49 protein-coding genes and 1 pseudogene (1 of these 50 running past the window's edge) are annotated in these 57671 nt (G+C 61.2%); 12 read left to right on the top strand and 38 right to left on the bottom strand.

Annotated elements, in window-relative coordinates; all coding sequences use genetic code 11:
* Positions 1–196: 196 nt before the first annotated feature.
* The 5 genes from N675_RS02370 to cofG form a co-directional block, all read right to left on the bottom strand.
* Positions 197–2119: a PLP-dependent aspartate aminotransferase family protein gene (locus N675_RS02370; protein WP_051913888.1), complete on the bottom strand. Its 1923-nt coding sequence runs from the start codon at positions 2117–2119 to the stop codon at positions 197–199.
* A gap of 20 nt (positions 2120–2139) precedes the next feature.
* Positions 2140–3822 carry an acyl--CoA ligase family protein gene (locus N675_RS02365; protein WP_081886776.1) on the bottom strand — a complete coding sequence of 561 codons (1683 nt, stop codon included), beginning with the start codon at positions 3820–3822 and terminating at the stop codon, positions 2140–2142.
* A 57-nt stretch (positions 3823–3879) separates the two neighbouring features.
* The gene (locus tag N675_RS02360) at positions 3880–5208 is read right to left on the bottom strand and encodes an MFS transporter (protein WP_051913886.1); all 1329 of its coding nucleotides are present in this window, start codon (positions 5206–5208) and stop codon (positions 3880–3882) included.
* A 531-nt stretch (positions 5209–5739) separates the two neighbouring features.
* The gene (cofH, locus tag N675_RS02355) at positions 5740–7092 is read right to left on the bottom strand and encodes a 5-amino-6-(D-ribitylamino)uracil--L-tyrosine 4-hydroxyphenyl transferase CofH (RefSeq protein WP_081886775.1); all 1353 of its coding nucleotides are present in this window, start codon (positions 7090–7092) and stop codon (positions 5740–5742) included.
* A gap of 31 nt (positions 7093–7123) precedes the next feature.
* On the bottom strand, positions 7124–8344 hold the full coding sequence (gene cofG / locus N675_RS02350) for a 7,8-didemethyl-8-hydroxy-5-deazariboflavin synthase CofG (protein ID WP_051913884.1): 1221 nt from the start codon (positions 8342–8344) through the stop codon (positions 7124–7126).
* A gap of 150 nt (positions 8345–8494) precedes the next feature.
* Here cofG and N675_RS02345 point away from each other — a divergent pair, with 150 nt between their 5' ends.
* Positions 8495–9859 carry a TrpB-like pyridoxal phosphate-dependent enzyme gene (locus tag N675_RS02345; RefSeq protein WP_038037678.1) on the top strand — a complete coding sequence of 455 codons (1365 nt, stop codon included), beginning with the start codon at positions 8495–8497 and terminating at the stop codon, positions 9857–9859.
* A gap of 75 nt (positions 9860–9934) precedes the next feature.
* On the opposite strand, the gene N675_RS02340 is transcribed toward N675_RS02345, so the two are convergent.
* From N675_RS02340 to N675_RS02315, 6 genes are all read right to left on the bottom strand, one after another.
* Positions 9935–10738, bottom strand: a complete 804-nt coding sequence (locus tag N675_RS02340; RefSeq protein ID WP_051913883.1) for a uracil-DNA glycosylase — start codon at positions 10736–10738, stop codon at positions 9935–9937.
* A gap of 20 nt (positions 10739–10758) precedes the next feature.
* Positions 10759–11163: a SaoD/DsrE family protein gene (locus N675_RS02335; RefSeq protein WP_038037677.1), complete on the bottom strand. Its 405-nt coding sequence runs from the start codon at positions 11161–11163 to the stop codon at positions 10759–10761.
* 22 nt (positions 11164–11185) lie between these two features.
* Complete coding sequence (locus N675_RS02330) at positions 11186–12043, bottom strand: metal ABC transporter permease (RefSeq protein WP_338417736.1); 858 nt, start codon at positions 12041–12043, stop codon at positions 11186–11188.
* A complete protein-coding gene (locus N675_RS02325) occupies positions 12024–12809 on the bottom strand; it encodes a metal ABC transporter ATP-binding protein (RefSeq protein WP_081886774.1) in 786 nt (261 codons plus the stop codon). Before N675_RS02325 ends, N675_RS02330 begins: the two co-directional genes overlap by 20 nt.
* Positions 12810–12929: 120 nt before the next feature.
* Positions 12930–13919: a metal ABC transporter substrate-binding protein gene (locus N675_RS02320; RefSeq protein ID WP_038037674.1), complete on the bottom strand. Its 990-nt coding sequence runs from the start codon at positions 13917–13919 to the stop codon at positions 12930–12932.
* A gap of 417 nt (positions 13920–14336) precedes the next feature.
* Positions 14337–14771: a Fur family transcriptional regulator gene (locus N675_RS02315; RefSeq protein WP_038037673.1), complete on the bottom strand. Its 435-nt coding sequence runs from the start codon at positions 14769–14771 to the stop codon at positions 14337–14339.
* 114 nt (positions 14772–14885) lie between these two features.
* Between N675_RS02315 and N675_RS02310 the strand changes: the two genes are divergently transcribed.
* The 7 genes from N675_RS02310 (at position 14886) to N675_RS02280 (ending at position 23145) form a co-directional block, all read left to right on the top strand.
* Positions 14886–15584: a PRC-barrel domain-containing protein gene (locus N675_RS02310; RefSeq protein ID WP_038037672.1), complete on the top strand. Its 699-nt coding sequence runs from the start codon at positions 14886–14888 to the stop codon at positions 15582–15584.
* A 175-nt stretch (positions 15585–15759) separates the two neighbouring features.
* Positions 15760–17211, top strand: coding sequence for a branched-chain amino acid ABC transporter substrate-binding protein (locus N675_RS02305; protein WP_051913881.1), 1452 nt, complete (start codon positions 15760–15762; stop codon positions 17209–17211).
* 154 nt (positions 17212–17365) lie between these two features.
* Positions 17366–18802 (top strand): branched-chain amino acid ABC transporter substrate-binding protein, encoded by a 1437-nt coding sequence (locus N675_RS02300; protein ID WP_051913879.1) that lies wholly within the window; start codon positions 17366–17368, stop codon positions 18800–18802.
* A gap of 45 nt (positions 18803–18847) precedes the next feature.
* Positions 18848–19915 (top strand): branched-chain amino acid ABC transporter permease, encoded by a 1068-nt coding sequence (locus N675_RS02295; protein WP_156100778.1) that lies wholly within the window; start codon positions 18848–18850, stop codon positions 19913–19915.
* 24 nt (positions 19916–19939) lie between these two features.
* Complete coding sequence (locus N675_RS13405) at positions 19940–21616, top strand: branched-chain amino acid ABC transporter permease (protein ID WP_051913877.1); 1677 nt, start codon at positions 19940–19942, stop codon at positions 21614–21616.
* Positions 21603–22448 (top strand): ABC transporter ATP-binding protein, encoded by an 846-nt coding sequence (locus tag N675_RS02285; RefSeq protein WP_051913875.1) that lies wholly within the window; start codon positions 21603–21605, stop codon positions 22446–22448. The genes N675_RS13405 and N675_RS02285 overlap by 14 nt, the downstream gene beginning before the upstream one ends.
* On the top strand, positions 22429–23145 hold the full coding sequence (locus tag N675_RS02280; protein WP_038037671.1) for an ABC transporter ATP-binding protein: 717 nt from the start codon (positions 22429–22431) through the stop codon (positions 23143–23145). Before N675_RS02285 ends, N675_RS02280 begins: the two co-directional genes overlap by 20 nt.
* A gap of 7 nt (positions 23146–23152) precedes the next feature.
* Here the strand turns inward: N675_RS02280 and N675_RS02275 are convergent, their stop codons facing one another.
* The 27 genes and pseudogenes from N675_RS02275 to N675_RS13395 all read right to left on the bottom strand — a co-directional run bounded on the left by N675_RS02275 (position 23153) and on the right by N675_RS13395 (position 53055).
* The gene (locus tag N675_RS02275; RefSeq protein ID WP_038037670.1) at positions 23153–24073 is read right to left on the bottom strand and encodes an NAD(P)-dependent oxidoreductase; all 921 of its coding nucleotides are present in this window, start codon (positions 24071–24073) and stop codon (positions 23153–23155) included.
* A 59-nt stretch (positions 24074–24132) separates the two neighbouring features.
* The gene (locus N675_RS02270; protein WP_038037669.1) at positions 24133–24798 is read right to left on the bottom strand and encodes a sortase domain-containing protein; all 666 of its coding nucleotides are present in this window, start codon (positions 24796–24798) and stop codon (positions 24133–24135) included.
* Positions 24799–24817: 19 nt separating this feature from the next.
* Positions 24818–27346, bottom strand: a complete 2529-nt coding sequence (locus N675_RS02265) for a right-handed parallel beta-helix repeat-containing protein (protein WP_038037668.1) — start codon at positions 27344–27346, stop codon at positions 24818–24820.
* A gap of 69 nt (positions 27347–27415) precedes the next feature.
* Complete coding sequence (gene flgG / locus N675_RS02260) at positions 27416–28213, bottom strand: flagellar basal body rod protein FlgG (protein WP_038037667.1); 798 nt, start codon at positions 28211–28213, stop codon at positions 27416–27418.
* A gap of 40 nt (positions 28214–28253) precedes the next feature.
* Entirely contained in the window at positions 28254–28778 is a 525-nt protein-coding gene (locus N675_RS02255) for a flagellar hook capping FlgD N-terminal domain-containing protein (protein WP_051913873.1), read from the bottom strand.
* Between the two features lie 13 nt (positions 28779–28791).
* Positions 28792–29832, bottom strand: a complete 1041-nt coding sequence (locus N675_RS02250; RefSeq protein WP_197066253.1) for a flagellar hook-length control protein FliK — start codon at positions 29830–29832, stop codon at positions 28792–28794.
* A 522-nt stretch (positions 29833–30354) separates the two neighbouring features.
* Entirely contained in the window at positions 30355–30774 is a 420-nt protein-coding gene (gene flgB / locus N675_RS02245) for a flagellar basal body rod protein FlgB (RefSeq protein WP_038037665.1), read from the bottom strand.
* Between the two features lie 2 nt (positions 30775–30776).
* A complete protein-coding gene (locus N675_RS14810; protein WP_038037664.1) occupies positions 30777–31802 on the bottom strand; it encodes a peptidoglycan DD-metalloendopeptidase family protein in 1026 nt (341 codons plus the stop codon).
* On the bottom strand, positions 31799–32272 hold the full coding sequence (fliJ, locus tag N675_RS02235; RefSeq protein ID WP_038037663.1) for a flagellar export protein FliJ: 474 nt from the start codon (positions 32270–32272) through the stop codon (positions 31799–31801). The genes N675_RS14810 and fliJ overlap by 4 nt, the downstream gene beginning before the upstream one ends.
* Positions 32269–33624: a FliI/YscN family ATPase gene (locus tag N675_RS02230; RefSeq protein WP_038037662.1), complete on the bottom strand. Its 1356-nt coding sequence runs from the start codon at positions 33622–33624 to the stop codon at positions 32269–32271. The genes fliJ and N675_RS02230 overlap by 4 nt, the downstream gene beginning before the upstream one ends.
* On the bottom strand, positions 33608–34309 hold the full coding sequence (locus tag N675_RS02225) for a FliH/SctL family protein (protein WP_038037661.1): 702 nt from the start codon (positions 34307–34309) through the stop codon (positions 33608–33610). Before N675_RS02225 ends, N675_RS02230 begins: the two co-directional genes overlap by 17 nt.
* Positions 34302–35321 (bottom strand): flagellar motor switch protein FliG, encoded by a 1020-nt coding sequence (gene fliG, locus N675_RS02220; RefSeq protein ID WP_081886772.1) that lies wholly within the window; start codon positions 35319–35321, stop codon positions 34302–34304. Before fliG ends, N675_RS02225 begins: the two co-directional genes overlap by 8 nt.
* A gap of 4 nt (positions 35322–35325) precedes the next feature.
* Positions 35326–36903: a flagellar basal-body MS-ring/collar protein FliF gene (fliF, locus tag N675_RS02215; RefSeq protein ID WP_038037660.1), complete on the bottom strand. Its 1578-nt coding sequence runs from the start codon at positions 36901–36903 to the stop codon at positions 35326–35328.
* 25 nt (positions 36904–36928) lie between these two features.
* Positions 36929–37234: a flagellar hook-basal body complex protein FliE gene (gene fliE, locus N675_RS02210; RefSeq protein WP_038037658.1), complete on the bottom strand. Its 306-nt coding sequence runs from the start codon at positions 37232–37234 to the stop codon at positions 36929–36931.
* A gap of 14 nt (positions 37235–37248) precedes the next feature.
* Entirely contained in the window at positions 37249–37710 is a 462-nt protein-coding gene (gene flgC, locus N675_RS02205) for a flagellar basal body rod protein FlgC (protein ID WP_038037656.1), read from the bottom strand.
* A gap of 150 nt (positions 37711–37860) precedes the next feature.
* The gene (locus tag N675_RS13400) at positions 37861–38499 is read right to left on the bottom strand and encodes a sortase (protein ID WP_051913872.1); all 639 of its coding nucleotides are present in this window, start codon (positions 38497–38499) and stop codon (positions 37861–37863) included.
* A 25-nt stretch (positions 38500–38524) separates the two neighbouring features.
* On the bottom strand, positions 38525–38896 hold the full coding sequence (locus N675_RS02195; RefSeq protein WP_197066252.1) for a flagellar protein FliT: 372 nt from the start codon (positions 38894–38896) through the stop codon (positions 38525–38527).
* A 12-nt stretch (positions 38897–38908) separates the two neighbouring features.
* Positions 38909–39298, bottom strand: a complete 390-nt coding sequence (gene fliS / locus N675_RS02190) for a flagellar export chaperone FliS (protein ID WP_038037652.1) — start codon at positions 39296–39298, stop codon at positions 38909–38911.
* Positions 39299–39316: 18 nt separating this feature from the next.
* Positions 39317–41338, bottom strand: a complete 2022-nt coding sequence (gene fliD, locus N675_RS02185) for a flagellar filament capping protein FliD (RefSeq protein ID WP_051913870.1) — start codon at positions 41336–41338, stop codon at positions 39317–39319.
* Between the two features lie 35 nt (positions 41339–41373).
* Entirely contained in the window at positions 41374–41718 is a 345-nt protein-coding gene (locus N675_RS02180) for a flagellar protein FlaG (protein WP_038037650.1), read from the bottom strand.
* A 480-nt stretch (positions 41719–42198) separates the two neighbouring features.
* Positions 42199–43908 (bottom strand): annotated as a pseudogene (locus N675_RS02175) (methyl-accepting chemotaxis protein); the annotation flags it as partial.
* Positions 43909–43989: 81 nt separating this feature from the next.
* Positions 43990–47061 (bottom strand): chemotaxis protein CheW, encoded by a 3072-nt coding sequence (locus N675_RS02170; RefSeq protein WP_038037645.1) that lies wholly within the window; start codon positions 47059–47061, stop codon positions 43990–43992.
* An 18-nt stretch (positions 47062–47079) separates the two neighbouring features.
* A complete protein-coding gene (locus tag N675_RS02165; protein ID WP_038037644.1) occupies positions 47080–49230 on the bottom strand; it encodes a methyl-accepting chemotaxis protein in 2151 nt (716 codons plus the stop codon).
* Between the two features lie 197 nt (positions 49231–49427).
* Positions 49428–50192 carry a hypothetical protein gene (locus N675_RS02160; RefSeq protein WP_038037643.1) on the bottom strand — a complete coding sequence of 255 codons (765 nt, stop codon included), beginning with the start codon at positions 50190–50192 and terminating at the stop codon, positions 49428–49430.
* An 11-nt stretch (positions 50193–50203) separates the two neighbouring features.
* A complete protein-coding gene (locus N675_RS02155) occupies positions 50204–50719 on the bottom strand; it encodes a chemotaxis protein CheX (RefSeq protein WP_038037642.1) in 516 nt (171 codons plus the stop codon).
* A 16-nt stretch (positions 50720–50735) separates the two neighbouring features.
* Positions 50736–51119: a response regulator gene (locus N675_RS02150; RefSeq protein WP_038037641.1), complete on the bottom strand. Its 384-nt coding sequence runs from the start codon at positions 51117–51119 to the stop codon at positions 50736–50738.
* A 16-nt stretch (positions 51120–51135) separates the two neighbouring features.
* Positions 51136–53055 (bottom strand): chemotaxis protein CheB, encoded by a 1920-nt coding sequence (locus N675_RS13395; protein ID WP_051913868.1) that lies wholly within the window; start codon positions 53053–53055, stop codon positions 51136–51138.
* Between the two features lie 185 nt (positions 53056–53240).
* Between N675_RS13395 and N675_RS02140 the strand changes: the two genes are divergently transcribed.
* The 4 genes from N675_RS02140 to N675_RS13390 form a co-directional block, all read left to right on the top strand.
* Positions 53241–54608, top strand: coding sequence for an FAD-binding oxidoreductase (locus tag N675_RS02140; RefSeq protein ID WP_231577898.1), 1368 nt, complete (start codon positions 53241–53243; stop codon positions 54606–54608).
* Positions 54609–54883: 275 nt separating this feature from the next.
* The gene (locus N675_RS02135; RefSeq protein ID WP_038037640.1) at positions 54884–56056 is read left to right on the top strand and encodes a right-handed parallel beta-helix repeat-containing protein; all 1173 of its coding nucleotides are present in this window, start codon (positions 54884–54886) and stop codon (positions 56054–56056) included.
* Between the two features lie 391 nt (positions 56057–56447).
* Entirely contained in the window at positions 56448–57275 is an 828-nt protein-coding gene (locus N675_RS02125; protein WP_038037637.1) for a cupredoxin domain-containing protein, read from the top strand.
* A gap of 336 nt (positions 57276–57611) precedes the next feature.
* Positions 57612–57671 carry the 5' portion of an ATP-binding protein gene (locus tag N675_RS13390; RefSeq protein ID WP_156100776.1) on the top strand. The gene runs 2928 nt beyond the window's last position, so only the first 60 of its 2988 coding nucleotides appear in the window; its start codon is at positions 57612–57614; the stop codon falls past the right edge of the window.

Below are 57671 nucleotides of genomic sequence, written 5' to 3'. Positions count from 1 at the left end.
ATAGCCTTTACGGTCGTCCACACCCAGCAGGAAGGCCAGGGTGGACGCGCATCTGAGTAGTGCCTACGCTGTGCTGGGGGCGCATACCGCTATGCGCCCCCAGGCTGCGTCGTACGCCTTCGTCGGCATGTTCCCCACGCGCTACACTCTGCGCTGTACCTCCCGCTGGATGCAGGCATGAGTGGGCAGGGTGACGCTACTCGGTCGCAGGTGCTGATGCTGCCGGCGTCGCCTCCGTGACAGGCGCATCAGGCCGGAAGGTACGCAGGTGACCGCGCCAGCGCTGCGCCTCTTTGTAAATACAGCGGTTCATGACTACCGCAAGTCCTGCCTCGGCTGCGATTCGCGCTGCCTCTGGGCTCACGACTCCCTCCTGCAACCATAGCACGCGCGCTCCATGTGCCACAGCGTCGCGTGCAACTTCCGGCGCGTGCTCGCTCGCACGGAAGACGACGACCACATCCACGGGTTCGGGAATGGCCGTCACCCGGGGGTAGGCCCGTTCACCCAGGGTCTGCTGGATGTTCGGATTGACCGGGATGATGCGGTAACCCAGCCGCTGTAACTTGCGGGCGACACGCGCACTCGGTCGGGTGGGGTCGTCCGAGAGGCCGACAATGGCCAGCACCTGCGGACGCACGCCACGTTCGTCGGCCACGAACGTGTTGGCGCAGACCGTGCGGATGACGTGCTCGTCGTTGAGCGCGATGGTACGACCGTTGCCCACTGCAGTTGCTGGCTGCAGCTCCGGCGATGGCGTCGGCTGCCGCGCTGGGCTGCTGTGATGAGCAACTGGGGCAGTCTCCGCTGCGGAAAGACCGGTGGCGATCCGCAGAGCGCGGTCGAGATCGGCCTTGAGGTCATCGATGTGCTCAATGCCAACGGCCAAGCGGATGAGGTCGTCGCCCACGCCGGCGGCCACACGCTGCTCAGCTGTAAGCTGGCGGTGGGTCGTGCTGGCCGGGTGGATGATAAGCGACTTGGCATCGCCCACGTTAGCCAGGTGCGACCAGAGCGCAACGTTGTCGATAACGCGGATGCCGGCCTCCATGCCTCCCTTGACGCCGAAGACGACGACAGCCCCGTAATGCTCGGGCCGCAGGTACTTCTTGGCCAGTGCGTGCGAGGGGTGATCAGGCAGGCCAGGGTACGCTACCCAGGCAACAGCCGGATGCGCCTGGAGCCAGCGGGCCAACTCAAGAGCATTCTCACAGTGCCGGTCCATCCGCACATGCAGTGTCTCGACACCGAGGAGCAGCAGGAAGGCATTAAAGGGGCTCATGCAGGCGCCGATGTCACGCATCATGTGTGAGCGTAGCTTGGTAACGAAGGCGAGGCTGCCGAAGTCTTTCCAGTAGGAAATGCCATGGTAGCCAGGATCAGGGTCAACGAGGCGGGGGAACTTGCCGTTCCCCCAGTCGAAGCGGCCAGCGTCGACGACAATGCCACCGATCGCAACACCGTGACCGCCAATCCACTTCGTTGTGGAGTGAATCACAATGTCTGCACCCCACTCAATTGGCCGGCAGAGATAGGGTGTGGCGAAGGTGTTATCGACGATCAGCGGAATGCCATGCTCGTGAGCAATGCGCGCCACCGCTTCGATGTCGAGTACGTCCAGCCTCGGGTTGCCGATCGTTTCGGCGTAGACGCAACGGGTGCGGTCGGTAATGGCCCGGCGGACGTTCTCGGGATCAGCGGCGTCAACGAAGCGGACGGTGATGCCGAAATCGGCCAAGGTGTTCGCGAAGAGGTTGACGGTGCCGCCGTAGAGGCTTGTGCTCGCGACGACCTCGTCACCGGCACGAGTGATGTTGAGCACGGCGAGAGTTGTGGCAGCTTGGCCGCTGGCGGTTGCCACGGCCGCAACACCGCCCTCGAGGTAGGCGATGCGCTTTTCGAAGACTTCGACGGTCGGGTTGCTAATGCGGGTGTAGATGTGCCCGGGCTCGTCGAGGTTGAAGAGCTGTGAAGCATGGTCAGCATCGGTGAAGACGAACGAGGTCGTCTGGTAGATCGGGACAGCGCGTGCACCGGTAGCAGGATCTGGCGCTTGGCCAGCGTGCACGGCTAGCGTTTCAATGGCGTATTCGCGGAAGGGGTCGCGTTCCGTTGCCAAGGGGGTAGCCTCCTCTCGTGTCAGTGAATCCGCTTCTCCTGCCCGGCCCATTCCCGCTCGCGCAGGACGAACTTCTGAATTTTACCCGTCGACGTCTTGGGCAGACTGTCGACCAGCTCTACCCGCTTCGGGCACTTGAAGTGTGCCAAGCGCTCGCGGCAGAAGGCGATCAGTTCCTCCGGCGTGACCTGAGCACCAGGCTTGAGAACCACAAAGGCAGCAGGCACTTCGCCCCACTTGTCGTCCGGGACGCCAATGACGGCGCACTCAAGTACCGCTGGATGCTGGTAGAAGACGCGTTCAACCTCGATCGTCGAAATGTTCTCGCCGCCACTGATGATGATGTCTTTCTTGCGGTCACGCAGCTCGATGTAGCCATCGGGGTGAACGACGCCAATGTCGCCAGAATGGAACCAACCACCGGCGAAAGCCTTGGCCGTGGCCTCTTCGTCGCGGTAGTAGCCTTTCATGACGTTGTTCCCGCGCATAACGACTTCGCCGAGCGTCTGGCCATCGGCCGGCACGTCGCGCATCTGCTCGTCGACAACGCGGATCTCAGGAGCATGGATGTAGCCCACACCCTGGCGCGCCTTGAGCCGGGCCCGCTCGGCCAGTGGCAGCGTATCCCACTCGCTGTGCCATTCACAGACGGTGTGCGGGCCATAGGTTTCAGTCAGGCCGTAGACATGGATGATCGTACCACCCATCTCCTCGATCTGCTGGATGGTCGTGGGGGCGGGTGGTGCTGCGGCGGTGAGCACCGTCACCGGGTGGGGGAAGCGATAGGTGGGATGCGGACGATCGGTGAGCAGCATGATGAGCACAGTCGGCGCGCCGCAAAAGTGGGTGACGTGCTCCTGTTCGATCAGCTGGAAGATGCGCGCAGGCTCAACCTTCGGAATCACGACGTGGGTCGCGCCAATGCCCGTGACAGCATAGGGGAAGTACCAGCCGTTGCAATGGAACATTGGTAAAGTCCACAGGTAGGCGCTTTCAGGCGCGAGGCGAGCCTCGATGATCTCGCCAAGCGCGTTGAGGTAGGCGCCGCGATGGGTTACCATAACGCCCTTGGGGCGCCCAGTTGTGCCGCTAGTGTAGTTGATGCTGAGAACGTCTTCCTCATCTGTCAGGGGATAGACGAGCGGCTCGGGCGATCCCTCCTCAAGGAGGGCTTCATAGGCGACGTCCGCCACGGCTGGCGGCTGCGGAGCCGGTCCGCCGTGACGGCTATCGATATCGGTCCAGATGACGAGGCGGAGATCTGGCAGCGCGGCACGGATCGGGGTGACCAGCTCGGCGAGCGCAGCATCGAGCAGCAGCGCTCGCGCGCCAGCATGTTCGAGAATGAAGCGGACTTCGTCACTCGAGAGGCGCACGTTGATCGGCACCAGGATACCGCCGAGGTAGGGCACAGCAAAGTGGGCTTCGAGTGCCTCCAGGCTGTTACGGCAGAGCACTGCTATCCGGTCACCCGGCGCGAGTCCCCGGGCGCGAAGCGCGCTTGCCAGGCGGTAGACTCGTTCACCGAACTCGCGGTATGTCAGCCGCCGAGTCCCATCGACCACGCCGAGCTTGTCAGGGAACACGTGGAGCGTTCGCTCGAGCAAGAGGAGCGGGGTCAAAAGCGAGCGGTAGGGCGGTAAACCTTCCCACTGCGGCCGAGCCCAGAGTTGCTGGAACAACGGGCGTGTTGTGAGTGTCATCGGTAACCTCCCATCGCGTCATTGCCGAGGGCGGGGCGGCGTTGCCCCGCCCCAGTGTTACCCTTCGAGCGCCAGCTCCTGATCGGCCACGGTGTCGGCGCTGGTGACACCCGTCGGCCGCAGGGCCACAGCACCGAGTGCGCCAACCACCGCCAGGAACGCGAGGTAAACACCAACACTGTACACCGTACCAACGTGTGCTGTCAGCCAGTTGGCGATGAGTGGTGAGATACCGCCGCCGAAGATAGCACCAATGTTGTAGGCCAGCCCGGCACCGCTGTACCGCACTTGCGGCAGGAACGCCTCGGCCAGGAAGGCTGCTAGCGGACCGTACATGATGCCGAAGATGGCAAAGCCGCCGACCATCGCTAGACCGATCAGCCACGGGTCGCGTGTGTGAACCAGCGCAAATGCTGGCAGCGCCCACACCAGGAGCGCGACTGTGCCAAGCAGGTAAGGCGTGCGCCGGCCGATGCGGTCAGCAAGGTACCCGGAGAAGAGCGTCGCCACCGCTGCCGCGATCCCACCGAGAATGGTGGCATTGACGAGGATGGTGCGTGGCACCTTAAGGATCGATGACCCGTAGCCGAGCAGGAAGACGTTGAAGACATAGAACGTGCCGTTGGGAGCGATGTTGAGGAGTGAGGCGATCGCCAGCTCGCGTGGCTGCAGTCGCAACACCGCCGCCACTGGCGCTCGCGTGACCTGCCGCCGCTCAAGCACCTCGCGGAAGACCGGCGTCTCCAACACGCTCAGTCGGGCATAGAGCCCGATCACCACCAGGGCCAGGCTCACCAGGAACGGCACGCGCCATCCCCAGCTGAGAAAGGCCGTGCCACTAGCCGCTAATCCTAGTGATGCAACTGTCGAGGAAAGCACCAACCCGAACGGCGAGCCAAGTTGCGGCAGACTGCCGAACAGTCCCCGCCGCTCCTGCTTCGACCACTCGACCGAGAGCAGTACTGCGCCAGCCCACTCTCCGCCCGCTGAGAAACCCTGCAGGAAGCGCAGCACAACGAGTCCAAGGGGAGCAAGTGTACCAAGTGTCGCGTAGGTGGGTATCAAGCCAACGAGCGCCGTGGCCAGCCCCATCGTCAAGAGCGTGATGATCAGCGTCGTCTTGCGGCCAATGCGGTCGCCGTAGTGGCCGAAGAAGACGCTACCAAGTGGTCGGGCCACAAAGCCAATCGCGTATGTCAGGAACGTTTGCATCAGCCCCACGTACGGATCGGACTTTGGGAAGAAGAGCTTCGGGAACACCAGTGCCCCGACTGTGCCGTAGGCGAAGAAGTCGTACCACTCAATCGTTGTGCCGATCATGCTCGCAATGGCCGCACGCCGGCGATACGCACTGAGCCCACTTGCCGATTCGATCGCTTGTGTCATTGTCCTCCCCTTTCTGCTTGGTTGTTGCAATGTATGGCCATGCCTCCTATGCTTCAGCGTCCCATTGCCCATGGGGACTTGCCCATGGTCATGCTGCGTGCTGCTATGCATATCGAGGACTGCCAGAATACCCGTCGCACTCTCGACCGGTGAACCGCATTTGAGCGCGGATGGCGGAGGGACATGGCACGGGCAGTGCACGCTAGCTGCGGGGAGAACACTCACAGATACGGGGCCAGTGGGCGAAGACCCCGACCATTGACCGGCACGGAGGTACCGGCCAGACTCGTGGTTGGCTCCTGGGAGCGTTATGGTGTCGGCGCTGTGTCATCGTTGGCAACCATCTCGCGTAATGCGTTGCCCCCACTATCGGGGAATGCTTGTAGCACAAAGGGGCGGCAGCGTCAAGGGGAAACGTGCGGCTGTGCGCCAACAGTGATACCGCGAGGCAGGCCACGTCCGCCGTCTACACGGACTCTGCCTGCCCCGTTGCCTACGCTTGTGTAACTGCCTGCGCCGATCTATGATCGGCTACTCCGCCGCTGGCCCAGTTGCCCGCTCACCAGTCGCTGGCACCACTGGCACCTGTACCAAATGCCGCAGTTCGCGGAAGCGCACATCTGGACGGTGCACCAGCGCATGGTAAGAGCCAAAGCGCGCCTCGGCCGTCGCGTCATCGATTAGATCGAGCGGATCATAGTGGTCGTCGCCATCGCGGGGAAAGAGCCGGCGAATTTGATAGGTCGTGGTGCGCTCAGCCGGGATGCGGCCGATGTCACGGATCAGGCGACGCATCTCACGGGGCTTGAGCCGTTGGCCGTATTGTGCCCCTGCTGCCGTCGAGATCGACTCATTGATCAAGGTGCCCATGAAGTCGTTGCAGCCAGCGTTGAGGCAAACTTGAGCGAATTTTGGCCCTTCCTTCACCCATGAAACTTGCAGGTTGGGAATCCAGTTGTTGAGCATGATCCGCGAAACGGCATACATCTTGAGCACTTCGGCACCTGTCGCACCTGGGCGGATTCCTGGGACAAGCTGCTTGCGGTACATCGGCGCCTCCTCAGCCACGAAGGAGAGCGGCACGAACTCGGTGAAGCCGCCGGTCTGGCGCTGGATGTCGCGGATGAGTGCCAGGTGAGCCGCCTTGTGGCGGTTCGTCTCGACATGTCCATACATGATCGTCGCGGTCGTCGGGATGCCGAGCTGGTGGGCCGTGGTGATGACGTCCACCCACTGCGCGACAGTAATACGCCCGGGCGAGATGCGCCGCCGTACGTCGTCGTCGAGGATCTCCGCTGACGTGCCGGGCAACGAGCCAACACCTGCATCCTTGAGCGCCTGCAAGTAGTCGGCGACCGAGCAGCGGGCTCGGGTTGCGCCATACCAGACCTCTTCCGGGGAGAAACCGTGGATATGGATGTCCGGCAGAGCGCGCTTGATTGCCTTCGTCAGCTCAATGTAGTAGTCGCCGCGCATCTTCGGCGGCAGACCAGCCTGGATGCAAACCTCCGTCGCTCCGAGTTCCCAGGCTTCTTGTGCACGTCGAACGACCTCGTCGATCGGCAAGAAGTAGGCCTCCTCCTCGCGGTGCCCGCGTGAGAAGGCGCAGAAGCCACAGCGCTTGATACAGACATTGGTAAAGTTGATGTTGCGGTTGATGACGTACGTCACGACGTCGCCGACGCGCCGACGGCGCAACTCGTCGGCCACGAGTATGAGAGCATTCAGCTCAAGTCCCTCGGCAGCGAAAAGACGCTCGCCCTCCTCTACCGTGATGTCCTCGCCGCTGAGAGCGCGGTCGAGGATACGCGCCACGGTGCGGTCGAGTTGGTCAAGCAATCGCCCCCAGAGCCCGTCGAGCGCAAGCCAGCGTTGCTGTGCCATCGGTAGGTGTTCCACCGTATCCCCCTTTCGCCTAAGCTGATAGATCAGCAGGCTGGTGCAACGCCTCGCCCTCAGCCGAGCGCCGCACCAAACCCTCAGCATCGACCAGTGCCGCGACCCGGTCACGCAGTGCCGGCGGAATCCACCGCTCGCCTTGTCGCACATATTCCGGGTAGAGAGCAAGCCGCTCACGCAGGGTAAAGCCTTCCGCCTGGCAGACAGCCGCCAGCTCAGCGACCTTCGGCCAGGGCGCCTCCGGGTTAATCCAGTCGCGAGTTACCGGCGAGATGCCGCCCCAATCATTGAGGCCAGCGTGGAGATACCAGCGGTAGTCGGTCGGTGCCAGATTCGGGGGCGCCTGGATATTGCCGGTTGGCAACAACAGCCGGGCCACTGCCAGCGTGCGCAGCATCTCCTCAAGCGACGGCTCTGGCCACTCTCCCATTGGTGTCCCAGGCTTTGCCCGGAAGTTCTGGATAATCACTTCCTGAATATGGCCACCCTGTTCGTGCAGTGAGCGAATGACGCAGAGCGCATCAACCCGCTCCTCCGGTGTCTCGCCGATGCCGATTAGGATGCCGGTAGTGAAAGCCACATGCTGCCGCCCCGCCGCGGCGATCGTCTCAATGCGTCGCCGTGGCACCTTGTCAGGACAACGGTGATGCGGCATGCCTGGCCGCAGCAGTCGGTTCGACGCTGATTCGAGCATGATGCCCATTGAGAGGTTCACCGGCCGCAGCAGCGCGATCTCGTCCTCGCTCATCTGCCCTGGGTTGGTGTGGGGTAAGAGCCCTGTCTCTTCGATCACGCGTTGGCACATCGCTGCCACGTAATCCAGCGTCGTCGCATAGCCCTGTTGCTGCAGCCAGCGGCGATAGGCGGGATACTTACGCTCCGGCTTGTCCCCAAGCGAGAAGAGCGCTTCTTTGCAGCCCTGGCGCTGGCCAGCTCGTGCCACCGCCAGTACTTCATCCGGCGTCATCGTGTGCGCGTCCGGATCGCCGGGTCGCTTCACAAAGGTGCAATAGGCACACGCATCACGACAGAGGTTCGTCAATGGAATAAAGACCTTGCGCGAGTACGTGACAACTCGCCCCTTGTGCCGATCACGGAGCTCGCTAGCCACCTCAAGCAACGCCAGCAAATCGGGGCCGGTGGCTCGGGCGAGCGGATACGCTTGCTCACGTGACAACGGTTCACCGGCGCGCGCCCGTGCCAGCGCCTCGCGTATCGCCAGCGTGACTGCGTGCATGCCTGCTCCTTTCGTTCACCCCTTAGGCTACCCAAGCAGAACCAAGAACGCGAGAGCCTGCCCAACCATTCCCGTCAGCACTTGCTGACCGGCCATCCTTTGCCATACTATCCGCCCAGAGGACAGACGACTGCAGACGAGGAGGACACCGTGGCCGACGAATCGACCAAGATCGTGCTGAGCGAGCGTGAGTTGCCGACCCACTGGTATAACCTCGCGGCCGACCTGCCGACCCTGCCACCCCCACCACTGCATCCCGGAACCGGCCAGCCCGTTGGGCCAGACGACCTTGCTCCGCTCTTCCCAATGGCGCTCATCGAGCAAGAAGTCAGCCGCGAACGCTGGATTCCCATCCCCGAACCGATCCGTGACATCTACCGCCTCTGGCGGCCGACGCCGCTCTACCGCGCTCGCCGGCTCGAGCAGATGCTTGGTACCCCCGCTCGCATCTACTACAAGTATGAGGGCGTCAGTCCAGCTGGTAGTCACAAACCGAACACAGCTGTGGCCCAGGCCTATTACAACAAACAAGAGGGCGTCAAACGGCTGACAACCGAGACGGGCGCCGGTCAGTGGGGCAGCGCGCTTGCGATGGCCTGTGCATTCTTTGGCCTTGAGCTCAAAGTCTACATGGTCCGCGCCAGCTATGAACAGAAGCCCTACCGGCGCATTTTGATGGAAACATGGGGTGCAACGTGCGTCGCCAGCCCCAGTCCCGACACTGAAGCCGGGCGGCGCGTGCTGGCCGAGCATCCTGACTCGCCTGGTAGCCTTGGCATCGCTATCTCCGAAGCGGTCGAGGACGCGGCCACTCGATCAGACACCAAATACTCGCTCGGCAGCGTGCTCAACCACGTCCTCCTCCACCAGACAGTCATCGGCCTGGAGGCACTGCAACAGTTTGCCCAGGTCGGCGATTACCCGGATGTCATCTTCGGCTGCGTCGGCGGTGGCTCCAACTTTGCCGGCCTCACCTTCCCCTTCGTCCGCGAGAAGTTGCAGGGCAAGCCGCTCCGCATTGTCGCCGTTGAGCCCGCCGCCTGCCCCTCGCTCACTCGCGGCGTCTACACCTTTGACTTCGGTGACACCGGCCGTATGACTCCACTGCTCAAGATGCACACGCTGGGACACACCTTCGTGCCTGCAGCAATTCATGCCGGCGGCCTGCGCTACCACGGCATGGCACCGCTCGTCAGCCTGCTTTACGATCAGGGAATCATCGAAGCGATTGCCCTACCACAGAACGCCGTGTTCGAGGGTGCCGTTCGCTTTGCCCGCGCTGAGGGTATTGTCCCGGCGCCAGAGTCGGCCCATGCCGTGCGGGCTGCCATCGACGAAGCCTTGCGATGTAAAGAGACAGGGGAGGAAAAGGTCATCTTGATTGGCTTGAGCGGGCACGGGCACTTTGACCTCGCGGCCTACGAAGCCTACCTGCGCGGCCAACTCGTCGACTATGAGCACCCAGAGGAGGCTATCCAACAAGCGTTGGCGGACTTGCCTCGTGTGGGCGTCTAGCTGTGCGTTGGCCACTGCGGTTGGCCTGGCGGTTCGCTCTGTTGGGCTAATCGCACATGCATACAGGGCAGTGGTCTACCGTTTGGCCTCGTAATTCGATTTGGCTCTGCCCTCGGCCTCGGCAATGAGGGCGCGGGCACGGGCAAAGACGGTGTCAAACATTGCCTCTGTCAAGAGGCCGGTCTGCGTATTTCGCTGGCTCGGGTGATAGCTGGCGAGGAGCACCGGCGCGGGCGGGAGTCCGGGCGGACTCGTGCGCCAACGATACTCACCGCCGTGCTGGAAGCGAAGTCGACGTTCGGGCCTCTCGTCGTCATTCGCCACAGCCACCGGCCAGTCGTAGCCTCGTGCCCGCATCACCCGTAGTGTCGTCTCGAAGGCAACTGCACCGAGGCAGAGTAGTACGCGAACCCGGGGCAACAGCGCGAGTTCGCGTGCCAGGTAGCCGCTGCAGGCCGCAAGCTCGTCCGGCGTCGGCCGGTTATTCGGCGGCACGCAGTGGCAGACAGCCGTGATGTAGGCGTCGAACAACTGCAGGCCATCGTCACGGTGGAGGCTCGTCGGCTGGTTCGCGAAGCCAGCCCGGTAGAGTGCACGGTAGAGCCAGTTGCCTGAGGCATCACCGGTGAACGGCCGGCCAGTGCGATTGCCGCCGTGCGCAGCTGGCGCCAGGCCGATGATGACCAGCCGTGCATTGGGGTCACCAAAGCTCGGCACCGGCCGTCCCCAGTATTCCTGGTCACGGAACGCACGCCGTTTGGTGCGCGCAACCTCCTCACGGTAGGCAACCAACCGAGGGCACCGCTGGCATGCGACAATCTCGGCCTGCACTGCCGCCAACGCTGCAGTATGATCGTCAAGGTCTGCCGTGCTCACCATTCCCCATCCCTTGCTGCGCGTTAGAGCGTGATCACCTGATCTGGTGGGTTGGCAGCAAGCGCAGCGTAGAGATCTGGGAAGCAGCCGATTCGCACGCCATCGACGACTCCCACTGGTTCGCAGTGTCCTGGCTCTACCCGCCCTCGCCCCGTTGCTGGGTCGCACCAGACCGGCTCTCCTCGGGCCAGCCCGCGCTCCAGCGCACACAGATCACAGAGCATGAGCAGGATGCCCTTTTCAGCTGCTACGCGGGCGAGCCGTTCACCAATCGGGTTACCACGCTGGAGCACAAGCGTGTTGTCATCAAAGAAGAACATGCCCACTACCTCAGCGCCGTGCGTGCCTGCCTCAAGCTGCGGCAGAATCATCTGCCCCAACTTGTAGCTCGCCGATCGCGGCGTCGCAAAGATATACGCGACTTTCACAGCGTGATCCTTCCTGTTCTCGTTATTGCCCAACCAGTAAGCGCAGCCATCGCCCACGCTTCGGGGAGAACAATGCAGCCAGGATAAACCCAAGCGAGGCCACGAGCACAATCGCGCCGCCAGACGGCACGTTCGCGTAGTAGCTCAGATAAAATCCCACCAGCGCATCAACCCCGCCGAGCAATGCGCCAAGCCCAAGCATCGCCGGAAAACGATCGACGAGCAGATAGGCCGTCGCGCTTGGTGTCACCAGCATTGCGACGACAAGCACGACCCCCACTGCCTGCACCGAAACGACGACGGTGAGCGCGAGCAGCACCATCAGCAGCGTCTGGAGTACGCCAACCGGCAGACCAGCTGCCTCCGCTACAATTGGATCAAAGGCGGTGAACAATAATTCCTTGTACAGTAAGCTGACCAGTAGTAAGACGGCAAGACCAAGTGCCACGATGATCAAGAGGTCGCGCGGGCGTACCGCAAGCACATCGCCGAAGATGTAGCTGAAGAGGTCAACCGTGTAGCTCTTGATTCCCACGCTCATCAGCACGATGCCCAACGCAAACACGCCACTGAACAGGATGCCGATCGCTGTATCACTGCGCACGCCAACGCGTCGCGTGAGTACGCTGATCCCGAGCGCCGTCAGGACAGCTGCTGCTACTGCCCCAAGGTAGAAGCCGAAGCCAGCGAGCAGCGCGACGACGACTCCAGTAAAGGAGACATGGGCGAGGGCATCCCCGATAAATGCTAGCCCTTTGAGCACAACAAACGTGCCGATGACAGCACAGACGATGCCCACAAGCACGGCAGCGGTGAGCCCCCGGACAAGGAAGCCATAATGCAGCGGAGCAACGACGGCATTAACAAGGCTGGCCATCATCGATCTCTCCTTCAACGACGAGTACCCGATCGCCGTGGCGTACGAGTAGGAGGTGGGACTCGAAGGTCTCGTTCAGTCGAGCCTCGGTGAACACTTCCGCTGGTGGACCAAACGCGATAAGCCGACGGTTGAGGAGCAGCACATGCGAGAACCGCTGAGCCACACAGCTTAGATCGTGCAGTGACACCAGGATGGTTTTCCCCTCGGCAGCAAGTTCCTCCAACAGGGCAAAAACGAAGTGCTGAGTCGGCGCGTCGACACCGCTCACCGGCTCGTCGAGCAGCAGGACTGATGGTTCTTGGACAATGGCCCGAGCTAAGAAAACCCGCTGACGTTGTCCCCCAGACAACTCGCCGATCGGCCGCCGCTGCGCCGCGAGCATGCCGACGCGCTCGAGTGCCCAGGCGACCCGATCGCGGTCGATCGGCCCCGGACGCCGGAAGAGCCCGAGCCGTGGGTAACGGCCCATCATCACGACGTCCCACACCGTCACGGGGAACGACCAGTCGACATCCTCGACTTGTGGGAGATAGGCTAGTGCTGGCTGCGGACGTGCCGGCTGGCCATCAATCAGTACTTGCCCACTCCATGGACGCAACACTCCAGCGATGGTACGGAGGAGTGTCGACTTCCCACCACCGTTCGGCCCAATGACACCGACCAATGCGCCTTTCGGCACCGCGAAGTGGAGTCCCTGCAAAACGGGCTGGCTTCGATAACCGACCGTCAGGTTTTGGACAAGGATGAATGGTGTATCTCTCTGCACGATGGTACTCCTTGCATGCTCTTGGAGCAGGCGTGCGTATGCCGGTCATGCCCTTCCTGCGCCCACTCCGTATCATGGCTGCGGCCATGGCGCACGCCCGAATTCCCACAGCCGCGCTGGTCATCCAGCACCAAGTCCTTCAACAATATGTTGGACATTCAGGCGCATCATGCCGAGGTAGTCCTGCTCGTCTGGTGGTGTATCACTGTACAACTCGAGCACCTTGACGCCTGCTTCCTGCGCGATCGTCTGCGCAAGGCGTGGGTTGAACTGCGGCTCAGTATAGATCGCCGGGACATGCTGTGCCTTGATCTCATCCACCAGGCGCGCGAGCTCCTGGGGCGATGGTTCATGGCCAGGGCTCGGCTCAAGCACCCCCACCAGCTGCAGGCCATAGTGCCGGGCGAAGTAGGGGAATGCATCGTGGAAGGTGACAAGCTTGCGGCGCTCCGGCGGAATCGAGGCAATTTGGGCTTTCGCTTGCCGGTCGAAGTCACGGATGGCCGTGATCGTACGCTCAGCATTGGCCTGATAGGCTCCAGCGTGTGCGGGATCGACTTGACTGAGCCCCTGCGCGATCCGTTGGACGTAGACAATGGCATTGTCTGGATCAAGCCAGAGATGTGGGTTGCCCTCGGTTTCACCAGACTCAGACGTCTCACCAGGCTCGGGCGTTGCCTGGATGGTCGACAGCCCTTCAGCAAGTGTAATCACTGGTGTCCCCGGCGCGGCAGACTGGATCAGCCGCATGAAGGAGGCCTCAAGCCCCAAGCCATTGATGAAGATGATCCGGGCAGCAGCAACAATCTTGGCTTGCCCCGGTGTCGGCTGGTAGGTGTGCGGGTCGCTGCCTGGTGGCACGAGGGATGTCACCTGCACCCACTGTCCGCCGACGGATTGGACAAGCGAGGTCAAGACCGGGATGCTCACGACCACGGGAAGCGCCGATGCCGACGGTGCAGCTGCGCTCGCGGCCGCCGTTGCAGCAGTGCTGGTCAGGGACGGTGCCGCAGCTGGTGCCTGCTGGCACGCAACAACTCCTGTCAATAGCCAACTGAGTATCACCAGCCAGATAATGCCTCGCCCGCGTCGTAATCGCCCCTGCCGCATCTGTTGCCTCCCCTACCCCGTAGGGCACCCCATGCGCCAACTGCGCTTCATGATACACAGTCTCAAGTAGCAAGGCAAGGCGACTGCTGGCTGAACGGCATTGCTCACTGAGAACGGCTACCGCGCCGCAGGGCCTCGTGTGCCAGGCGCCTGACTCCCGGCACCCTAACGTGTGCGCGTATCATCGGCCCCGGCTATTGGTCGCATCACATCGTGCTGGCCTGCGGGAGACAACACTGAAGACGACCGGTCGAGTGTTACGATCACCAACGGCCTGGCACGATGGCGCGATCAGGCGTATGCCTTGTATGTGAGCCAGTGCTTGCTAATGGCAACGCTGCTGTTCAAGCGCCAGGACGGTATCTACCGCCGTGGCGCGCAAGCGCCAAGGCACGGGCCTTCACGTGCCGATGTTGCTTATGTTAAGTGGTGCTCCTGCTGGCACCGGGCACAGAGACCAAAGAGTTCCAGCCAATGACCATCGACACGAAAGTGCGTTTGTGCCACAACAGCTGCCCCGAGCGCGTCAACATTACAGCCGGAGAATTCAGCTACCGTCCCGCACTGCACGCAGACGATATGATGCCGATGTTCCGTGCCGCGTAAGAGATAACGGTGCACCCCAGATGGATGATGAACGCGGGCTAATACACCGATCGCGACGAGCCGATCGATCGTCCGGAAGACGGTTGCTCGGCCGACCGGTCGATTGGCTGCTTGCAGTGCATGGTAGAGTTCCTCAGCTGAAAATGGCCGTCCGAGTGCGACGATCGCCTGCACGACCTGACGCCGCGGCTCAGTTAGGCGCAAACCCTCGGCCTGCAAGCGGGCAAAGATAGTCTGCTCCGACATCCGCACCACACTCCCGAGCGGCAAGTATAGCCCGGCACCACTTGTCGGGATCGCACTGACCTGCCATCATCAGCGCAACAGAGCAGGGAACGAAGTTTGAAGGGAGTGGTGGGTGTGGGTAGCCAGGCTATCGAACTCGGCAAGCCGGTCGTCAGTCGTGATGGCAAACGCATTGGCAGCGTCGATCGGCTCGTTCTCGATGCTGATACCCGTGAGGTAACTGCGGTCATTGTCCACCAGGGTCTACTACTCACCCGTGACAGGATTGTTGAACGGGCATTGATTGAACAGATCGACGAGGATGGTACCGTCCATCTGAGCCTGACAGCGGAAGAGGCTGATCAGTTGCCGATCTTCATTGAAGCCGAATTCCAACGACTAACACCAGAGGAGGCCCGTGAACTCCCGTATGTCCTCCCCGGCACAGCGGGGACAGCAGCCTTATTGTGGGCGAAGCCTGTGCCAGGGGGAGCTGTCCCTGAAGTTGGTATCCCTATTCCAGTGCCAGAGCCAGAAGCCACTCCGCCGAGCCCAGCGGTTACAGTCGAGCGGAACTTACCACCAGATGCCTTAGTCATTGACCGAGGAACAGCGGTACGGACGCATGATGGCAAGGTCGTGGGAGACGTTGAGGAAGTTGTCTTGAACGACGATGGAGAAGTCGCTGCGGTGCTCGTCCGGGTTGGCTGGCTAGGGCGGCGTCGTCTGCGAATCCCACGCGAATGGATTGCCAGCGTGACCGAGGAAACAATCACGCTCTCAGTCGATCGGGCAGCGCTCGAACAGGCCCGGGAGACGGATGAAGAGGCATAAGTGTTAACAACTGCGTTGACAACGCGCCGATGACGCAGAAATATTGATGCAAGAGCCGTTAATCGCATCATGCCGATTCGGCTCTTCCACTTGACAACGGTTTATCGCGTGTACAGAATGAAGCAGCGTATCCGGATTCGGGTGTGTCGTGGTGTGTAGTTCTGAGGAGGGGTGTATGAAAACGACGCGCTTACCAGCTGGGTTAGCCTGGCTGCTTGCGGTGGTCTGGCTCGTGGCCGCGTGTGGTGGCGGTGCAACGCCGACGCCGACGACAGCGCCGGCTGCCCAGCCCAGCCCGACGAAGGCTGCTGCAGCCTCGCCAACGGCCGCCACTTCGGCTGCCACAGCTACGACCGGGCAGGCAGCGAGCCCGACGGCAGCGGCTACGGCACAAGGGACAGCGCAAGCGGGGGGACAGACGCTGCAAGGGCTGATCCAGTCGCTCCGCAGTGCGACGCCGAAGTCTACTAGCCAAGCCCCGCAGGATCCGCTGGGAGTCGTCACCATCAAGCCCGGTGATCCGATTACGATTGCCTATGCCCTGGTAGTCGCAGGCCCTGACGCAACGCTAGGCGAAGACTCGAAGCGTGGTGTTGAGATTGCCATCGATGATCTCGGTGGGAAACTGCTCGGGCATCCGATTCAGCTCACCGGTGAAGACACTGGCTGCAGTGCTGAAGGTGGTCAGGCGGCCGCATCGAAGCTTGCCTCGAACGCTCAGATTGTCGCCATTGTCGGTACATCGTGCTCCTCGGAAGCCCGTGTGCTTGCCCCGGTGATCGATCAGGCCGGCATGGTTATGGTCTCACCCTCGAACACCGCACCAGACCTGACTGATCCAGCAAAGCACGTCGGCGGGTATCTCCGCACTGCCCATAACGACAAGGTGCAAGGTGCCGTCGCAGCGCAGTTTGCCTGGAACTATCTGAAAGTTAAGAAGGCCGCAACGATCCATGACGGCAGCATCTACGCCGAGCAGCTTGCCAATGTGTTTGCTGACGAATTTAAGAAGCTCGGGGGGCAGATCGTAGCGCAAGAAGCAGTTGGCCCTCAAGATACCGATATGCGACCGGTGTTGACGCGGATTGCAACGCAGCAGCCGGAGCTCATTTACTACCCGATCTTTACGCAGGCTGGTGCATTCATCACTCAGCAAGCGAAGCAGGTGCAAGGGCTCGAAAACACCAAGCTCATGGGCGCTGATGGGCTCTTCTCGGCTGACTTCCTCAAGGCAGCTGGCGATGCTGCTGTTGGCATGTATTTGAGCAGCCCCGATTTTAGTGCCTTTAGCTCCAACTATCAGGATTTCCTGTCGAAGTATCAGAAGAAATACAACCAAAAGCCAACTGCTGCGTTCCACGCCCATGCCTATGACGCAGCGATGATGATCTTCAACGCGATTGCGAAGGTGGCGGTACAAGGCCCGGACGGGACGCTCTACATTCCGCGCAAGGCGCTGCGGGATGCGCTCTACGCGACCAAGAACTTCCCAGGGCTGACTGGTAATCTGACCTGTAACCAGTACGGTGACTGCGCCGACCCCCACATCGCGATCTATCAGATTACCAGCACCAACGCAGCGGGTTGGCCTGACTCGGCCACGAAGAAGGTTTATCCGCAGTCGTAGTGCAGGGCGCTTATCGGCCGGCTGGGGAAATCCCAGCCGGCCTTGCTTATTGCACTGCGGCAATGCAATTTGTCACCGAGGCACAGGGCAGTGTTAGAATCGCCGCCAGACAGGACAGCGTAGCGGAGCTCGATGCCGAGGGGAGATGGGTGTGATGCGGCAGAAACGCGGATGGCTGTGGTTTGTCATGATGCTGTCGCTTGTGCTCGTCGCCTGTGGGCAACAAGCGACGCCGACGACAGCGCCGGCTGCCCAGCCCAGCCCGACGAAGGCTGCTGCAGCCTCGCCAACGGCCGCCACTTCGGCTGCCACAGCTACGACCGGGCAGGCAGCGAGCCCGACGGCAGCGGCTACGGCACAAGGGACAGCGCAAGCGGGGGGACAGACGCTGCAAGGGCTGATCCAGTCGCTCCGCAGTGCGACGCCGAAGTCTACTAGCCAAGCCCCACAGGATCCCCTGGGGGTGGTGAAGATCGCATCAGGGCAGCCGATCGTCCTAGCCTACGCCCTGACTCTCTCTGGACCAGATTCCGCTCAGGGTATTGACCAGAAGCGCGGCGTTGAGATTGCCGTCGATGACATTGGTGGGCAACTTCTCGGCCATTCCATCCAACTGGTCGGCGAAGACGACGGCTGTAGCCCCGACGGCGGACAATCGGCCGGCTCTAAGCTTGCCGCAAACCCACAGATCGTGGCCATTGTTGGAACCTCGTGCTCATCGGCCGCCCGCGTTGCGGCTCCGATCATCGACCGCGCTGGCATGGTCATGGTCTCGCCTTACAACACCGCACCTGACTTGACTGACCCCGCCAAGCACGTCGCGGGGTACTTGCGCACTGCGTGGAACGACAAGGTACAGGGCAAGCTCGCGGCTGAATTTGCCTGGAACGTGCTCAAGGTCAAGACCGCGGCAACAGTGCATGATGGCACCCTCTATCCACAGCAGCTAGCGAGCGTCTTCGCTCAGGAGTTCCAAAAGCTTGGCGGACAGGTCGTTGACCAAGAAGCAATCAATCCGGACGACACCGACATGCGGCCAATGCTCACGCGCATAGCTTCGCACAAGCCAGAGCTGATCTACGCGCCGGTTTACGCTAAAGCTGGCGGCTTTATTGCGCGACAGCTCAAAGAAGTTTCCGGGCTCGAGAATACGAAGCTCATGGGAGCTGATGCGCTCTTTACAACCGACTTCGTCCAATCGGCAGGCGATGCCGTTGTTGGCGTCTATGTCAGCGGTCCGGATCTCTCCTCGTTCGGCTCGGCGTACCAGCAGTTCGTGCAGAAGTATCAGCAGAAGTACGGTGAGAAACCGATTGGCGGTTTCCACGGGCAGGCCTATGACGCAGCGATGATGATCTTCAACGCGATTGCGAAGGTGGCGGTGCAGGGCTCGGACGGGACGCTCTACATTCCGCGCAAGGCGCTGCGGGATGCGCTCTACGCGACCAAGAATTTCCCAGGGCTGACTGGTAATCTGACCTGTGATCAGAATGGCGACTGTGCTGACCCACATATCGCGGTTCGCCAATTCACGAGCACGAACACGAGCAACTGGCCAGATTCGGCAACCAAGAAGGTCTACCCGTCATGAGGTAGCTGAGCCTGCCAATACGGGACGAACACATGGGAGGTATCGGTGGCAACGACGACACAACAGGCAGCAGTCACGCGCAACCGGCATGTTGATGCGAGCCAGGTCATTGCCTGGGTCATCGGTGTTCTCCTTGTCATCCTGGTAGTCGTTGGCTCCTATCGCACGCTGATGCTAGGCCGCTACACCCCGGCTCAGTGGCGCGACTTCATCACATTTGGCATTGCGCAAGGCAGCATCTACGCCTTGATCGCCTTGGGCTATACCATGGTGTACGGCGTCCTGCAGATGATTAACTTTGCTCACGGCGAAGTCTTCACCGGTGGGGCTTTCGCTTCTTACTTCTTCGTCAACGCGCTTGCCCAATCGGGTTTCCTGAAGGCCCACCCGTTTCTGACGCTTATCGCTGGCATCCTCGTCGCTGCGGTCACGTCGATGACGATTGCGGTGCTGGTTGAGCGGATTGCCTATCGTCCCTTGCGCTTTGCCCCGCGACTTGTGCCCTTGATTACAGCTGTTGGGGCGTCGTTCTTCCTCCAGTACACCTACCGGGGGTTTTTTGGCTCAGGTGTGAAGGCCTTCCCAACGTTTCCGGTCTTGCGTGGCACCCTCTTTGGTATCCAGCGTACGCTCATTGTCGCGTTTATCGGAGCACTCCTGACCTTGCTGATCTTGTTGGTCTTCCTGCGCTATACCCGCACCGGATTGGCGATTCGCGCCGTTGCGGAAGACCTCGAGGCAGCGGCTCTGATGGGTGTCAACGTCGATCGAACGATTGCCAGCACGTTTGCTGTTGGCGGGGCGATGGCTGGCGTTGCCAGTGTCCTCTACGCTTTACTCTTCCCGCAAGTTCAGTTCTTCATGGGGTTCCTGCCAGGAATTAAGGCGTTTACGTCGGCTGTCCTTGGCGGTATCGGCAACTTGCCAGGGGCGGCGCTCGGCGGGCTTGTCTTAGGCATTGTTGAGTCAGTCGGTCCAAGCTTGATCCTTGACGGGCTGGGTATTCCAGCGGCTCACCAGCTCAAAGACGCGATTGCCTTCAGCATTCTCGTCTTGATTTTGATCTTCCGGCCGACTGGCCTGCTTGGCGAGCGGGTCGCCAGCCGGGTCTAAGCCGGGAACAGAGGGAGTAGAGTCATGGCAGCAGCACGCCGCACACTGTTCTTCGGCCTGATCGCTACGGTTGTGCTCTGGCATTTAAGCCTCGTGGGAATGATTCAGGCGTTTGCCCAGCGTGCGCTGGTTGGGCGCACTGTTACAGTGAGCATGGTGCTGATTCTCGGCACGATGTTCCTGATGGGCTACCTGGCCTCCCGGGTGCTGGTTAGCCCACTCGTTCGCCTCGTCGTTGCCACTGGTGTGGGCGGGATCGCAGGCATTGGCACTGCACTCCTCGCGCTCCTGATCACCCATGTCCAAATCGGCCCAATCTTCATCGCCGCAACACCGCAGCTAGCCAACACGCTGACGTTTCAGCGCGGGCCAACCGCTGCTGGCATCCTGGCTGATCTGGTTGGGGGGCTGGCGGCTGGATTGCTTGGTGGGGCGCTGACGCTCTTGCCTGCCGCAGCTCGCCGCATGGTGACGAGCTCGCTTGCTATCGTCTTACTCCTCGGACTCCTTCGCGACGTGATTGTTGCGATCTTGCCCCCAAGCATCGGGCAGGCAATCTACGGCGCTGTCGGTCTCTCACTCACCGGCGCCATCGGCTTGTTTATTCTCTTCCTTGTGCTCTTTGGTATCCGCGAAGGCATCCGGCAGCGGACATCGCGTACCACCGCGCAGTCACGCGGATTCACACGGGTGCAGCGTACCGTGGCGCTTGTTGTCCTCTTGCTTTTCCTGGTAACGTTTCCCCTCTGGGCAAAGCTCTTCCTGAGCAACGTTGCCGACTTTGTTGGACTCTACATTCTCATGGGGCTTGGCCTCAATCTCGTGCTCGGCTTCGCTGGCTTGCTTGACCTTGGCTACGTCGCTTTCTTCGCCGTCGGTGCCTACACCATGGGTGTCCTGACCTCGCCTGACCTTGGCCGCTTCTCGTTTACCTTCTGGGAAGCGCTGCCCTTTGCCATGATCTTCGCCGTGCTCGCTGGCATCCTCATCGGTCTACCTGTCTTGCGGATGCGCGGCGACTACCTTGCGATCACGACGCTGGGCTTTGGTGAAATTGTCCGCTTGCTCTTCCTCTCTGACTGGCTGAAGCCTTATGTTGGTGGCGCCCAAGGCATCACGCGTATTGCCCGGCCATCACTCGGCCTCTTTCATTTCACTCAGCCTCAGCACTTCTACTACCTCATCCTTATCGGCTGTGCCATCGCGTGGTTCCTGTCAGTTCGGCTCCGCGACTCACGTATTGGGCGCGCTTGGCTAGCGATTCGTGAGGATGAGGTCGTTGCTCAAGCGATGGGTATTAACCGTGTGACGGCCAAGCTCCTTGCATTCGGCATTGGCGCCTCCTTCGGTGGGTTAAGCGGCGCGCTGTTCGCATCGCTCGTCGGTTCAGTGGTGCCAGCGAGCTTCCAGCTGCTCGTCTCAGTGAATGTCGTAGCGTTGCTGATCATTGGTGGCATGGGCAGTTTGCCGGGCGTTGTCGTCGGCGCGCTTGCTCTTGTCGGGCTGCCCGAGATGTTGCGCGAGTTCCAGGAATATCGTCTCCTGGTTTATGGGGCGGTTCTCATCCTGATGATGCTCTTCCGCCCAGCTGGGCTCTGGCCTGAGCAAGTGCGGGTGCGCGAGCTTCGGGAGGCTGAAGAAGCCGCCCGGGCACAGACGGCCGCAGAAGTGGTAGGAGTTGCGTCCGATGGCAGCGACTGAGCCAGTCCTCAGCATTCGCCAGCTGACCAAGCGCTTCGGTGGCCTGGTCGCTGTGCGCAACATTGACCTCACCGTTGCCCCGCAAGCGATTCACAGCGTCATCGGCCCCAACGGCGCGGGGAAGACCACGCTCTTTAACTGCATCACTGGCTTTCTCCGGCCAGAAGAGGGCGGCGTCTGGTTCTTGGGCCAGCGCATTGATGGCCTCCGCCCCGACCAGATCGCTCGTCTTGGCATTGCCCGAACGTATCAGACAATCCGGCTGTTCCGTTATTTGACTGCGCTTGACAATGTGCTGATCGGTATGCATCCGCACATTCACTACAGTGCGTTCGCTGCCATCTTCCACACGCGTGCTTATCGCGAGGCAGAGGCCGCGGCGTTGCGCGAAGCGCGTGAACTCCTTGCCTTCGTCGGGCTGCGTGGCCGTGAAGCTGTCGTTGCCAGTAACCTGCCTTATGGCGACCAGCGACGGCTCGAAATCGCTCGTGCGCTTGCACTCCGGCCCAAGCTACTTCTTCTTGACGAACCGACGGCCGGCATGAACCCAAACGAGACCGCGGAGATGGCAAAGCTGATTCGCCGCTTGCGCGATGAACGAGGAATGACCATCCTGTTGATTGAGCACGATATGAAGTTTGTCATGGACCTGTCGGATCTCGTGACGGTGCTGGACTTCGGCGAGAAAATCGCTGAAGGGCCTCCAGCACTGGTGCAGCGTGATCCACGGGTGATTGAGGCGTATCTTGGGCGCGGCGCAGCCTCCGGGCTCAGCGCTCCGTCTGCGCCGCTTTCGAACGATGGAGCAGGCGATGCCACTGCTCACGCTTGATAATGTCCATGTCTATTACGGCTTAATTCACGCGTTGAAGGGGATTTCGCTGACAGTTGAGGCGGGCGAAATCGTCACGCTCCTCGGCGCAAATGGTGCCGGTAAGACAACGACACTTCGGGCAATCTCCGGCCTGCAGCGGCCGCGAGCCGGACGAATTGTGCTCGACGGCCACGACCTCACGGCGCTCCGCCCACACGAAGTCGTCGCGCTTGGCGTCGGCCACGTGCCGGAAGGTCGCCGCATTTTCCCGCGCCTGAGTGTTGAGGAGAATCTCGCACTCGGCGCCTTCACCGTGCGAGACCGGGCGACGATCGAGCAGCGGCGGGACGAAGTCTTTACCCTGTTTCCTCGTCTTGCCGAACGGCGGCACCAGCCCGGTGGCACGCTCTCCGGCGGTGAGCAGCAGATGCTAGCCATCGGCCGTGCCCTGATGCTCAAGCCGCGCATTCTTCTGCTCGACGAGCCGTCGATGGGGCTCGCGCCAGTGGTTGTCGAGAATATCTTCGATGTGTTGCAGCAACTGAATGCCCAGGGGACGACGATCTTACTTGTCGAGCAGAACGCGCGGATGGCGCTGGAGATTGCTCATCGCGGCTATGTCCTGGAGACCGGCCAAATTGTCCTGAGTGGTCCGGCTGCTGAGCTGGCCAGTGATCCCAAAGTCCAGGCGGCATACCTGGGGGCACGCGAATAAGCTCAATCTATACCTCACTGCGCGCGCTCCGCGCGAAGTGGACGCCAGCGAAGCGGGCGACGGCACGTGCAATATCGGCTGCTGGTGCAAGGTGCGGATTGCGCACGCCTGATGAGATCGAGAACTGGTAGGCGAGCGCGCTCAGCGGCACCGGACAGTCTAGGTCAGCCCCAAGGCGCAACACCCGCTCGAGATCGTGACGCAAGCGTGCCAGTGATTCCTGCTCAGGTGCTGGCGTTTGCCCGAGGAGGTAAAGGACGCTCTCATGCCATAGCGGCCAGCCGCCAGTGCTCGCACGCACCACGTCCGCAAGCGCGTCCAGATCTGCGCCAGCGCGCGTAGCGAGGGCTAAGGCTTCGCCGAATACGACGAGCGAGACACCCGTGAGGAGCTGGGTAAGCAGCTTTACCAGTTTTCCCATCCCCGGATCACCGACGCGGTAAATCGACTTCGCAAACACCTGCAAGAGCGGCAACGTGCGCTCGAAGACTTCCGGCGTTGCCCCGACCATCGCCGTCAACTCTCCACGCAGTGCGCTCGCTGGTGCACCACTGACCGGAGCGTCGACCAAGGCGACACCACGGAGCGCCGCATCGACGGCCAGCTGTTGCATCGTCATCGGCGTTGCACTGGTCAAATCGATCACCATCGCACCGGGACGCAGCCGGTCAAGCGCGCCTTCTGGCCCACTGAAGAGTTCGAAGAGCGCGGTGTCGCCGTCCAGCAACGTCAGCAAGATATCGACCTCTTCAGCGACGAGCAGCGGCGTCGGCAGGGCAATCGCACCCAGGGTCTCGAGCGCCTCCACAACTTCACGGCGATGGTCGGCAACGAGCACCTCATAGCCGTGGGCGAGCAGCCGCTGCACGATGGCGCGCCCGAGCGGGTCAAGCCCGATAAAACCGAGTCGCAGTGTCTCCTCTGCCATGCCCACCCCCTTCATGCCTCTGGCTCTGAGAAGATCATGCCCGAAGCAAGCGGCCTGCGCTAGGAGCGGGTAGGCGCCACACGTTCAGCACGGATGATTAAACGCTGGTCATACCGGCCCGTCTCCGGATTATAGTTTCCGGCACAGGTGATGAGCGTCACTGTTTCCTGTGGTGTAGCTCCAAGAATTTGATCAACCGGCGCGTTGTGCTCGTCAACGACCCAACGCGCACTGACGCGATAGTGCACGAGCCGGCCATCGACGAGTTGCAAGGTCACTGGAGCGCCCAGTGGCAGCTTCCAGAGGTTCCAAAAGACCGCTGGACCAACACCAGCATAATCGACGTGACCCGCTAAGACGATGTTGCCGCCGCTGTCTGGCAGCGCACTGAAGGCATACCAGGCAACGACGCTTGGACCACTGGGGGCTTCCATCTCGCGCTGCGGCGTGAGCGAGCGTGTCTCGACCGGCGCGTTGACGCCGATATCCGGAATGAGCACACGGGCAATGGGCACGCCGCGGTTGGGTGTCGGCGAGGGGGGTACGGTTGGTTGCGAAGGGGTTGGAGTTGGCAAGCGCACGCTCACAGCTGCTGGCCGCGGTGTCGGCGTTTGGGCAGGCGAGAGGACATGGGCAAGATGGGCGCCGCCGTAGCCGGCGAACATGCCAACGAGCCAGGCGAAGACGCTGCCAAGCGCAAGCTGCGCGAGCCAGCTCCGGGCCATGCCTCGCTCCGTGCTGCAGCTAGCGCACCCGACGTCGTGGTGCCACCGTCACGGCGACCGCACCAAGGAAACTTGCGCCCCCTAGCCCGATGAGTCCGAAGCCAAGCTGTACTTGGGCAGGATTGCCCAGTACTTGACCGGTACTCGGCAGCGTAATCGTCGGCGTAGGCTGTGGCTGAGTCCCAGTTGCTACTCCACTCGTCGGCGTTGGCGTGATGCCGCTCGGGGGAGCAACGATAATGCCAGGAATTGGTGTCACGGTGAGAACAGTTGGCGTTGGTGTCACGCTTGGCGTCGGCATTACAGTCGCCGTTGGGGTCGCAGTCGACGTGCTCTGCGGTGTCGCGGTCGGTGTTGTTGTCGGCACTGCTGGTGTTACAGTGCTTGTTGGGGTACTCACCGGCGTCCCCGTCGCAGTTGGCGTTGGCGTTAGGCCCAGCGCGGCGAATTCAATCGCGCCAATGTCACAACCTTTGCCTTGCGGCCGCACCTGGTGCAGTTGGTCGTCCTTGGGGCAGGACTTGGACGCCGCATCGATCGCTGGGCTACTGGCGGCGAGGAGGTAATACCGCTGCTCGCCTTGACTCAACTGGCCGCCGAGCTGTGGATCTGTCCCGGGAAGATCGCCTTTGCCGTTCAGCTGGCAACTTCCGTCATCATCGAGGTTGCCGCCTTTTGAGGACATAGCGCCGCCGCAGGACTGCGGGGTGTTATCAGCCAGGAGAACACCACCGCCGAAGATTGTCGTACCGCCGACCGCGGTATAGACTGCCCCGCCAGCTGGCGCTTGGTTAGCTGCAAGCGTGCTGAAAGCGAGGGTTGCGGTGCCGCCTGGCTCGACGAAGATGCCGCCACCGCCAGGAGTTGTGCCGCGGTTGGCACCGATGGTGCTGTTGACGATGGTCAGCGTCCCTCGGGCGTCGGCCCCACCGCCAGCCGCGCCAGCTTGATTGCCCCACAGCGTGCTGTGGTCAAGCTGGGCTACTGCATTCGGCTCGATCACGATACCCCCACCGGCGCCATTGCGCACGACGTTGCTATCCACTGCGCTATCGCTGAGCATGAGCGATGCCTGATCAGCGAGGTAGATGCCCCCACCGAGGTCGTTTGCTACATTGCTTGTAATGCGGCTATGGCTCTGGACAACAGCTTTACTGTTGGTATCCCCACCCAACCAGAGCCCGCCGCCCTGCGACATAGCCGTATTGCCCTGTACAAGCGCGCGGCCGAGCGAAAGTGTGCCAGCGCTCCAGATGCCACCGCCATATCCGGCCGTATTACCGGTCACGCTCACGCCAGCAGGGTTATTACTCACTTGTGAGCCGTCAATGATCAGCGTACCACCTGCTTGGTTGGCGATGCCGCCGCCGTGGCCAGCCCCTGTCGCTTTGTTCGCCACCACCTGCGACCCAGCCAGCAACTGCAATGCCGCACCCTGCAGAACAAGCGCCCCGCCACCGTCGCCGCTGGTCGCGCTGTTGCCGTTCAGCGTCACTGCATAAAGCTTGACTGGTTTGGCCGACGTGCTGCCATTCACCGCAACGGCGAGACCGCCGCCAGCACTTGCTTGATTCTGCTGGATGGTTGCCGTGTAGAACTCGGCCTGCTGGAGGCTCTGCCCCAACCACACCCCACCGCCTTGCTCATCGGCTTGGTTGCCTTGTATGGTCATCTGTGCAAGGAAGGCTTGTCCACCCTCGAGTGCCAGGCCGCCGCCATTGCCGTATGCCGTATTGTTCGTTACGGCAAAAGCTGGGCCACTGCTATGGACTTCTCCGCCTGTGCTGAGCAATCCGCCACCATCGCCGCCCAGTGCTTGGTTGGCGGTGAGGGTCAGCTGGGCAATCCAGAGCACACCGCTATTCGCAATGCCTCCGCCGGACTGCGCGCTATTCGCTGACACAATGACCGGCTGAGCATCGCCGATGGTGAGCGTCCCCGTGTTGGCAAGTGCACCGCCACTGCCGTTCGGGGCCTGCCCGCCTGTCAGGACGACGTCGTTGAGCTTCAGTGTCCCAGCATTACGCACCAAACCGCCATTGGCGTCAGCCGTACCTCTGCTGCCCGGTGCACTGCCGTTCTGCAGTGTTACGCCTTGCAGGACGACAATTGCACCAGTTTGTACATCGAGGATGCGATCGCCTGGCGTATTCCCCCACTGGATAGTGGTTTTGCCAGATCCTGCGCCGAGGATTGCCAGCGTGCCACCCTGCTTGGTGACGTCGAGGTCGCCAGTTGCGTTCGTGTCGTCGCCCGCACCTGGAGCATCGAGGAGATAGGTACCAGCCCCAAGCTGGATCGTGACATCTCCCGGCGTCGTGTTGGCAGCCGAGATCGCCGCACGGATCGTGGGGTAGCTGGTTGCACCGGTCGGGGTTGGTGTTACAGCGCCAGCGGCTGGCACAGTTGGCGGGACGTAGAACACGACGCCCGTGCTGGTTGTCTGTCCACTCGCTTGACCGGTATAGACTAAGAATGCCCCGCTCCCGCTCAAGATGAGTGCCAGCACAACCAAGCCTGCTCGCAGCCAGCTTCGCCCGCTGCCCATTGCCCCTCCCTCGGCACCACTGTTCACCTTGTCCCCAGCCACTTTGGCCGTCGTTGTCCGCAACGTGATTTAGCGTCTGAGATTCACCAGTTCCTGCAACATCTCGTCCGATGTTGTGATGGTGCGCGCGTTGGCCTGGAAGCCGCGTTGGGCCAGGATCATGTTGGTGAATTCCTGTGCCAGGTCGACGTTACTCATCTCAAGGTAGCCGCTTGCGATTAACCCGCGTCCATTCGTTCCCGGCGCACCAGCATTCGCTGTACCGGAGTTCGGTGTTTCGGCGAAGAGGTTTTGGCCAACCTTGCTCAAGCCAGCTGGGTTGGCAAACGTAGCAAGGCCGATCTGGGCAATTTGCTGCTGGTTGCCGTTCGCGTCAACACCGACGATGTTCCCCTGCTGGTCAATGGTGAACGAGACGATCGTGTTTGGGATGTTGATCGTATTGCCACTTGCATCCAACACGTGCATACCTGTGGCCGGATTTACCAGATCACCATTGGCATCAGTCCCGAATGCTCCATCGCGAGTGTAGAACTTATTGCCGGAAGCATCCTGCACGATGAAAAAGCCATCCCCTTGGATCGCAAGATCGGTCGGCTTCCCGGTCATCTGCAGTGCGCCCTGTGTCTGGATGGTGTCGATCGCCGCGATTGATGCGCCCAGTCCAATCTGCTCGGGGTTAATGCCGCCGAGGTTATTGCCGGGTGCACCCGCGCCGTGGATCAGCTGATAGAGCACGTCGGTAAAACGAACACGGCCTTCCTTGAACCCGGTAGTGTTGACATTGGCAATATTGTTGCCGATCACGTCCATCCACGTCTGGTGAGCCCGTAGGCCAGAAATTGCTGAGAAGAGCGATCGCATCATGGGGGTCTACCTCCTTTTCCTCTTGCACTCCACACACGCATTACGACGACGGCGCTGCCCCATTTGTGTTCGTCGTTGATGATGTCCCGCTCGTTATGCCCGCCGCGCCTGTGTTCTCGGTGGACGAGCTGGGCTGGTCGGCGCTTGCTGGAGCAGTGTCGGCAACGCTTGCGACGTCATCCAACGGCAGGTCTTTGTCACCGATATGCAACACTGCTTTGCCGTCCTTGAGCGTGACACGCTCGACGGTGCCCACGACCTGTTCGCCGGTGTCGGGCACTGTGCCGGTGACATACTTGCCGACGAGTCCCACTGCTGACAGCTGGATCAGCGTCTCGAGTGTCTGGTTCACTTGTTGCATCTGCTCAAGAGCATTGAGCTGGGCAAGCTGGGCAATAAAGTCGCGGTCTTGCATTGGATTTAACGGATCTTGGTTCCGCAACTCGGCGACGAGCAACATCAGAAAAGCCTGCTTATCGAGCATTGTCGTTGGCGAGCGCACCGTTGTCGCCGGTTGCCCGGCGCTGCTGCTCGTGCTTGTCGCTGCCGTGCCGCTTACACTCATGTTCCCACCCCCTTCATGCCCAATAGTCGACGGTTCGTGGAGTCTCATCGCGTGTTGGCGGTTCAGGCAGCAGTGGTTGGCTGGATTCGTCCGGAAACCTCTGCTGCCAGCTCGCTCTCGTATTCCAGGGTGAGGCATCGTGCTGCCGCTGGCTGGAGGCATCCGACCAGCTGTTCCAACTGCTCGCTCCCGACGGCGTGCCATTGGTGTCGGCCGTTAGTGATGGCGCGACCTCAATGCGATGCACAGTGAAGCCGTGCACCACCAGCGATTGACGCAAATCGTCGAGACCACGGATCAGTGCATCCCGGACCGCATCGTGGGGAGTTGCGAACGAGATGCGCAGCACACCCGCTGACTCGCTCAAGCGCACATCGATGACACCGAGCGATGGTGGCTCGAGGCGTACCCGCACGACGCGAAGCCCGCTTGCCAGCGCACGCTGCACCTGCTCAAATGCCTGGGTAACGGCCTGATCGACAGGCTGCGCTTGGGATAGGTTGCCAGTAGCGCCGATCGAGTGATGGCTGGTCAGTCCATGCGACTGTCCTGGAGTGAGTACTGCGAGGGGGGCGGCCGCGTCATGCACAGCTGTGACAGCACCTTGAAGCGCATTTGCATGGTCTGCTTCCGCCGTCGCATGCATGCCGTCACTCCCACGATGATCGACCAGAGCAACGACGGCATTCAGCGAATGCGCTTGGGCCGACGGCTGTCCCTGCGCTTGTCCAGTTGCAGCGGTAACAGCATGGTGTTCGGGAGCATTGGGAGCCAGCTGGGCCACTAATGTCGCCGTCGGGTGCGACGGCTCGGCTGTTGCCATCCCAGGCGCGGGCATAGCCACAGCAACCGCCCCACGCGACACCTCATCCTGCGTCCCATTCACGAGGGGTATCGGCCCAGGATGACCTGCACTCGTCGCTACCCCTGCTGTATTCGCTTGCGGCAACTCTGCGAGGGTATACCCGGGTGGCGTTACCGTAGCTTGAAGAGGGCCAGTATGGTTGGTTACTGGAGCCGCACTTGGCTGACCCGACGACAGTACACGCACCACAGCGGGTTGCTGTATGCTCGGTTGCCCGCGCGTGCTTGCGATCTCAGCAGGCTCCTGTATTTGTGGCAACGGTGCTGCCGTTGCTAGGGGAGCTGTGGCCGAGGCCAGCGCAGCCGAATTGTTCGCATGCGCTACGACTGTTGCGGAGGCGTTGAGCATGTCTTGGCTTGCTACGTCAGATGCTGGGGGCGGTTCAGCACTTGGAGACGTCGCCGGTAGGGTTAGCGGGAACAGCCCGGCCAGTGCTGCCAACGAGGCTGCGTGCTGACCCTGCGGCATGTGCGATGACACCGACGCGTCGTCATGTTTGGCTGGTGTGGAGTTGCCAGCAGGTGACTCAGCTCCCAAGTGCCCTGCGGTGAGGGCAACCAACTGTGGCGCCTGAGATGGCCGCGCGAACAAAGCGAGGAGCACAGCAAAGAGTGAGGCAGTGTTCGATATTCCCTCACCAGCGCTCCCCTGTCGCGACGTCATCGCAGAGGGTGCTGGCGAAGAGACCAATCCTGCACGCTCGACCATGGTCTAGCTCCGTCCTTCACTGGCAATCAGACGCAGCATTGCCAGCCGCCGGGCCAATGCTTCCGAGACGGCCTCGTAGCGCACAGTTGTCTCCGCGAGCAGCCCCATTTCCCGTTCGACATCGACGTTGTTGCCGTCACTACGCACTTGCGTGCCCGTTTCTTCCACAACGACTGGCTGCACCTGTGAGGGATCGACACCACCCGCGAGCAGATGTCGCGCGTTGGTGCGAGCGAGCGGCAACTCGCCTGGGTTCAATGCCAGTGCACGCTGAAGTACGTCTTCGAACCGCACGGCTGACGCCTGGAATCCGGGCGTTTCGGCATTGGCAACGTTGCTTGCTGCCACTTCCTGGCGCAGTGACAAGGCATCGAGGGTACGCGTTAGGATCGGGATTGGATCGACTGTGAATGGTCCTGCCATGATCAGCCTCCTTGTTGCCATGCTCGATAGATCGCCAGCACCCGAGCAACGTAGGCCTGAGTCTCGGCTATATTTGGCACGCCTCCTGCTGCGTCGACAGCTGCCGGCCCGGCGTTGTAAGCCGCGAGTGCGAGGGCGAGGTTGCCCTGGTAGCGTGCGAGCAACGATTGCAACAGCCGTGCTCCACCATCGATGTTCTGCGCTGGGTCAAAGGGGTCGGTAACGCCGAGCGCCGCAGCGGTGCTGTCCATGAGCTGCATGAGCCCCTTAGCACCCGCCGATGACACCGCCAAGGGACTGAAGCCCGACTCAACCTGAATCACGGCTGCGAGCAACGCAGGATCGAGGCCATAGCGCTGGGCACTTTGCGCGATCAGATTGGCATAGGGGATAGCGGCAAGACGCGCGTTTGCTGCAGTTACCGACGTCGTGGTCGGCACCGGCGTGGCTTGGAGATACGGCAATGGATCGATCGGCTGACCGTTGCGCCGAATCTCGTAGTGCAAGTGCGGGCCAGTGGATGCGCCGGAGTTACCGGACTGGGCAATAACATCGCCCTTATGCACTACCTGACCTGGCTGGACGAGAGCTGCCTGGAGATGGGCATAGAGCGTCGTTGTTCCATCAGGATGACAAATCTCAACGCGCAGTCCATAGCCCCCCGCCGGACCAACAGCACTGACAACACCATCGGCGGTTGCCTGTACCGGCGTTCCAACAGGGACGGCGAGGTCGATGCCGGTATGCACCTGCTCGCCTGGCAGGAGATTGCGGGGGCCGAACGTCGAGGTGATTTGGCCATGTACCGGCCAGCTCCCACGCAGTTGTTGTTCAGTGGTTGTCCCGCTTGCCGCCGTTGTCCCGCTGCCGACAGCCATGCCGGTTGCCGGGACGACACCGCGTGCCGCGAGTAGGGCCCAGAATTGCGCTGCGCTGCCAGTGCTTGGTCCGAGTTGGGGAGAACGGATGCCAAAGCCTGGCGGGAGTGTGGCGAGCAGATCAGGCGAGAGTACAATGCCACTGCTCATACGCCCTCCTCAGGGTTGATCTGTGCGCGATAGCGTTGCAGCGCGGCCTCGTCCAGTTGTTGCAACTCACGCTGCTGCATGTGACGATGGAGCAGGTGTGACCAACGGTCATAGAGCCGTTCGATTTTGCGCTCTTCTTTGCGCTCCGTGAGGAGGCGATCGCGCGCTTGTGCTTCTTCTACCTGAGCAACGGCCAAGTGATCCTGGGCACGCTCAGTCTGTTCATTCAGCCAGCGGAGATAGACAGCACTAGCGTCGAGCAGGGCTGGCTCGATCACCTGTCCACCAGTGCGTTCAACATTGCGCCCGAGCAGATATCGCGTCTGATCGAGACGCTCAAGCTGAGCCTCCCAGCTAAGTACCAGATGCGTTGCTGCAGCCAGTTGCTGTTGCGCTTCCGTTGTGCGCTGGCGCCGATAATCAAGCAGGCGCAGGAGCCGCTGGAGCCGCTGCCGGTTAACCGGCGTCATCGTTGTCCTCCCTCTCCTGGCACGTGATGAAGCACCTGATCAAGCTGTGCGAGCGTTTCGGCAAGCGTTGCAGTCTCATCTGGCCGTTGTTGGAGAAATGCTCGGACCTGGGGCATCAGCTGCAACACGCGGTCAAGTGCGGGATTTGAGCCGGGCGTGTAGGCGCCGATCTCGACGAGATCTCGTGCGTTTTCATATGTTGCCAGCACTTCGCGCAGTTCAGTTGCCAGTGCGTAGTGCTGTCGATCGACGATCTGCGTCATGACACGGCTGACGCTTGCGAGCACGTCGATCGAGGGGAAGTGGCCGCGATCGGCAAGTTGCCGGGAGAGGACAATATGGCCGTCGAGAATCGCCCGCACAGCGTCGGTCACCGGTTCGGTAAGATCGTCGCCCTCGACGAGCACCGTGTAGAAGGCGGTGATGCTACCGTGCTCACTGTTGCCAGCGCGTTCAAGCAGACGGGGCAAGAGCGCAAACACTGAGGGGGGATAGCCACGTGTCGTCGGCGGCTCGCCGGCTGCAAGGCCAATCTCCCGTTGCGCCATGGCAAGGCGGGTTACCGAATCCATCAACAGAACAACCCGTAAGCCTTGGTCGCGGAAATACTCGGCGATGTGTGTGGCAGTCCAGGCAGCTTTGAGACGCAGCAACGCCGGCTGATCCGACGTCGACACAACGACGACAGCGTGCTCGAGTCCTGCCGGACCAAGATTCTGTTCAATGAACTCCTGTACCTCGCGCCCCCGCTCGCCGATGAGCGCAATGACACGAACGTCGCAGTCGGCGTTGCGGCTGATCATGCCAAGCAAAGTACTCTTGCCAACGCCTGAGCCCGCGAAGATACCGAGTCGCTGGCCATAGCCGCAGGTGATGGCGGCATCGATCGCTCGCACACCGGTTGCCATGACTTGCCGCACTGGCTGACGACGCAGCGGATGCGGTGGCGCACCGTTGAGCCTCGCGCGCGCTCGCGTGGTAAGGGGTCCGCGACCATCGATCGGCCGCCCAAGGCCATCGATAACGCGGCCGAGCAACTCCCGGCCGACTGGAATGGTCAACGACTCTGGCGCCGGCACAACCCGACTGCCATGCCGCACACCTCGCAATTCAGCGAGCGGGATGAGAATGACTCGTTCGTTGTGAAAGCCGACGACTTCCGCGGCCAACCGTCCCTCCTCGGCCAAGGAGGGGAAAATGTGGCACAAGTCGCCGATCTCGAGATCGAGCCCAGTCGCTTCGACCGTTAGACCAATGCCACGCACCACTCGTCCGGCACGACTGATTGGGTCGAGCGTGCGCAGCCGAGTAAGCAAGGTGTCAATTGGACAATCGTTAGGGTACTGCGTCATCGCTGTCGACCTCTTCAAGCAATGCCTGCCGGATCGTCTCAAGCTGCGTGCGAATCCGTGCGTCGACAAAGCCAGTCTGGGTGCCCAACACACAGCTTCCGGGATCGACATGGGCGTCTGGGATGATTTCGATGGGCGGCTGTTCGCCCCAGATTTCTCGTATCCATGGCGTGATCGCAGCGACATCGCTCGGATGGACAAAGAGCTGAGTTAATGGCACCCGCGGTGCGCGTGCGACGGCTGCTTCCACCAGCCGTTGCAGGATAGTCGGATCATGCCGAATTTCGCGGCGGATAACGGCTTCGGCGATCGCGAGCGCGAGATGGACGAGCTCGTGCTGACAGGCGCGCCGCAACTCGTCTTCACGAAGGCATGCCCGTTCGACAATCGTGCGAAATCGGCCAATGGTCTGCTCAATCTCCGCTGTGAGTTGCTGCGCAGCTTCCTGGCTGGCTAGTGCGCGTGCTTGCGCGAGCAGGGCATCCCATGCAGCTTGCCGCTCCTGCTCAGCTGCAGCACGAATCGCCGCGGCTTCTTGGTGTGCTTGCGCGATGATTGCGGCAGCAGTCTCGTGAGCCTGCTGCAGCAGGCTCACTGCCGCGGCCTGATCGTGGGCCGAGGGCTGCGGCTGTACGATGTAGGCCTGCGCTTCTGGGCGCCAGTGTTTCAGCACACGCTTAGCCAAGGAGCCGCTCCTCCCCGCGCGCAATGACAATTTCCTCGGCCTCTTCGAGCCGACGCACAATGCTAACGATGCGTTGCTGCGCCTCTTCGACAGCGCGAATTCGCACTGGGCCCAAGTAGCTGATCTCTTCGCGGAGCAACTCAGCTGCCCGGGCTGACATATTGCTGAAGATGTGCTCCTTGAGGTCGTCGCGCGCAGCTTTGAGTGCCATCGCCAGATCGCGCATATCGACTTCACGCAGCACGCGCTGGAGTGAGCGGTCATCGAGCAGGATGAGGTCGTCGAAGGTGAACATGAGCTTGCGTACTTCTTCGGCGAGCTCAGGATCGGTTTCCGTCAGGCGTTCCAGAATGTGTTTCTCCGTGCTACGGTCAACAGTGCTGAGGATAGCGACAAGATGGCTGGTGCCGCCGACACTGCGGGTATCTTGCGTGATCAGCGAAGAGAGACGGCGGCGCATGATCTCTTCAACCCGGTTGATAATTTCCGGTGGGGTGCGATCCATTGTGGCAATCCGTCGCGCAACCTCGGCTTGCAGGTCCTCGCCGAGGTTGGTAAGTACCGCGGCAGCTTGTACCGGAGGCAGGTGGGAAAGGATCAGGGCAATCGTCTGTGGATGCTCATTTTGCAAGAACATGGCCATTTGCCGCGGATCAGACTTGCGCAAGAACTCGAATGGTGCAGGTGGGTGCATGGTCACCACGCGCTCGAGCAGCGCCATGGCCCGCTCTGGCCCTAGCGCCTTCGCTAACAGCTCACGGGCGTAGTCGACGCCGCCGGTTGCAACGTAGCGGTGGGCTAAGGCTAACTCATGCGCCTCATGAATGACCGCGTTGACTTCTTCGTCTGTGAGGCGTTCCATGCTCGCGACTTTGACGGTGAGAGCCTCGATCTCGTGCTCACGTAAGTGCTGCAGCACTTTGGCAGAGAGATCCGGCCCAAGCGCGACGAGCAGCGCTGCTGCCTTCGCTGGACCATTGAGTGTCTGCCGCGAACGCTGACTCACCGACATTGCCCTACTCCTCAGTCATCCAATGGCGGATGAGCTGGGCAACAGCAGCCGGATCTCGCCGTGCCAGTTCCTGCAATTCGCGGAAGGCCTGTGGCGGGCCTTCTGGTTGCGGCAGTTCAGCTGCCGCTTCGGCGGCATTGCCGCGGATTGGCGCAGTCGGTGCACTGGGCAGGAGTGGCTCAGTTGCGACCGCATACTGCGGTACTGGCGGCAATGCTTGGGCACGCTGGCTGGCAAGGACGCGCCAGGCGATCAGGAGTGCGACCAGTGGGATGAGGACGATCGCACCGTACTTCGCGATGCCGAGCGCACGACTCAACAGTGAGGGCTTCTCTACGGTCGCCTGGCCTGACTGTGCATTCACAAACGGCACCACGCTGACCGTGACAACATCGCCGCGCTCAGGCACGATACCTGCAGCTGCCGCGACCATATCGCGCACTTGCTGTGCTACCGTTGGGTCGACAGCCGCGCCGTTGAGTGCGACTGCAACAGACAGCCGCTGGAGTTGCCCCGGTGCTTGGATGATGTGCTCAACCTGACGAGAAAGCTCATAGTTTGTTGTCTGTTCATGCAGTTCACTGTGCTGCTGCGTCTGGCCGTTCGCTCCCTGCTGATACGACTGCACATTGCTATCCACGCCAGGTACGCCGGCGGCGTTGCTGGTTGTCCCGTCGGTACTCTGTACCCGCTCCTGCTGGCTCCGTACCTGGGGCTGCGTGCCGTTCGGCGAGTAAATCTCGCTGTCAACCTGACGCTGATCCCAGTTCATCGTCGCATGGACCTGCACGGCAGCATTGTTCGGCCCAACGACGCGTGCAACCATCGCCTGAAGCTGAGTGGCAAGAGCTGCCTCGTATGCACGTTGCTGCTTGAGGTGTTCGTCCATGCTACCAGCTGTTGAGCTGGCCTGACCGCCGTCCCAGATAGGATTGCCCGAGTCATCAACGACCGTAAGGTGACTCGGATCAAGTCCGGGAACCGCACTTGCCACAAGGTGGACAATGCCCTGCACCTGATCGTCGTTGAGGCGGCGTCCGGGTTTGAGCTGGAGCACGACTGCCGCACTCGTCGGCTGCTGTTGATCGGTGTAGAGCGTTTGCTCAGGCAGGACGATATGTACTCGGGCACTTTGGACAGCATCGAGTCGGCCAATCGTTCGCTCGAGCTCACCTTCAATCGCTCGCTGATAGTTGACACGCTGGGCAAAGTCGGTCATGCCAAACGAGGATTTATCGAACAGTTCGAATCCGAGGGTCCCGCCTTTCGGCAGCCCGGCCGTGGCAAGCGCGAGGCGGACATCAGCAACCTGATCGGACGGTACACTGACCGTCGTGCCATCAGCACTAAGCTGATAGGGGATATTGTGCTGGCGCAGGTAGTTGACGATTGCTGCGGCATCGTCGCTGGAGAGGCCAGTGTACACGGGCACGTAGCGCTGCGGTGGCTGGATCAGCATGAGCAAGGCGACGGCGAAGATCGCCGTCAGGATAATGCCGATAATTGCCACCCGTAGGTTGGGGGAGAGTCGTTCCCACTGGCCCCGCAATGCCCGAATTTGGGCGACGAGCCGATCGACCACTGCTCCGCGCCCCTTTCGTCCTGACCTAGACGCTCATGCCCATGATTTCGCGGTAGGCATCGAGCGCGCGGTTGCGCACTTGCATCGCCAGCTCTAGGCCAATTGAGGCAGTTTCGAGCGCAACCATGACATCGTGCACGTCAACCGGCTGGCCAGCCGCGAGCGCGAGTGAGAGTTGATCAGCCTGCGTGATAGAGCCGTTAAGCTGATCGAGTGCCTGGCCAAGGAGTTGCGTGAACGAGGCTGCCGGTTGGGTTACGGTACTTGTGGTACCGACGCCTGCAACAGGCAGGAAATTGGCAGTAATGGGTGCGATTGGAGTGATGCTCATCCTTGCCCTTCTCTCTAGGCTCGGCCAATGGACAGAGCGCGCAGTGCTGTGGCCTTCAGCGCATTGAACACGGTCACGTTCGCCTCATACGCGCGCGTTGCCGCGAGTAGATCGGTCATCTCGGTAACAACGTCGATGTCCGGATAACGCACGTAGCCGTTCTGGTCGGCATCGGGGTTTGTGGGATCGTAGACCTGTTTAACAGCATTGGGATCCTGCCGAATACCGACGACCATCACGCCACGCGCCGCGCTCGGTGCCGGCGTAGCCGCAGCCAGCTGAGTGCTAAGCAACGTAGCGAACGGCTGCGTCGGCGCTGGTTCGGCCATGAAGACGACTTGTCGGCGCAAGTAGGGTCCGCCCTGAGGCGTACGCGTCGTATCGACATTAGCAATGTTGCTGGTGATTACATCCATTCGCAGACGTTCGGCAGTGAGCCCAGACAGGCTGGCATGCATTGCATCGAAGATTCCCATCCAGCTTCCCTCCCTCGCATCCGCATTGCCGAATGGGCGCCTCGCGCTTCTAACCGTAAGGCAGAAGCAGCTCAGCAAGCTATCGCCTGGCAGTGGCAAGCTCACTCAGGAGGAAAGTCCCAGCAGAACAGTACTTTGTACTCCTGCGGGTTAGGCAGCGGATTCGACGCGCTGGGCACGGACGACGATGCGGCGGTGATATTGTCCATCTGGCAGGCAGGTGATGAGGGTGAGTTGCTCCTGTGGTGTCTGACGGAGTATCGTTCGGTCATCTTCTGGCACGATTGTGACATCAATGACGCGGTAGGTGAAGACGCCGTCGGCACTGCGGACAATAACGAGGTCGCCCGGGCGCACATCGCCAAGCCGCGCAAACAGGCCGGGGCCGGTTCGCGTGTCAACATGGCCGGAAATGGCAATATTGCCTGGCTCACCAGGGTTTGCCGTGCCGAGCAGATGACCAAGCGCGTGCTCTGGTACTGGCCAATACCACTGACCGTGGTCGACCGTAGAGGCGACCGAAGTGACCGGTGCGTCGAGTCCAAGGCGTGGGATTTGCAATTCGTTGGGTGGGGCAGTGCGCAGGCGTGCAACGAGCGCTGTCGGAATGGCACCCTTGCGGGTCGCCGTTGCGACTGCCCGGGGGGTTGGTGTTGGCGTTGGGGATGATCGTGGACTTGGGGTTGCTGTCGGGAGAGCTTGAGCCGCGGCGTTCTCTCTGCCGACTGTAATGGTGATGTGGACGGGAAATTGGCAGGCCGAGATTAGCAGAGTGGCAAAGCAGAGCATGACAAAGATGCCCAGCGGCCACGTGTTAGATCGATTGGTCGAACAGCCTCGCCCGCACTGCATGGCTCGTCGCACGGTAATACCCATCGGCTAGCCGCTGAGCCTGCGCAAGCGAGGCCAGCTCCGCCTGTAGTCGCTCACACACGGCAAGCACACGCTCGCGCAGCGCGGCATCCTCCTCGCGCGCTTCTTGCAGGGCCTGGCCAAGTGCTTCACGCTCGGCCGGAGTCAATGCTCTGGGGTCAAGATTGGCAATATCGGCCAGCAATGCACCACGCTCACGCAGCACGGCTTGGCAGCCTTGCCAGTCGCCGATTGTGGCGCATGCGCGCAATCGTGCTGTGAACGAACGGAGTCGGCAGGCCAGGGTGAGTGGCCACGTTGTGTCAGGCACCATCGTGGTCATCCCCTAGCGCGCACCGGCGAGAACCGGCGCCTCGCCCCTGGCAATGGCTTCCCAGGCACTCAGCAGTTCCTCAAGCAGACAGCGAACTTCGTCCACAATGCGCGCATCTTTGCGTACGTTTGCCTCGATCAGCCGGCGCTGCATATAGTCATAGAGACGTCCAAGGTTGACGGCGATCTCTCCAGCGTCAAGATTGAGGCTTCCCATCAGCTCGGCGATGATCGCTTGGGCACGGAGGAGACGATCATGAGCTTGCGGCACATCATGCTGGTGGATCGCCTGCTCGGCTTCGGTAAGGAAGCGGATAGCGCCGCGATAGAGCAAGACGACGAGATCAACTGGTGAGGCCGTTTCGACACCGACCTGGCGGTACCGCGCATAGGCGTAGGACATCGGACGCCCCCTTCCCTCTTACGAGCCTGATGCATTCGACGATGACGCTGCTTGGCCAGCGCCGAGGAAGCTTGGAATCTGCATCCCGAGCTGGGCACTCTGCTGCATCATCTCAGCGAGCAGGGCTTCAAGCTGGGCAAATTGCTGGATCAACTGCTCACGCCGCTGGTTCAGCCGGTCTTGATAGACGAGAATCTGGTCGTTGATGTCGCGTAATTGCTGCTGATACGAGTCGCCCCGGGTGGCAATCATGCCGCTTGGGCCGACGGTACTCTGCAGGTATTGGGCAAGGCTGCTGAACACGCCAGACTGGTAGTTGACGGTGATCTGTGACTGTGCACCCGTGAAGCTGCTGGCAGCAGTGACAATCATGCCGGGGATGAGTGTGCTGCTCGTGGCGCCTGGGGCAAGGGTCTCGGTGCGTGTCGAACGCAACGTATTGGAGGCATCATAGAACTGCGCGGTGAAATGTCCAGCGCCATCGGACGTGATCACGTAGTGGCCGCTTGCAGTGATGCCGGTCGGTGAGCCATAGGCGTTCGCAATGTCACCGGGTGTTGACAGTGTCGCGCGTGACGTCGCGCCAAAGAGTTCAAAGACCGCGTTTGGATTCGTCGCGAGCGCGGCGCGGAGCTTGCTTTCGTCAAGCTGGAGCTGGTTCGTTGTACCGACAGCCGAGCCGACGGGACCGAAGCTAATGCCGATATCAGCAAGTGACTTGAATGGCCCGCTCACGTTGGTCGCGGGGGAGGTGACGAGCCGACGCAAGGTTGCCTCGAGCATGAGTGCTCCGCTGTCGCCGAGTAGCGGGCCGGCCTGTTTGGTGTCGGCATTGTAGGCAGTCTGCTGATCAAGGTAGGACAGCACGCTGTTGAATTGATCAACAAACTGCTTGACTGCGGCGACAGCATTGTCAGCGTTTGGGGCAATGCTGAAAGTGTAGGGTGTACTGGTGGTGCGCGTGAGGGTGAGCGAAACGCCCGGGATCGCATCGTTGATGGTATTACTCGTGCTGTACTGCCATGTTGTACCGCCGTCAAGGCTATAGACGGCGTTCTGGCCCAGTTGCTGGGCTGACGGGTTAATGTTTAGGGCAGCCAGCAGGTTACCGGTATCGCTGAGGCTGATCTGCTGGCTCCCGGTGGTGCGGCTGGTCAACGTTAGCCGGTCAGTCTGTGTGTCATAGCTGGCGATCACATTCGCTGTTGAAGCGTTAATCTTGTTGATAATCGTGCCCAATGTATCAGAAGTGGGATCATACGCGATCTGGACGCCGTTGATCGTTAGTGTGCCTGGACTCGTGATGGGTGTAGCAAAGCTAGCCTGGGCAAGCGGCAGATCTGTGCGAACGGCGACCAGGCTACGGGTGCCGGTGATGGTATCGCCGCTGCGTGGTGCAGCAAGAAGGCTCGTAGCGCTCAAAAAGTTCGATGTGTCGCCCCCTGAACCGAGCTGAATTGGTCCGCCTGGCGTCGTAGCCGTCAACGCTAAGCGGCTTCGGCCATCGACAGTGACGAGCGAGGCGGTGACCCCCGCACCGCTGCTATTGATTCGGTTAATGACATCGTTCAGGGTATCAGTATTGGGATTGACACTGATGCTGACACCATTAATCGTAAACGTGCCAGCGGTGACAGCCGTGCGGAAGGCATCGTTTTTGAGCAATGCTGTTGGGTCGATGTCAGCGGCCATTGGCCCGCTGCTACGGGCAACCGTGCTCGTCGCCAGTTGGTTGATAAGAATACTGTAGGTGCCTGGGGTAGCAGACGGACCGGCGGTGGCAGTGAATGGCGGCGTGCTGTCACTTGGCTGTACGGTATAACCGATGACCGTAGCACGCTGAAGCAGGGATTGGGTCGTGGAAAGGAGACTATTGAGCCGGTTGCCAAGCTCTTGCCAAATGCTCTGTTGGGTCTGAATCTGCGACTGCTGTTGCTGGAGTTGAGTAATTGGCTGCTGATAGGACGTTAAGAGCGCATTGATGATTGATGTTGTATCCAGACCCGAGCTAATACCGTCAAAGCGTATCGTGCTGCTCACTCCGCCGATCCTTTCCTGCCATCGCCGTGCACAATCTAAAGCATGCCGAGTTCACGCAGGAATGCTTCGGCACGTCCTGGCGGAATTTCCCGAATGACCTCGCCAGTTCGCCGGTCAACAACTTGCACGACGTAGTTACCGATCCCGCGACTGACGTAGTAACGGACGTAGACGTCGCTTGGCATCCGGCGCACCGCCTGAGGGTCAAGGCTGAGGTCGAGCGTATGCGGTGGCCCATGGCGTGGCGGCTCGACTGGCGAGGGCTGGCGCGACGGCTGATTATTCGTCGATGTCGCCTGTTGGACTGCCTGTCCAGGCTGACCTCCCTCAGCAGCACCTGTCGCCCCAATTGGTGGAATTGCGTCAACCGGCGGTACCATCGATGCCCTTCCCTCAGACCATGTGACGAATGCTGCGTAACTACCCTTCCTCCACCAACTATCGGCACACTGGGCAGAAAGTTAAGGGCTGGTCACTTCGGCCAAGCCCTGGGGCCGTCACATTGGTCAGCCACTCGCAAGCGCAACAAGGCGGTTGACCTGATGTCCGTTAAGAGCGACTTCATCCGCTGGGTGAGAGACATATGGGTTGGTTTGCTGCAACGCCGCGGCTGACGTCGTCTGGAAGTAGCGCACTGCTTCTTGAAGCGCTTCAGCGATTGCTGTCAGATGCTCGGCTTCGATGCCGATATTCTGCAGCTGCATCGTCATTTCCTCAGCTGCAGCCGAAACTTGCTCGGTAGCACTTGCATTCTGTTCGACGAGATGCGTCACCTCTTGCATGCTGCTGCTCATTCGGTTGACGGTTGAAGCCAGGGCCAAGGCTGCGGCGCCGTTCTCTTCAGCGATTGCTGCGGTTTCCTCCAGCGCTGCGCGCAACTCTTGGCTCTGCCGGGCAATAGTGCGCGCTGCCTCAAGTGTCTGCTGGCTCTGCTGGGCAACGTGCTGCGCGGCTGTACTGAGTGTTGTGAAGACTGCACGCAATCCCGCTGCTTGCTCCGCAGCATGGGTGACTTGCTCGGCACTGGTATCCATGACATCAATCACCCGCTGCACCATTGACTGTATGCCGCTAATCAGTCCAGCAATCTCCTTGGCAGCCTCGGAGGAGCGTTCGGCGAGCTTGCGCACTTCTTCCGCCACCACTGCAAACCCTTTGCCGGCTTCGCCAGCCCGTGCCGCCTCGATGGCAGCGTTGAGTGCCAGCAGGTTCGTCTGCTCGGTCAAGTCCTCGATGGTCTGCACGATCTTGCCGATCTGCCGCGACCGCTCGCCAAGCTCGGCAACCGTTTTGGCTGCCTCTTCAACACGCTCGCGCACGACGACGACATCCCGAACGGTCTGCTCGACTGTTTCTTGCCCTTGCTGTGCATGCTCGGCGTTTGCCCGCGAGGCAGTGAGGCCATGCTGGGCAGCGGCTTCGATGGCCTGGTTGCCTTGGGCAAGCAGCTGCGAGAGCTCGACTGCTCGCTGCAACGAGCGTCCTTGCTCCTGGGCCGCGCGTGCTACCGCGTTGACGGTTTCAGCAACCTGCTCGACTGCTTCGGCGACCTCGCGTGCTCGTGCCGCTTGGGTTGCTGATCCATGCGCAACAGTTTGCGTGGCGTCGGCAACTTGACGCACTGCCATATCGGCCTCGGCAACATGTTGCCGTACCTGGAGTCCAGCCTGAGCTACACTCTCGCTTAAGGCTGCAACTCGTCCCAAGGCATCGCGCAGGGCACTGGTTAACGCGAGCAAGCTTTGACCAAGCAGATCGTCGTCGCCTAGTGTTGTGACCTGGCGCGTGAGGTCGCCTTGACCGACTGCATGGGCATGTTCAGCAACCTCGCTGATGCGCTGTGCCATAGCCTTGAACTGGTCAACCAGCCGACCGATCGCGTCATGGGCCTGGTAGCGTGGCAACTGGACTGCGGTAACCTGCCCTGCGGTAATCTGTGCGGCGGCACTTGCGAGGCTTTCCAGCGGCCGCAGTACGGTCCGCGTTACCAGCCAACCAACACCGAGCCCAATAAGCAACGCCATCACTGTGATGATCCACATGAGGAAGGAACGGTGGGTGCTGAGCGCTGTGATTTCTTGGCTTTGGCGGTCGATTGTCGGGCTGTAGACCGTGTCCTCAAGCTGATTGAGTGCCTCACGCATCGCGCTGAAGTGCGAGCGCACGTCAGGCAAGAGCGAGCGTGCCTGGTCGGTAGTTGTCTGTGTGCCTTGGGCACTCAATTCCGCAACACGGTTAGCCAGTGAGAGCCAGACTGCCTGCTCCTGCTCATAGGTCTGCCAGAGCGCCGCTTCCTGAGGCGCATTGATGGCATGGGCACGGAACTGTTGCCAGCGGTCGCCCGTCTGCTGTGCGTTCTCCCGGAAGTCGTTGAGTTGGGCCGTACGTTCTTTGTCGGAAATCGCAAGCAAGCTGGCTTCGAGGGCATATTGCGCTTGGTAGGCGTCGCGGTCAATGTTGAGCAAGAGTTCGATGGCTGGCACCTCTCGCTTCAGCATCTGTTGGTTCCGGCTCGCGATTTCCCGGAGGCTAAGTGTGCCAACCAGAATGCCAAGCGCCCCAACGAGTAGGACGATCACGACACTGGCTTGGATTCGTCGAGCCAAGGGAAGCGTGCGCTTCATTCCCATCCTCTCCCCATCGTCTGTCCGTTACGCCACACGGGCTGGGCCTGCTACGCTCGCTTCAGCACGTCGGCCGAGACATGCCCCAGCGAGCTTCTCCAGTTCGAGCACTTGGAGCAGGCAATCGGGCAATGGAGCTACAGCCGGAATATAGTCGGCAAGCGCACCAAGGTTGCCGTTCGGCTCACGCAAGGCGCTGACCGGAATGCGAATCGTGCCGCGAATGCTCTCGCCGCGTAACACCATCGGCCCAAGGCTTGTCAATGTGACAACATCGACGCTCTGCTCTTCAGCGCGGGCTGGCCGCTGCAGCACGCCGCCAAGGTCAAAGACCGGGACGATCTCACCACGAATGTTCGCCAAACCGATGTACCCGGCTGAGTCCAGGGGTACAGGGGTGACGGCATCAAGCGCCGTGATCTCCCGCACGCTCTCAATCGGGATGCCGTAAACCTCGTTGCCAAGGTTAACTGCCAGCACATGAATGCTTGCTTCCTCGTCATGCACGGACATTGCGTCGTCATTTGCTGTTTCGTCAACGACGAGGTGACGGAAGGCATCGAGCAACTCGCTCTGCTCGAGCTCGTCAAACTTTGCGTAGACTGCATTGGCCCCAGCAGCACGCAAGCGGTTGGCAAGTTCACCACTCGCATCTTGCTCGCTGAGATACTGTGAGAGCACGACAATCGGCACATCTGGGCGAGCAGCGGTCTCGCCAGCCCGAACAGCGCGAATGAGGTCCAAGCCTGATTGACCAGGCAACATGTAGTCCGTGATGAGCAAGGCCAGTGAAGGAATGCGTCCTAAGGCACTGAGGGCTGCTTCGGCACTCTCAACAGCCGTCACGCGGTAGCCGGCGCGTGTCAACACTGCTTCAAGCGCGTCACGATAGAACGCGCTATCCTCGACGATCAAGGCATGCTGGCCGTGCACTGAACGACCGCTTTCGGCCATCGCGAAGAGCCGCTCGAGTTGGCTATGAATGATCGTCGGGACATCGACGAGCAGATAGACCGCATCAGGTAGGTTCAGAAGTCCTGCGACCCCATGTCGGTCGGACGGCTCTGGTAACACGCCGACCCGGCCAATGCGGACAACAGCAGCTGCGACAAAGCCACAAAGGAAGTCATCAGCCTTCAACAGCACGGCGACGCCACCTTTGTCGAAGCCCCCAGGGCCAAAGCCAAGCGCCTGGTCGAGATCAACTAAGGGGATGAGCTGCCCATCCTGTCGCAGATAGACACGCTCGTTAAAGACGGCGAGCTCGGCTGGTGTAAAGCGGACAATGCGTGACACGAGGCGCACCGGCAGGGCATAGCGTGGCAGTCCATAGCCCTGGAGCAACACGAGCCGCTCACCGATGTCATCGTCGGCTGTGGCCTGGTTGGTCAGCGGCAGTGCCTGCTCACTGCGCAAGCGCTCCATTGCTAGTCCGGCCTCGGCAAGCATACGCTCAGGCTCGAGAATCAGGACAATTTCGCCGGTGCCGAGCGTCGCTAATCCGCTCACGCTTTCGACGCCGCGCAGCACATTGCCAACTGGCTTCACGATGAGCTCTTCAAAACGGGAGATGCCGTCGCAAAGGAGGCCGGCAACTGCGTCCTGGCCACGCAGGACGAGGACGTATTGCTTGTCGCGGCGGCGGATTGTCGCGCCGTTGCGGACTGGCCAACGGTTGAGCGTGAAGAGTGGCACGAGCTGGTCGCGTAGACGAAAGACTTCTTGCTCGCCATAGCGTTCGATATGCGCTTGGTCAATCAGCACGATCTCTTGGACAACATTGTAGGGGATGCCGAGGAGGTACCCGCGAGCCGTGAAGACCAGCGTATTAACGACTGAGACCGAGGTGGGCACCGTCAGCCGCACGGTCGTGCCTTGGCCGGGCGTCGAGCTGATGGTCAGATTGCCACCAAGCTCTTGCATACGCACTGCAACGACATCGAGGCCAACGCCGCGACCGGACAGTTCCGTTGCTTGGTCACGCGTCGAAAATCCAGGGCGGAGTAGCAGGCTCGTCAGCTCAGCCTCGCCGAGTGCCGCTGCCTCCCGGGCACTGATGAAGCCGCGCTCGACTGCCTTAGCGCGTACTGCCTCAAAGTCGATCCCTTTGCCGTCATCGCTGACTTCAATAACGAGGTGCGAGCCTTCACGGCTGGCACGCACAGTGATGCGCCCTTTTGACGGCTTGCCGAACGCGACGCGCCGCTCTGGCGACTCGATGCCGTGGTCGACGGCATTGCGGAGCAAGTGGACGAGTGGGTCACGGAGTTCTTGGAGAATCCGCCGGTCAACTTCAAGCCGTCCGCCCTCGAGCTCTAGCTCAACGCTTTTACCGGTAAGCCGAGCGGCATCACGCACGACACGTGGCAGTTGGGCGAAGAGGTGCGAAATTGGCTGTAGGCGTGTCAGTGCTGCAATGTCTTGCAGTTCCGATACCATAACACTGAGCTTTTTCGATGCGCCGATGAGTTCGCCGTCCTGGATGTTGGCAGCAAGCGCGGTAATCCGGTTGCGCGTAACCAGCATTTCCTCGGCGAGTCGCCCAAGCCGGTCGAGCACGTGCACCGGGACCCGCACAGTGGTGCTGTGTAGCTCGGTCTCGACGATACGGCCGTCTTGTTCCTCTGGCTGGGTGCCCGTACTACTTGCCGTCTGCTCGGGTGATGTCGCCTCAGTGCTTGGTTGCGATGTGGCAGGCTCTCGCTCGCTTGGTTGTGTCTGTGCAGCGCTGTGCAAGCGCACGACAAGGCTGGTGCCGTCCGGGAGCGGCTCGTCCTTCGCTAAGCTCGCGAGCGCGGCCCGGAGCCAGGCCGCGACGTCGAGGAGCACATCGATATGCTCGGTCTGGAGTGGCGCGCCTTTACGCAACACATCGGCAAGATGTTCAGCTGCATGGACGAGTTCAACGAACGACTCGAGTCCAAGGTAGCCGGCGCTACCCTTCGTCGAGTGCAGGTGACGGAAGATTTCGTTTAAGAGGCGCTCGCGCTCATGCTCAGTGTCGGCGCGCTCGAGCTCAACGAGGAGTGGCTCGAGTGACTCGACGCGCTCACGTGTTTCTTCGAGGAACAGTTCGAGCAACTCGCGGTCTTCGCCCATCGCGCCCCTCCCTCGGCGTTAGCGCTTGCGTAGACCGTTGGAGGCAAGCTGCCCGCGCACGCCGTCTGCTGCCACCAACTCGCGACCAGCCTTGCCAGTTCCGTTCACTCTCGCGCCGTTCTGCCGTAACCCCGCTGATACTGTACCCGCCCAGCTGGTGATGTCGCGCGCTGCTGCTTCGTCCTCGCGCAGGCGGAACTGGGCGACGGTCGCTTCGAGATGCTGGGCGAGATCCATGAGTTGCTGCGCTGCTGCAGCGACTTCCGACACCTGTGTTGCCATCTCTTCGGTTGCCGCTGAGACTTCTTCAGCGGCGGCTGCGTTTTGCTCAGCCACTGCCGTGACTGACTGGATCGCCTTGCGCACTTGCTCAGCGGTAGCAGTAAGCTCGGTGGCTGAGGCGCTATTCTCCTCGGCGATTGCGGCCGTGTCGTCCATCGCGGCTCGCAGCTCGTTGCTTCGCCGCGCGATGTCCTCAAGTGCACGCAGGAGTGTGCTGTTCCGTTCGGCAATCTGCTGGGCGGACTGCTGAATCTCGCCAAAGACATCACCGAGCGTGCGGGCTTGGCCACTGAGTTGGCCGACACTGGTGGCACTTTCCTCCATGGCGACAATGGCGCTTTCGGCGACGTGCTGCACGCTCGCGATCATCTGAGCAATCTCTTGTGTTGCCTCGGAGGAGCGTTCGGCGAGCTTGCGCACTTCTTCCGCCACCACTGCAAACCCTTTGCCGGCTTCGCCAGCCCGTGCCGCCTCGATGGCAGCGTTGAGTGCCAGCAGGTTCGTCTGCTCGGTCAAGTCCTCGATGGTCTGCACGATCTTGCCGATCTGCCGCGACCGCTCGCCAAGTTCGGCCATCCGCTGGGCTGCCGCCTCGACCTGTGCCTGGACATTCTGGAGCGCTTCGACAGCGCGCGCGACTGTCTCGCTCCCGCTTTGGGCCTGGCCAGCGTTCTGCTCAGCCCGCTCAGCGGTTTGGCGAGCAAGTTGCTCAACCTCACGATTGCGCTCGGCCATCGCCTGTGTCAGCTCAGCTGCCCGCTGCAGGGCTCGACCCTGTTCCTGGGCGGCTCGGGCAACGGCTTCAATGGTCTGCACCATCTCGTCAACAGCGGTCGAGGCGCTCGTGACCTGTTCGGCTTGCCGCGATGAGCCCTGGGCGACGTCTTGAATCGTCTGGGCGACCTCCTGGGTCGCACTACTCATCTGTCCCGCAAGACTCACCGTGCCTTCGCTGGACTGGCTGATCGTTACCGCTGCCTGACGAACGCTTGCTGCGAGCCGGTTGAGGCCATCGATTGCTTGTCCAAACGCATCGCCGATGCGCTGGAGACGCTCGAGCATATGGTTGAACGACTCAGCAGCGCGCCCAAGCTCGTCATGGCTGCTGACCGCGATCGGTTGCGCCGCGACTGCAAACTGCACAGTCAAGTCGCCTTCCGCGAGCCGGGTTAGGGATTCTTCCAGCGCGGCCAGCTCGTGAGTAGCGAGCGTTTCGCTGGCGTCTGCAATCTGCCGTGCTGCTCGAACGATTGGCCGTGCGAGCGCGACGCCCAGGACAAGGCCGACGACACTGACGAGCAGGCCAACACCGACGATTAACCAGGTCGTTCGCATCGTCACCTGGTTCACAGTTTGAGCGCGCTGTGTCGCGATATTGCCAAGCAACTGTCGTGCATCGGCCAGGGCTTTCATCACATCAGCGAAGCGTTGCGCTCCCTGAGTCTGGGCAAGTTGCAGCGCGGTCGTCGAATCAAACCGCCGGCTGGCATCGAGTATCTGGTTGCGGACTGTGAGGTACTGCTGCCAGGCCTGGGTAATACGATCGCGTGCTTGTTGCGCATTGCCGCCTGGCACAGCAGCCTGCCAGTCAGAAAGTTGCTTGGCGATGTCCTGGTCAAGCTGGTTTAACTGAGCGTCGAGTTGCGTCTTGGTATCACGATCGTTGGCGACGGCGTGTTGGAGCGCGTAGACCCGAACGGTCATCATGTCGTCAGCAATGGCGCCGAGATACTGGAGGCTCGGCATGCTCCGATTGGAGATGTCATTGTCCGCTTGGTCGATCTCGCGGACACCGAGCCAGCTTACGCCGCCAACGATCCACAAGGCAGCAACGAGCCCGATCACAAGGCCGAAGAGCTTCTGTTGCAAGGTCAGGCGACGGTTCATTCCTCCTGCCCTCCTTCACCGCACCCTTTTCTGTCAGGAGCTTTCGGCAACTCCCGTGTCAGTCTCTATCCCCTCTTGGCCCTACTGGATCAACGCACACGTCCCCGCACAACCTGTGACCAATGGCCTATGGCGTCTTGCGACACGAAGCGCCCCGGTGCATCACCGGGGCGCTTCCGTCGTCAAGAAGCTGTTGATCACTTCGCCCAACGCCAGAGGCCGGTGGTGAGCAACCAGTCCGTCTTCTGTTTCTCTTTGCCGTCGGGCATGCCCCAGAGCGTCTGGACAGCCAAGGCTTCGGGAAGGACAAAGAGCCAGACTGCCTGCTTCTCATGCTGAGGCGGTTGGCCTTTGACAGGACGAACTGGTCGCTCGCTATAGCCGAAGCCAGCTTGGAGCACGACATAGGGCGCCGCGGCGAGTTCTGGCGGGAACGTTGCTGGGGTGGCTGCCTGGACATCGTCCAGCAGGATCACGAGTGAGCGCTCCAGCTTACTTCGCCAGGCCCGTGCAAGGACGCCGCAGGTGACGACATTGCAGACCTCGTGATAGGCAAGCAGGTCGTTGGTTTCAGCCTCGCTGAGCACGAGCGCGCCGTCTTTGGCTGGCTCGGGGACGCTCCGCGTTGCCGGTGGCCGGCGCAGGCCAATCGCGCCCCAGTCAAGCGCTTCAGCAAGCGGCTGAAACAAAAAGGCTGTCGTTTCATCCTGCTCGAATGTCACACGAAAGCGCGCGATGGCCCAGGTTGAGCGTGCTGGGAAGCCACGCGGATCCCAGCGCGCGGCGATGAGCGAATCCGGCAAGAAATCGACGCTGACACCAAGCAGCGTTGCCAGGTTCTCGGCGACAATCGGCATGAGATGATGTTCCCAGAGCACCAGTCGAAACCGCTGCGGTGTTTTGGGATTGCGGATCAGTGGAGCCGCGGCTGATGGTGCAGTGCCCGCAATTTTTGCCGTCATCTTTGGCCTCCTTACGCCTCCTTCGCTGCGAAGCCAACGGCAAGCACGGGCTCGTCGGGCAAGCCAAGCCGCACCAGCACCGCTGCTCCGTTCACCAGACTCGCGCCGACGTTGAGGCTGCGCGCTCCGCCAACGAAGACTGGCAAGCCGAGGCTCAACCGCAGGCCAGCGCCGTGCAGTCGTTCCTGCATTCGTCCAGCAACGATGTTGGCCAACTCGCGGATCGCATCTTGCAGTAACTCATCGTCTTCTGAGCTTGGCCGCTCGCCAACCAGCACTTCCGTGACGGCGGCCAATGCCGTGAATTCACCTCCCACCCAGGCAACGCCTTGAAATTCGCTACCGTCAGCGTCTGCGAGAGAGACAAGGGCGATGCCCACTGGGGGATTTGCCCACGGTAGTGGCGCTTCTCCAATGACCTCGACAGGGATCCCGCACAATGGCTCGATGCTCAGAACTGCAGCTTCACCGACAAATGTGCGGAGTTGGCCGCTGGTGACGAGCGCTTCAACCACAGCGTTGCGCATGAGTAAGCTCCCCACGTTACGCTCGGCTAGTCAGGAGCAATTCGAGTGTGACTGCCAGTGCATCTGCTGTCACTGGCTTCGTCAGCAGCGTATCGACACCAGCATCCTTAGCCCGCAGCATCTGTTCATCAGTGCTCTGGCTGGTAATCATGACAATCGGCGTTCGGCCAGTGCCAGCTTCGCGCTCGCGCTCACGCGCCGCCCGGACAAACTCCAGGCCGTCCATACCCGGCATATTCCAGTCAACGATGACGAGATCGAACGCGCCTGGTGCAAATGCTGCCAGCGCTTCTTCACCGTTGCCTGCCTCAGTGACGTGCGCCTCATAGCCGGCTTGTCGGAGCGAGCGCACGTGCATGACGCGCATCATTTTGGAATCATCAACAATCAGTACCCGCATGCCCCGCTTTCCTTCCCTAGCCCAACGGGCGTGTCGCCCGTGCAAGCGTCTGGCTCTGGTGCAGCCAGCGCACCACCTCACTGGGGATATCGGCAGCGGGAAGGATCTTCCTTACCCCTTGGCGTGCAATTGCGGCCTCAATCATCCCCGAGACGACCGCTTCCGACGGTTCTTGGGCGACGGTATAGGCACCCGCAGCCGCAAGCTCGGCCATACCATCTCCTCCATCGTCGCCCATACCGGTCAGGATCACGGCCATCGTCTTCGTTGCAAGCCCTGAGCGCGCGACGGAGCGAAAGGCTTTCGTGACGTTGGGCACGTAGATGTCCTCAGGTCCAGGTGGGACAACACGCAAGCGCCCGCCGCGCTCAATGAGCACGTTCTGATGCCCAGGAGCAACGTAGATCGTGTCAGCCTGGAGTACGTCGCCCGTTTGTGCCTCGCGGGCAGCATAGGTCGAGAGGCGACCAAGCCGTTCGGCAAAGCTGCGGGTAAACCCGGCTGGCATATGCTGCACAATGACGATTGCCAAGCCAAGACCCCCTGGCAATTGCCGTACGATCTCGCTAACGACCGCTGGCCCACCGGTTGATGAGCCGATCACGAGCAAGCGTGACCAGGGCCGCTGCATACCAAGCCAGCCAGTTCCCGGCTTCCGCTCGCTGCTACTGGCACCTACGTTTGCCCCTGTCCGGCTTAGCTCCTCACGGCCAGCGTTGGCTAGCTCGATCAGCCGGCTGATGATTTCACTACCGTGTGATTGCACGGTGCCGAGGCGTGCCTGCGGCATGACGAGCGTGGCCACGCGTCGTGCGCTGAGGCCAGTTCCTGAGCGTGGGGTTGCTGTAAGTACCAGCGTTGGTACCCGTCGAACAGTGCTCGCAAGGTACGCTGTAAGTACGCTGTCGTCGTTTAATGCGTCGAGCACAAGTACGTCGGCTTGGTTAACGAGGGGCTCTGCGTCTTCCCACGAGCGTGCTTCGCCAAGCAGCACGATGCCGGGCGCATCGCCAAGGACAGTGCGCAATCCCAGGCGCACGATTGGCGAGCGACTCACAACCAGTACCCGAAGTTGTTGGCTGCGTACACGGGCAGGCGGTGAGGAGGACGGCAAGACTGTGGAAGAAGGGACACGACGCCGACGATAGAGCGTCACGCCCTGCCAGGGCTGCCGCTCGAGTTCTGGTGGCACATCGTCGAGTGTCTCGGCTGAACCGATGATGAAGAGCCCGCCCGGTATCAGGACATCGGCGAGACGACGTACCACCGCACGCCGATGCTCAGGCGTGAGGTACATCAGCATATTGCGGCAGAAGATGGCATGGAACGGACCAGCTGGCGCGCGATCGACCAAGTTGCACTGCTCGAAGCGCACATGCTGGCGAATGGTTGCACGTACCTGCCAGTCGTCGCCGACTGGTTCGATGGCGTCACGCGCCCGGGCCATGCCCTGGTCGCGAAACGACCACGTTCGGTAACGGCCAGCCTTCGCCTTCTCAAGTGCTGTGCGATCGATGTCGACTCCGATAACCTCGAAGGGGATGCCGGCTGAACGGAGCACGGCACTGGCAACGATTGCCAGCGAGTAGGCCTCCTCGCCGGTTGCACAGCCTGCTGACAACAGCCGCACTGGGCGGCTCTGACGCGCAAGGTCGGGCAGGTGCGCGGCCAACGCGTCGAAGTGCTTCGGTTCGCGGAAGAAGTACGTCTCGTTAATGGTCAACGCCTCAGCGAGCGGCACGAGCTCATGGTCAGGTGCGTGGAGAAGAGCCTGGACATAGGAATCGACATCGGCAAAGCCAGCTCGTCGCGCCTGCTGCTGAACAACACGGCCAAGCCGCTGCCAGAGGAGATCGGTCGGGTGGAAGCCGAGGAATGAAAACAATCGTTCGCCGAGTTGTCGAACGACTGGACTATACTGCTCACCTCGCTCCATTACGTCCCCCTCCCTTGAGAGGTTGTCGACACGCTGGGCCACCAGCATGAGCCGGCGACTTACTGCCATCCGATGAGAGCAAGCGCCTGGGAAGATGGCGGGAAGATGTTGGGAAGATCGGTGGGCTACGGTCGTGTCGTCAGGCAGTTGCTGGGGTGTTGCCCTATGGAAACGGAGGGAGACCCATGACCACCATGCAGCCCACGGGGATTCCCGAAACAGCCCGGGCGGCGCTGCGCCGCCGGGTGCAGGGCACCGTCATCGCGCCAGGTGACCCCGCCTACGACCAGGCCCGTCGGGTCTGGAACGGCCTGATCGATAAGCATCCCGCCCTTATCCTCCGCTGCCAGCACGTCGCCGATGTCCAGGCGGGCATCGCCTTCGCCCGCGAGTGGCAGCTTCCCCTGGCGGTCCGTGGCGGTGGCCACAACGTCGCTGGCTTCGGCACCTGCGACGACGGCCTCGTGCTCGATCTGGCGCCGCTCAGGCGGTGTGTCGTCGAGCCAGCGGCGCGGCTGGCCCATGCGGAGCCTGGCCTGACTTGGCGCGCGTTTGACCAGGCCACGACCGCACATGGCCTGGCCACGCCCGGCGGTCTCGTCTCGAGCACGGGGATTGCCGGCTTCACGCTCGGTGGTGGGCTGGGCTGGCTCTCCCGGCTCTATGGGCTGGCCTGCGACAACCTGGTGGCGGCCCAGGTGGTGACCGCGGACGGGACGGTGGTGGAGACCGATGCCACGCAGGAGCCGGAGTTGCTGTGGGGGTTGCGGGGCGGGGGTGGCAACTTCGGGGTGGTCACGCGCTTCACCTACCGCCTGCACCCGCTGGGTCCGCTCTACGGGGGGCTGGTGGCCTATCCGGCCGAGGCGGCGCCGGCAGTGCTCCAGGCGTGCCAGATGATCATGGACCATGCCCCTGATGCGCTCTCGCTGCTCATCCTCTTTGGCGATGCTCCGGAGGGGGGCCCGCCCATCATCGGGGTGGCTGTCTGCCATGTGGGGCCGGCGGAGGAAGCCGAGCAGTTGCTTGCCCCGCTGCGCGGGTTGGGCACGCCGCTCCTGCGTCAGCTCGGCCCGATCCCGTATGGGGCGCTGCAGACCATGTTCGATCCCCTCAATCCCCCGGGGTTGTACCACTACTGGCGTTCTGGCTTCCTGCCTCACCTCGACGCGGTGGTTCAGGAGATCGTGGTGCACTATGGCACGCATCGTCCGACACCGCTGTCGATGATCCACGTGCATCACCTTGGGGGTGCAATTGCGCGCGTCGATCCAGGGGCGAGCGCGTTTGCGCACCGGGCTGATCCCTACCTCTACAACATCTTGGCGATCTGGACGGATCCGGCGGCGGAGGAGCGCTGTCTGGACTGGCTGCGCCGCTGCTCCGAGGCGCTGCAAGCTCACGAACGCGGCACCTACGTCAACTTCATGAGTGGAGACGGGGGTGAGCGGGTGCGGCTGGCCTATGGGCCGCACTACGAGCGGCTGGTTGCCCTCAAGCGGCGGTATGATCCCACGAACCTCTTCCGGCTCAACCAGAACATCCGCCCCTAGCGTGAGCAGGGTACCTGGATGTGCGCGATATCGTGGCGGTGCGCAGCCAAGTACCAAGGAGGTGTATGAGTAGATAATCCAAATCTTTATTCACTCGTCTGCACTATGACAAGAACCGTGTTGAAGCTACCGGCGAGAAGTGGGACGGATTGTATGCAGATATGGACAAGCGATCCAGAACTGAAAGGAGCCAACCGTTGACGGAGGGAGCGTTACCACATCTGCTTTCCCTGAGCACTTGATCTGAGTGATGCCCCAAGGAAGGGAGAAGAGCAATGGGTCCAAGCATGAAGCTTGTCTCGATCGTTACGCTTGTCGTTGGGATGTTTGCAGGGATGACCGTGAGTGTGGACGCAGCCGCTGGTTCAGCCTGTGTCAATCCTAGTGGCGCTGGCGGCTGTTTTACCTCGATTCAGACAGCGATCAATGCCGTAGTTGCCGGCGGTGTCGTGACGGTGGAGCCGGGAACGTACCATGAAATGGTCACAATCACCAAGCCAGTGATCCTGAAAGGAGCTGGGGCGTCAGTAACCATTCTCGACGCAACAGGACTGACCAACGGAATCAAGGTTGTGGGAGTGACAGGACCAACGCTGATTTCCGGATTCACAGTCGAGAATGCCAATCAGGAGGGCATTCTGCTCGAATCCTCCGCACGCATCACCGTGGTAGATAATATCGTGCAGAACAATGACCGCCAACTCAATCCCCAGATGCTCACGTGCGACGGTGCGTTGCCCATGGAGCAGTTCGACTGTGGAGAGGGAATCCATCTGCTCGGGACAGCAGCATCGCTGATTGCACGCAACATCGTTCAGCATAATGCCGGCGGTATCTTGCTCAGTGATGACGGTGGCGCACCGTTGAACCCAATGGACTTTGGCCCGACCCACGATAATGTCATCATGGACAACATCGTGCAAGATAATCCCTACGACTGTGGCATTACCTTAGCCTCACACTACTTCCACCTTGGAGCCTCAGTCGATCCAGCGCACGGTGGGGTTTACCACAATCAGATCCTCCGCAACTATGCACTGCGTAACGGCGTGCTGAGCGAAGGTGCAGGCATTGGACTCTTCGCTGGCCCGCCCAGTGGAGCTACCTACAATAACACAATTGCTTACAACGTTGCGAATGGAAACGGCCTACCGGGCATTGCGCTCCATAGCCATACTCCGTTCCAGAACCTCAACGGCAATGTCATCGTACAGAACGCGCTTAACAGTAACGGCCCCGACAGCGATGCCGCTACTGGTCACCCAGCCGGTATTGTGCTCTTTAGCGATACGGCCCAAGGCGCTGCTCCAGTGACGAATGTGACCGTAGCGAGCAACACCATTGCGAACGAGTATTACGGCATTTTTGCCACTGGTGTGACACACATCGCTGGTCTCCCCAGCAATGTGTTCAACAACGTGACGGTACCGGTCTACTGGCCGCACTGAGGCTACCCCGTGATGGTAGCACAGGGAAAAGGCTGTGCGGAAGATACGACTGGGACACGTCACGCAGGAGATAGTGGAGCTGAGTGGGTGCAGTGGCTGGTTCGAGGGCCGCCAGTCATGGCCCCTCAGCTGCATCCAGTTCTGGAACGCGCAGATGCGCAGGAAGGAGGATGGGTGTAGCAGCCACCAGCCCCCATCCGCACGCTGGGCCAGCTGGGGGCGCATCCAACACGCATCGCCCAGTTGGCCCAGGACAGGCTCCTGCGTGAGTATGCAAGCGCTCTCCGGGAGCAAAGACGCCAATGACAAAACCGAACGCAATCCCCTTTGCATTATCGGTGATCTGGAGTCGATAACGGACTGCATCACTTGTGAATGAAGGAGCATGACTATGCGGCGGATTGGTGGCACACTGCTTGTCAGTGTGCTCTTCCTGGTGAGCCTCAGCGCCTGTCGGAACAGTTCGTCGGCAACATCGTTGCGTACGCTGACAATTACAGCCGATGAATACCACTTTCATGATGTTCCAGCCCAGCTTGAAGGGGGCATTGTCAAGGTCGAAATGGTTAATCATGGACAAGAGCCGCACCAAATGCAGGTGGTACGGCTTAAGGATGGGGTGAGCTACGATCAGGTACAGCAGGCGCTCAAGCAGTCGCCCGAAGCCATCTTCCCGCTTGTCGAATTTGTTGGCGGTGCAGGCGTTGCCGATCCAGGTGGTACGTCGGCAGCTATTCTCAACCTACAGCCTGGCCAGTATCTGTTGATTTGCTTCATTCCGAGTCCTGACGGCGTGCCACACCTTGCCAAAGGCATGATCGCCCAACTGCAGGTGACTGCTCCCAAGACGACGTCGAGTGAACCAAAGGCGTCGGCGCAGATTACCATGTCCGACTTTGCCTATCAGTTGCCATCGACGCTGACACCTGGGGAACTCGTCAAAATCGCGAACACGGGATCGGAACCACACGAACTAGCAATCATGAAGCTCGCCCCCGGGAAGACCGTTGACGACCTCCTGCAGTGGGAGCACAGCCATCAGGGGCCACCTCCTGCCACAGACGTTGGCGGCATGCAAGCACTCGACCCGGGTAAAGTCGGCTGGCTGCAACTGCCTACCGACAAGGGGACGTATGTCTTTCTCTGCAACGTGCCTGACCCGAAGCGTGGCAAGGCACACTATGATCTTGGTATGGTCATCCAAGTAGTCCTGCAATAGACGCATTGCCGGCGTTGAAGGTCATATCGCCCCGGTGCTGCGTTGGCGTAGTACCGGGGCGGTCTGCTGGCAGCGTAGTGGCCTTGACAGCGTAGCACTACGACTCCTATAGTGAAGGTGCCTTCCCTGACCAGTGCCATCCATGACGCTGGCCAGTCAAGGTAAGCTAACGTCTTTACCACGGCTGAGGTGGACGACGTGCCTGACCGGCCCTCCTCGCACGACGTTTCTCCTCCCGGAATAGAGCCTGCGGCAGCTGCATCGAAGAAGCTGGCAGGGCAGGCTGCATTATCTATCTATCTGCTTGGCACGTTCCAAGTACTCGTGAACGAGCGCATGGTACCAGCATCGGCTTGGCATGGGCGGAAAGCGGCCGAGCTCGTGAAGGTGCTTGCG

Source organism: Thermorudis peleae (assembly GCF_000744775.1).
Taxonomy (GTDB): Bacteria; Chloroflexota; Chloroflexia; order Thermomicrobiales; family Thermomicrobiaceae; genus Thermorudis; species Thermorudis peleae.
The sequence above is the reverse complement of the archived record's forward strand: the minus strand, read 5'-3'. Positions and strand labels throughout refer to the sequence as shown.

Coding starts and splice junctions, on each gene's coding strand:
- N675_RS02170 (WP_038037645.1), bottom strand. CDS start 47,061: ATGGGCGAAGACCGCGAGTTGCTCGAACTGTTCCTCGAAGAAACACGT.
- N675_RS02360 (WP_051913886.1), bottom strand. CDS start 5,208: ATGACACAAGCGATCGAATCGGCAAGTGGGCTCAGTGCGTATCGCCGG.
- N675_RS02255 (WP_051913873.1), bottom strand. CDS start 28,778: ATGAGTGTAAGCGGCACGGCAGCGACAAGCACGAGCAGCAGCGCCGGG.
- N675_RS02285 (WP_051913875.1), top strand. CDS start 21,603: ATGGCAGCGACTGAGCCAGTCCTCAGCATTCGCCAGCTGACCAAGCGC.
- N675_RS02340 (WP_051913883.1), bottom strand. CDS start 10,738: ATGGTGAGCACGGCAGACCTTGACGATCATACTGCAGCGTTGGCGGCA.
- N675_RS02265 (WP_038037668.1), bottom strand. CDS start 27,346: ATGGGCAGCGGGCGAAGCTGGCTGCGAGCAGGCTTGGTTGTGCTGGCA.
- N675_RS02300 (WP_051913879.1), top strand. CDS start 17,366: ATGCGGCAGAAACGCGGATGGCTGTGGTTTGTCATGATGCTGTCGCTT.
- N675_RS02330 (WP_338417736.1), bottom strand. CDS start 12,043: ATGATGGCCAGCCTTGTTAATGCCGTCGTTGCTCCGCTGCATTATGGC.
- cofG (WP_051913884.1), bottom strand. CDS start 8,344: ATGCACGCAGTCACGCTGGCGATACGCGAGGCGCTGGCACGGGCGCGC.
- N675_RS02365 (WP_081886776.1), bottom strand. CDS start 3,822: ATGACACTCACAACACGCCCGTTGTTCCAGCAACTCTGGGCTCGGCCG.
- fliE (WP_038037658.1), bottom strand. CDS start 37,234: ATGAGCATCACTCCAATCGCACCCATTACTGCCAATTTCCTGCCTGTT.
- N675_RS02165 (WP_038037644.1), bottom strand. CDS start 49,230: ATGAACCGTCGCCTGACCTTGCAACAGAAGCTCTTCGGCCTTGTGATC.
- N675_RS02135 (WP_038037640.1), top strand. CDS start 54,884: ATGGGTCCAAGCATGAAGCTTGTCTCGATCGTTACGCTTGTCGTTGGG.
- flgC (WP_038037656.1), bottom strand. CDS start 37,710: ATGGGAATCTTCGATGCAATGCATGCCAGCCTGTCTGGGCTCACTGCC.
- N675_RS02155 (WP_038037642.1), bottom strand. CDS start 50,719: ATGCGCAACGCTGTGGTTGAAGCGCTCGTCACCAGCGGCCAACTCCGC.
- flgG (WP_038037667.1), bottom strand. CDS start 28,213: ATGATGCGATCGCTCTTCTCAGCAATTTCTGGCCTACGGGCTCACCAG.
- N675_RS02270 (WP_038037669.1), bottom strand. CDS start 24,798: ATGGCCCGGAGCTGGCTCGCGCAGCTTGCGCTTGGCAGCGTCTTCGCC.
- N675_RS02230 (WP_038037662.1), bottom strand. CDS start 33,624: ATGACGCAGTACCCTAACGATTGTCCAATTGACACCTTGCTTACTCGG.
- N675_RS02305 (WP_051913881.1), top strand. CDS start 15,760: ATGAAAACGACGCGCTTACCAGCTGGGTTAGCCTGGCTGCTTGCGGTG.
- fliS (WP_038037652.1), bottom strand. CDS start 39,298: ATGTCCTACGCCTATGCGCGGTACCGCCAGGTCGGTGTCGAAACGGCC.
- fliJ (WP_038037663.1), bottom strand. CDS start 32,272: ATGACGCCGGTTAACCGGCAGCGGCTCCAGCGGCTCCTGCGCCTGCTT.
- N675_RS02280 (WP_038037671.1), top strand. CDS start 22,429: ATGCCACTGCTCACGCTTGATAATGTCCATGTCTATTACGGCTTAATT.
- N675_RS02160 (WP_038037643.1), bottom strand. CDS start 50,192: ATGACGGCAAAAATTGCGGGCACTGCACCATCAGCCGCGGCTCCACTG.
- N675_RS13400 (WP_051913872.1), bottom strand. CDS start 38,499: ATGCTCTGCTTTGCCACTCTGCTAATCTCGGCCTGCCAATTTCCCGTC.
- N675_RS02180 (WP_038037650.1), bottom strand. CDS start 41,718: ATGGTACCGCCGGTTGACGCAATTCCACCAATTGGGGCGACAGGTGCT.
- fliG (WP_081886772.1), bottom strand. CDS start 35,321: ATGTCGGTGAGTCAGCGTTCGCGGCAGACACTCAATGGTCCAGCGAAG.
- flgB (WP_038037665.1), bottom strand. CDS start 30,774: ATGGCAGGACCATTCACAGTCGATCCAATCCCGATCCTAACGCGTACC.
- N675_RS02125 (WP_038037637.1), top strand. CDS start 56,448: ATGCGGCGGATTGGTGGCACACTGCTTGTCAGTGTGCTCTTCCTGGTG.
- N675_RS02320 (WP_038037674.1), bottom strand. CDS start 13,919: ATGCGGCAGGGGCGATTACGACGCGGGCGAGGCATTATCTGGCTGGTG.
- N675_RS02140 (WP_231577898.1), top strand. CDS start 53,241: ATGACCACCATGCAGCCCACGGGGATTCCCGAAACAGCCCGGGCGGCG.
- N675_RS13405 (WP_051913877.1), top strand. CDS start 19,940: ATGGCAGCAGCACGCCGCACACTGTTCTTCGGCCTGATCGCTACGGTT.
- cofH (WP_081886775.1), bottom strand. CDS start 7,092: ATGGCACAGCAACGCTGGCTTGCGCTCGACGGGCTCTGGGGGCGATTG.
- N675_RS14810 (WP_038037664.1), bottom strand. CDS start 31,802: ATGAGCAGTGGCATTGTACTCTCGCCTGATCTGCTCGCCACACTCCCG.
- N675_RS02315 (WP_038037673.1), bottom strand. CDS start 14,771: ATGTCGGAGCAGACTATCTTTGCCCGCTTGCAGGCCGAGGGTTTGCGC.
- N675_RS02275 (WP_038037670.1), bottom strand. CDS start 24,073: ATGGCAGAGGAGACACTGCGACTCGGTTTTATCGGGCTTGACCCGCTC.
- N675_RS02150 (WP_038037641.1), bottom strand. CDS start 51,119: ATGCGGGTACTGATTGTTGATGATTCCAAAATGATGCGCGTCATGCAC.
- N675_RS13395 (WP_051913868.1), bottom strand. CDS start 53,055: ATGGAGCGAGGTGAGCAGTATAGTCCAGTCGTTCGACAACTCGGCGAA.
- N675_RS02195 (WP_197066252.1), bottom strand. CDS start 38,896: ATGGTGCCTGACACAACGTGGCCACTCACCCTGGCCTGCCGACTCCGT.